Origin of the sequence: Lysinibacillus sp. NPDC097279 (genome assembly GCF_044761745.1) — a bacterium.
Lineage (GTDB): Bacteria > Bacillota > Bacilli > Bacillales_A > Planococcaceae > Lysinibacillus.
Genome location: NZ_JBIWDA010000004.1, coordinates 154,075 through 211,745, shown reverse-complemented (window position 1 = coordinate 211,745; position 57,671 = coordinate 154,075). Strand labels below are relative to the sequence as shown.

Sequence of the window (57,671 nt, the reverse complement as noted above, 5' to 3'; positions counted from 1 at the left end):
TTAAAATACGTTTGTTACGAGGAATTACCCAGTTATTAATCATTTAATCACTTCTTTCTAGTAGGATTGTCTGTATTCTTTCTATATGATACGTTATTTAACATACAAAAAAAAGAGTACGAATATTTTCGTACTCTATAGAAATATTATTTATGTTTATAAAAGATGAAATTTTGATGATTTAACATATATTCTTTCATTTTTTTGCTTAATTGAATATTTATCGAGCCAAATAATCTGTTCACCATAATTTCCAATTTTTTTTGCGTTACATGATAAGAAAGAATACATAGCATTTGTAGGCTTATAAAATCCTCTAAATAATGAATGAAATATATGCATTTAATTTACAAATTGGTCTTGGGGTAGCGTTCCATTGTAGATTCGTTTTTGTGTTTCCTCCTATTAATTTGTCTCTTTAAAAGCTTCATATTGCTTTGAAATGCCGAGGTGAACATCTTCGCGTAACATGCGTTACCCCCTTTAAATTAAACATTGCTGAAAGCTAATTGTTTTTCATCAGCATTAATGATGCTATTTGCTACTTTCTTAATTTTTTCTTTTTGTAGATTTTCAAGTTGGAATTTCTTGGTTGGTTCAACATATTCATAAGGAATCTTTGCAAATGATTTTAAAATCGCTTCGAATACAATTTCAGCTCCAGCTGGTGGGACAGCCATTCCAATTTGCTTACGAGCAGCTTCTTTACTACCTGTAAAGACGAAATCATCAGGGAATGTTTGTAAACGAGCGCGTTCACGGTTAGTTAAAGCGCGTGTTTCATTCCAGTGATACATATGTGTACCACCACCACCACTACCTGTTACGGTATAAGCTGGACGTGTTGGATCAAGTCTTTTATAAATTGAGCTTAATCGGGCTCCTTTTACATTTAATTGTAATTCTTCAGGAATACCAATGTACCAAGCATTTTCCCCTGGTGGAATGTAACTTAACATTTCTTTCACTTTCGCTGTATGACGAGGCATTTCGTGATTTGGTGCATCATCTGGAATCGGTGGGTTTAAAATGGCTTCTTTACATGTTTTATAATCAGCTGAATTTGGAGTCGTTGGTGCGGGTACTTTGAACTCGATACCTTGTTCAGCCAAATCTTTACGAATGCCAACAATAATGATGCGGTGTCTTGCTTGCGGAACGCCGTATTCTTCAAATTTATAAAGATGTGGTGTAACAACGTATTCTACGTTACCTGGAGACTCTAATTCCTTTAAAATTTGAATGAAGGCCCGTCCCTCATTGGCACTTTGCAAGCCCCCAACATTTTCAGCAATAAAGAATTTTGGTTTGTACTCGTTTAATACTTTAACTCCGTAACTATACAGCGGACCAAATGTTCCACCTAAGCCTTTCTTTTCTCCAACGTTGCTATAATCATTACATGGGAAACCGAAAGCAAAACAATCAATGTCTTTTAATATAGAACGATCACCAATCGGTAGATTTTCAACAGGGCCACAAATGACACTTGGATCATTTTCATCACCGCAGATATTAAGTGCAAATGTACGACAAGCATTTGGATCGAAATCATTTGACCAAGCATGTTCAATGCTGAATTTTTCATTTGTTTCGGGATGAATAACGACTGTGTTTTTTGCTGCTAAGCTTAAACCGCCTGGGCCGTTAAACAATTCACCTTTTTTAAAAATCATACTATTCATCTCCTTGTTTAAGAACAATTGTAAAACAGAACAAAAGTTCTTGCATATAGATATGCTATAATCTATATTACTACTTTTCTCGTCAAAAAGCTGCTAAAAAGCTTAAAAAAATTAAATGTTACTGAAATAATAGAAATGAGGTACCTTATGTTACAAGTATATTTGTTATATTTTGATACAGAAGTTTTGAAAATCCAAGCAGAAGTCTTAAAGTTGAATAATGAAACAGCGGAAGTTCTCGATCAGGAGTTACACCAAGTGTTACAGGCAGAAGGCTATGATTTTTACGATTATAGTGATGAAATTGCTATTCTAGTTGATGATCGAGGCTTTGAAAAAGCAATGAACCCGGTGTTTGAACTTGTCAGCGCTTTTGGAGATCGAAGTCGTTTAGCAGGCAGGTTAGTATTTGTACGCAATGTAGAAAATGAATATAGTACGGATGTAGGTAGTATTAAGTATGAAGATATTTTTAATCTACGCTTAAACTTAGATATCAATTTAATTGGTATGACGAAAGAACAGCAAGCATAGTAATAAAAATAAGTGGCAATAGTGATGATTAGGATAACTTTATGGAAGAACGCTTATGATTCAATTGAGTATGGACTGGAACATTTGAAGGCTACAATATAGAATGATAATGCTTACGATTATTATAGAGTCGTTTTAGATTTCATTCATGTAGTTCTTTAGAAGTGCAACCATTATGTAATGCTGTAGAAAAATATGCACGAGAATTGAAAAAAGCATAGTGCGAATCTAAAAGTTTTTTCTGGCGAAGCATCTAGATTGAGAAATAAAATATAGCACTATTGTTATAATTTAATAATTTTTGAAGTAAGGTGAATTTTATTAAGGTTAAGTTATCAGTTGTTATGTCCTGTTTTTTTATTTCCTAGATACTGGAGATGGATTAGAAAAACGAGGAGGAATACGTCTCTGGTATAGATGTGCAAATCATAAAGATGAAGGAGAACTTACTTAAATAGAAATGTGTAATAGTTGTAATGACTATGAAATTGAAGGTGTTTGTAAAAGCTTAGAACCAGAGTTGACAGTCTAGTGTAATGAAGGAACTAAGGGACTATAATTATTCTGAACTCGAATTTTATTGAATTAAAAGTGATACAATGTATACAATTGTGAATTTTTCTAGAAATGAAGGGATGTAATTACTATATTTAAGTTAAGAAAAGAACAGATAGAACAAGCTATTGAATTATTCGATATTAAGGAAGGAGATACTATCAGCGATGAGCAAGCACAAAAAGCATATCTATTATATTCGGGATTACATAGAAAACCAAATTTTTCAAAAGGCCACGATAAAGTTAAACCACAGAAAATAAATAATAAAGTAGAGCCATGTTCAATGTTTTTTTTTAAGACCCCTGAACGAATTATTTATTTAACAAGATGGATTATAAAAATATTACCATTTATAGATTTGTTCTCCGATGTTGGGAATCTTCCTTTACAAAGAACAGACAATGACTTTTTAGGATATATTAAATTGATTTTAAACAATTATTTAAAAGAAGTTACAGATATATATAATAATATTCCTGAAAAATATAATGTTGTTAGGGATAGCCAAATAATAGATGTCCATCACTTGAGTGGTAAAATATACCAATCCATATCGGAGTATCTTAATGGTTATCCGAAAAAAGCTTTTGATTATTTAGACGAAACTATTGAGACAAATCTAATGGCGGATAGACATTTAGATAATATTATGACCATTTGGGATACCTCTCTAGAACCATTATATAAGATGAGAATCGGAACAGATAATACTTTTACAAGTAAAGAGATGCTGCATATACCCTTCCAACTACGTGGTTTAGTTAATACTAATAGGTATAGTATTCCCGGATTACCTTGTGTTTATTTAGGAAGCTCGCCATTAACATGTTGGGAGGAATTAAACAAGCCTGATTTGAATACAGTTCAAACATCTTTATTTATAAAAAAAGACGTATCATATCTAGATTTATCAATCTCCCCAGGAGCAATAATTGATATATTAATAGGGGAACATCAAAAAAATGGGCTTAATGATCATGAAATGAAAGATACTTATAAGGATTTGGCTTCTTACATTGTTGTATGGCCATTAATGGCAGCGTGTTCTATACGTGTGAAAAATCCAAAAGATACATTTAAACCCGAGTATATATTTCCTCAATTATTACTTCAATGGATAAGGCAATCTAAATTTGACGGAGTTTGTTACTTTTCAACTAAAGTTGAAAAATATACTGCAAGAAACATCCAACTTTATAAGAACTACGCATTTCCAGTTCAGACACAAGAAAAAGAGGGATATTGCTCTGTTTTAAACTCGAAATTTGATATTACTGAAGCTGTTCCATGGCGTATGTTTCAGCTTTACAAAGATACTAAATATACAACACCAAACACAGAAGCTTTTAGCGCAGAACTTGAATTTGTAAATGGTCTACCTATGCTATACTATGCATCTGATTTTAGTAGATTGGAAACTTTTTTATTTTATAAATATGAGGAAGAAAAAAAGTCACAGTTGATTTGTGGTAAATAATGTAAATATATCAAAATAGAACTTACGTGGACTTTCTTAATGTAATATGTTCATTTTCCGAAATAGTTGAATAACTCTGTTTTGTTTTTTAACAACACAGCCTATTGTAAAACATTTCTCAAATTTAAAATTTGCCCCCGCAACGCTAATTTAGTGAAATGGCATTTAGTTTGGCATTTATCAATTATTGGAAAGAGCTAAAAATCTTTATATATGCTGATGTAACAATACTTTTCAGAGACAAGGGTTCGACTCCCGCCGTCTTCATACATAGGAATCATTTGATTTCAAAGAGTACCTAAATCCTTTCATATCAAGGATTTGGGTGTTTTTTTGTTTCATTGAGTTTCATCTAATCGTGGTCAATCATAGTTAGATTCGTAGTTGATTCCGAAATCAGAAGTTAATATAGTTTTCGAACTTCTGGATTGCTTCGGCTTTAGCTTTCTGAGTTACATGAGCATAAATATCCATTTTGGTTTTCACATCAGATAGTCCTAATCAATCTTAAACTTCTTTTATACTTGCACCAGCCTCGAACAATAGGGAGCAGTGTGAATGACGTAAGCCATGAGGTGTGATCTTTTCTAATAGTTGTTTCTTTTGGACACTATACATCCATTTCTGAACCTGTACAGATTGAATATAGTCATTATTAGTATTACAAAACATTAACTGATTAGGTGTCGTAGTATTATGACCTAAAACAAAATACTCTTTTTTCTGGATTATCTTCCACTCATTTAAAATAGATAGGGTAGTATTTTCAAGTTTAATTATACGGGAGGAACCTGTTTTTGTTGTTTTTACATATAGCTTAGCTTTGCACTTTGATTTTAAAAGCTATGTTCTTCTAAAAATCTGTCAATTTCTTTACGAGAAATGCGCTTTATACCTTCGATTTCACAGATTTTTAAGCCAATTGTTCGAAATTTCCATGAGTATTATGTGAAACTTGTGCTATTTGCAGCCTCTTTTAAGTTAAGCCACTCTTTATATGGTTGGCTTTTTAACGTGAGGGCAATTGGAGGGGTTAAGCCCCTAATCAGATAAATAATCAAAAAATCCGCTTATATTACTTTCGCTAGTTACTTAATTGAAGATAGGAGACTTCCAGGGGGACGTAAAACATAAGAAAAAAATCCCTCGCTACTTTTCTGTAGTGGGGAATTTTTTTGGGAGGATGTCTGTCTAGTTACGGGCAAATTGGTTTCCCTTGTGCTTGAACTTTTCTTTATACATTTCCTTGTCCGCCAGTTCAAGGATTTCGTCAGGACTAAAGTTGCTTCCAGATTTACATTGATACAAACCATGGCTGGCTGAGATTGGATAGGGCTTTTGGTCAATTATAGCCATATCCTGAAACTCACTTTGAATGCTGGACCAGATTGCTTGTGCGACGTCTATTTGTTGATCGAAAATTAGAATTATAAATTCATCACCGCCAAGGCGGAAAAGGACATCCTTTTCTCTGATATGGTGTTTGATTGTTTCGCAGCAAGTAATAATTAGGTCATCGCCTGCAGAATGTCCGTACCTGTCATTTACCATTTTTAAATTGTTTACATCAATATAGCAGACAATAAAATCTGTTGCTCCGTCTAGTTGTTGAGAAAGTATTTCCATTCCTCGCCTTCTGTTGAGGACCCCTGTAAGCGGGTCAAGCGATGCATGATTATAAAGCTCTTCTTCGGTTTCCTTCAAATTTGTAATGTCAGTACTACCAATAAGAACACAGCACTCTCCTAAATAATTGACCAGTTCAAAATTAAGCATTGACCATTTCTGTTCAAGTTTGACCATATAATTTTTTAAGCTCTGATGTTCTTCGAGTTTTTTTACTATCGTTTGTTTTTCCTCAGGTGTGGTCAGCATGAACCATCCATCAAGTTTTGCAATATCTTTATTTTTTAAAAGAAAGTATTCGATAGCCTGCTGATTAAGGAGCGAAATGTTGCCAGTTTTAAGGTTGAAAAGAATTAATGGATTAGGATTCATGTGAAATAATGTGCGAAAGCTCTCTTCATTCTTCTTTAATTTCCATTCGTTTGTAAAATTATTTTTGCGAAATGAATAGAAGGCATACGCTATCGTAAATGAAATGACAGCTGCACCTGTTGAATTCACCAGATTAAATAGGAATGAAAAGTGATTTTCTTCCAGAAGGAACAACCCTGTAATGAAAAATAGATGAATTCCTGTGATGAGGCAAGCTTGGTACTTTGGTTGAACCGGGAAGATAACACCAGCGGCTAAGAGAATAATAATATAAGCATAGATATTACCGTTATTAAGCTGACTGTTGATTGAAGAGACGGCACCAATAAACAAATAAAGAAATAAAAAGGTGAGAATAATCGACCCTTTGGCGTGGCCCTTACTTCGGCGGTAAAGGTTTAAATAGATTAGGGAAATCATTAGGCCTATAATATGGATGGTTGAAAGGATAAATTTATAAATCGGGTTGTTCAATTTAGCCAAAAGGATAAAGTCCACAATGTAAAAACAGGGATATGTGAAGATGAGCATATAGGAAACGTATTTAATTCGCTCGAATAAGAGGTTTTCATTATAAACGATAAATTGTTGCTCCATATCATTTCCACCCGTTGCGTTTTTTGCCAATAACTCCATCAGAACAACCATCCTTTATAATCGAATCACATCAGTATATTTTATCATTGAAAACAGTAACGTGTCACGGAAACTGGGGCCAGTTCTTGAAGAGGGACAGCACCACCTGACATGTACTGTCCCTCTTCCTAAGATTTACGTTTTTATACCAGTCGCAAGTAAGGGACCATCTATAGTTACAAATAGTATACTGTTTATTCTAAATATAAAGAAAAATATTTTTAATTTTGTAAAGTATGGATAGAAAAGGCGTATAATAAAAATTAATTTATATATATAATATTGTAAATTATTATAAATTTTATTTGAAAGTTCTTCTTTAACAGAAATTATAGAGATTAATAATCTGTTGATTTTTGTAAAGAATAGATTGAAATATTTACTCCATAGATATTTCGTATATAGAGGAGGGGAAGTATGGAAAGAGTAAAAAAAAGAATTTTTCACTATAAGAATGAGTATGTGAAAAATGTTGAATTAGTACATTATGATAGTGCTACTAATAGGAGATATCGGTTAGATATAGAATTGAAGAATGGGGATAACGAAAAAGCTGTCCAGTTAATGATGATCAATCCTAGTAAAGCAAATGAGGAAATTTCCGATAACACACTTAATCGTATTATCAAATACGTTTCGTTAAATAACGGTGCTGGTATTTTACAGGATATAGGAAAAATTATTATTACGAATCTTTATGTCGTATGTGAGACATATCCAGAAAAAGTGGATGAATATATTTCAGTAAAAAGTTTGGATTTTGTTAAAGGAATAGATAGTGACGGAAAATATAATAATGATACGATAATTGAAATGGCTAACAAAGAGGCCCAATTAATAATTATTGCTTGGGGCAAAGGATACATATTTGATTATGACAAGCGGATTCAAGAAGTCTTTAGCTTAATGAAAAACAAGGAAATGTATCTTATGGAGGATTTGACGCAAGAGGGGTATCCAAGGCATCCTCGAACTTGGGCTTATTCTTGGAAATTAAAAAGATACAATATTCAGGGATAAAGTAGGGGGATTTAATAGCCCTTTCCCCTACGAATCAATATGAGTGTCGGGATTTTAAAAGGTAAACCTAATATCTAAAATGATGTAGCCATCTCATTTGAGGTGGTGTTTTTTATGTGCAAAGTAAGTTATGTCACTTTCCACCTCCAAGTGAAAACGAGATGCGGGTGCTATCATTAAAATAATGTTAAACTTTGTCGTGGGAATTGAAGGATGGCTCAGCGTATTTGTCAATCTTGAAGAAAAAACTGGACAGAACAAAATGCAAACGAGCATATTTCAGGGCTAGTATTAATGGGGGAAGTGGATACTGGTACATAATTAGAACATTTTTGTATAGGTGAATATAATAAATAAGATAGGAGGACATACGATGAAACAAAAGAAATCTCTAAAATTTAAAATTTTCACTGGAATTTTTGCTTTGTTAATACTGCTAGTTGCAGGATTTTTTATTTATGTAAGTTCATATTATAAGGCTAGCTCATTAGCTTTGGATAGTTTGAAATCTGACGAAGTCGTTAAAGTCGAAGAAAATGGAGATATTTTATTTGAACCCGTATCGAATGCTAAAAATATCGGCTTTATTTTTTATCCCGGAGCGAAGGTAGAAGCTTCCGCATATGCACCTTTAGCTAAAGAGATAGCAGCAAAAGGTTATACCGTTAGTATTGCAAAAATGAGCTTTAACTTAGCCATTTTTTCACCGAATAAAGCAGACAGTATTATAAGTAAACATAAAGAAATTGATACTTGGGTGATCGGAGGACATTCCTTAGGGGGCGTCATGGCAGCAGATTATGCACTAAAAAATGATAAAATAAAAGGTTTGGTACTGTTAGCATCCTATCCCCAGTCAAAAACAAATCTAAGCAGTCAACCAATCAAAGTGTTATCACTGTGGGGAAGCAATGATAAAGTTGCGGATTTAAGCAAAGTAAAAGATGCAAAAAATGCTATGCCAAGTGACGCACAATTTATCGAAATAAACGGTGGCAACCATGGAGGTTTTGGAGATTATGGTCATCAAAAAGGTGACGGCGAATCTTCTATAACGAATAAACAGCAGATGATGGAAACATCACAGTATATTGTAGAACTGTTGGATAGTTTAAATAAGTAATATTTCGGGAAAAGAATTAGGTAAAAGAGAATTATTATAAATATAAAAGCCATAGGTTGCCCAATTGTGAAAGGTGAGACTATGGCTTTTATTATTGGTAATTAACGAATACGTACTTAAAAAACGCGTTTCTGTATTAGATCAATTCTATTTACATAACTACTTTGAAGACTTTAGCTATAATAGAAGTAATGAATAGAAGAGGAGAACATAATGAATCATTACATCGTCATGCAAGGGCACACCTATCAAGAAGAAAAAGAAGCAGAAATCATCTGGATACCACAAAAAGATAAAGGCGGAAACACTCCGCATTCATGGCGACGTGTGGAGGAAGTGAGCACGGGGGATCGTATCTTTCATTACGTAAAAGGAAAAATCGTTGCGATTAGCATTGCGCTGTCAGATTGTGAGGAAGGAAAAAAGCCTGCTTCTCTGACATCATATGACCAGTGGGAAGAGCAAGGTTTACTCGTGAAGCTACAATATCATGAATTTGAACAACCATTAACGATAAAAGATTATATTAATGAGTTGAAAGTGTTATTGCCTGTTAAATACTCTTCTTTCCAGCAAGATGGGGATGGAAATCAAGGCTATTTATATCCATGTAATGAAGAGCTTGCAATCAAGCTATTAGATATTATTAGTGATATGAATATTTATCAAGTAGATGATGAACAGCTAGAATTTGCAATTGGCACGGTAGTACGTACAGAACGAAATACGCTTATTCCTGTGATTACAGAAACAGAAGCGGAAGCAAAACGTAAAATCCGTATTGGCCAAGAGAAATTTAAAACAGCTTTATTACCTTTATGGAATCACCAATGCGCACTTTGTGGTATTGAGCTGCCGGCTCTATTACGAGCAAGCCATTCAAAGCCTTGGCGTGAAAGTTCCAATGAAGAACGGTTAGATCCGTATAACGGTGTATTGCTTTGCTGTAATCATGATGCATTATACGATCAAGGCTATATTACATTTGATGGAACAGGCTTAATTCATATTTCAGAACGAATTCCAGCAACGAATTATGGAATGTATAACATTCATCAAAAGATGAAGGTGTTAAGATATGAAGAGAATAAGCAGTATTTTAGATGGCATCGGAAAAATATTTTTCGTTAAGTAGAGAGAGCAATAAAGCCTCTCTGCTTTTTTGTTGTCTGATGCACGTGATTAGTAAATTTATTCTAAAATTAGAAGTTGAAAGTAATAATTTAGTGGTAAAATAATCATAATACATAAGGTTGAAAATGACCTATAAATCCATATAAATGAAGTGCACGATTTGTGCTTGTGTGCACAAGATAAAGTGGCTGTGTAAAAGTAAATCGGGCATATGAATTAAAGGAGTGGTTGCAATGAGTTTTGGTAAAACGATCAAAATGTTCTTAATAGATGGAGACCCAAGTGGAAGATTAACGTGTGAATTATCCAACTGGACAGGGCTGGCGTATAGAATACCAAGAACCGAAGTGAAAAAATGCTCGGATCGTCCTAACTTGAATTCTACTGGTGTGTATATGTTATTCGGTCGAAATGATGAAGATAAAGAAGCGGTATACATAGGGGAAGCAGAGGAAGTATATACTCGATTGCAAAGTCATTTGCGTGAAAAAGATTTTTGGAATGAAGTGATTGTATTTATAAGTAAAGATGAGAATCTAAATAAAGCGCATATAAAGTACATTGAAAATAAGCTATATGAAAAGGCTAAAGTCGCAAATCGTTACTTTTTAATGAATGGGAATATTCCTCCAATGCCTTCTATTTCTGAAGCTGACCGTGCAGAAATGGATGAATATATTAGCAATCTTACAATGATGGTCAACACACTGGGCCATAAATTATTTGAAGAGATTAAAGATAGCGCAGATGTTAATGCAAATGATGTTTTATTTATCAAATCGGCTCGTGGTGTCGATGCTACAGGCATTCAAACACAAGAAGGTTTTGTCGTATTAAAAGGTTCGAAAATTGCAAATAGCATTGTAAATTCGTATACGGAGCGCTTATTAACAAAAAGAAATGATTTATTACATACGGAACAAGTGAAGATTGTAAATGATGAATTTGTTGTAATGGAAGATCTTTTATTTACTAGCCCTTCGGCAGCAGCTGATATTGTAACGGGGCGAAGTGCGAATGGGTTGACTGAATGGAAAGATAGGGACGGAAAAAGTTTGAAAGATTTAGTTTGATTATTATAATTTTGATAGCATCGAAAAAATATCCTTCACTAACAGAAAATGCAGAGAGGCTTGATCACCTCTCTGCATTTTTTCTATCTTTGAGAACCCCCTTAATCCCCACTAAATTTTATAGCAATATACCAAAAACCCCCTAAAATACAAATAAAAAATTCTAAAAATTATGTTGATTCTTAACTTTTAGTTCTGTACAATGTAAAACAAGTCATCTAGATGTATAGATGATATGGGGTGTTTTGTAATTTAATTTCATTCATAGGAGGGTGAGTATGAGTAATAATTATAATTCTCTGATACCAAAGTATGTTCAGATTGCAGATAGGTTAAGAATAAAAGTAGATGAAATGTATAAAGAGGGAAATGAGAAGTTTGCAAGTGATGATGAACTCATAAAGATGTTTGATGTTTCTAGAATGACGATTCGTCAGGCGGTTCAAGTGCTTGTTGAGGAAGGTCTTTTAAAACGTATCCAAGGAAAGGGTACCTTTATTGTTCGAAAAGAAAAATTGAAGACGGATATTGCTAAACTAGATACCTTTTTTAGAGGGTGGTACCTAGAAAACTTTACTGTGGAGTTGCTATATCGAGGATCTGTTCCTTGCCCAGTAGGGTTAGAAGAAAAATTGGGGGTACAGCCTGGAGAAGAAGTTTATCAAGTAAAGCGTTTACGTCTTTCGGAAGGTATACCGATTGTTATTGATAACCGCTATCTTTTAAAAAAGTATGGTGAACAAATTACGGATGAGGAATATGTGAATTATTCTTTTTCTCATTTATTTTTAAATAAATTTAAGATGGCGCTTACTGAAGGAGAAATTGAAATAGAAGCCGTTCTTGCTAATCAAGAGATTGCGAACATTCTTGGTATTTCTGAAGGTGCCCCGATTTTATATAGAAGTGTTGACTTAAAAGTAAAAAATGGCTGTGTTTTAACAGGTGCTTCTTCTTATCGTGGAGACATGTATAAATACAAATCATTATTGAGTTTAGACTAAAAAAATATAAAGTGGCTGTCCGTTTTGAAAGCGCTTTATATGCATGTGACGACAAGGAGGAAATTATGTTTTATTCCATTTTAATTATATTGGCAATCATCATTGCCATCTATATGGGCGAAAAACTAGATATTAATACTGGTTTAGTAGCTTTAGCGTTAGCTTATGTAATTGGTTGTTTTGTGTTGGGGATGTCGATTAATGAGTTATTGGCAACATTCCCGACAAAATTATTTTTAGTTATTTTCACATTGGCACTGTTTTTTAATTTTGCCGTGGTCAATGGTACTTTAGAAAAAATAGCTCAATTATTACTTTATCGTTTTCAAAAGCAAACAAAATGGTTGCCTTTAATTTTGTACTTTATTACAGCATTAGTTTCAGGAATGGGTGCAGGTTTCTTTACCTCTGTGGCTGTGATGGGCGCCATTGCAATGGCATTATGTAAATCTTCAGGGATGAATAAATTAAATGCTTCCTTCGCTGTGTCATTAGGTTCCCTTTCAGGTGCGAATTTCATGTATAGTGCGCATGGGGTACTGTTTAATTCATTATTAAGTAACACGGCTGTTGCTGATCAGGCAGATATGTTAACAAGAGATATTTTTGTTGTATCATTTATTTATCCGATATTTATTATGTTGATTTTGATGTTTTTTGATAGAAAAAACAGTCAAAGCATTAACTTGAATATAGCTAGACCAGAAGCTTTTACTAAAAATCAAAAAGTAAATATTTCTTTAATCATTCTTCTTATGGTCATTGTTCTAGGCGTACCAATGCTGTCTAACTTTATGCCTGACAATGAAACGATTCAATTTATTAATGCACGTACGGACATTACGTTACTAGCACTTGTATTTGCAATTGTTGCGTATATATTAAAATTAGCTGGGGACAAACCGAAAGAGGTCATGGCAAGAATTCCTTGGAGTACATTATGGCTTGTGTCTGGGGTTGGCATGTTAATTGATGTTGCAGTTGAAGCGGGGACTATCGATTTATTAGCTTCTATGATAAATAATATGCCGACTTTTATTGTGCCTATTGCGGTGGCACTCATTGCGGGTGTGATGTCGATCTTTAGTAGTACGTTAGGTGTTGTTGCACCGCTTATGTTCCCGATGATTGCTGGTATAATAGGTTCTACAGGTTACAGCCCTTCGTTAATTGCAGTGGCTATTATTATCGGTGCGCAATCATCAGCTTTAGCACCATTCTCTACTGGTGGGAGTTTAATTCTTGGTAATAGTGGTTTAGGTGAAGATGAATCTAAGAAGTTTTATAATGATTTACTTTATAAAGCAACACCATTAGGGTTAGGGTTTGCTGTTGTCGCAACTTTGATTTTAATGTTTATTTTGTAGGGGGTAGTTATGCAAAAAATATTTGACACTCATTTTCATATTATTGATCCGAAGTTTCCGCTTGTAGAAAATCAAGGATTTGTCCCTGACTTTTATACAGTCAATGATTATTTACAGGAACTGAAGGAAATGTCGATTGAGTTAACTGGTGGCGCCATTGTATCAGGCTCATTTCAAGGCTATCATCAGCATTATTTTGGGGAAGCAATTTCAGCATTAGGTACTAATTTTGTAGGTATTACGCAGCTTCCATTTGATACAACGGATGAAGACATTTTAAAATTAAATGATATCGGAATAAAGGGCATACGATTTAATCTATACAGAGGGCTATCTGCTTTACCAAAAGAAATTAATGAGCTTTCAGAGAGAGTTTATCATTTATGCAATTGGAAAACAGAGCTTTATGTAAATTTGCAAACCATTGATAAAGAGATTGAAGAATTAATGTTTACATTACCAAAAGTATCAATTGATCATCTTGGGATGCATCAGTGTTCGGTTGATAAATTGAAAAAAATTGTTCATGCTAATATACCAATTCGTTTAACAGGCTTTGGTCGAGTAGGATATGAACGTGATGAAATACGTCAATTAATATCCATATTGTATAGCGAAAATCCAAATAGCCTTATGTTTGGTAGTGATTTACCATCAACCCGAGCAAAAGAGCGATTCTCCTATAATGATATTCAATTAATTCAAGAAACAGTAGGTAGAGAAGCACAAGATAAAATTTTCTTTGAAAATGGTGAAAACTGGTATTTAGATAAATAACTTAGACATCTAAATAATGATTTCAGTATTAGGACAGTATTTCCTCCTTAAAGTAAACGGTAAAAGGCAACATTTGACCGTTTACTTTGGAGGGATTTTTTATTAATAGCAGGCGCTATAATACAAAGATTGTAGTACATTTCTTCAAATTACTACCCATCCAAGCTATACTTATCATCAAAGCAATTGAATGGAGCTGGTAGCAAGTGTTGAAAACACAAATAGAATCATTAATAAACAACGAAACTAATAGTAAATTACTAGAAGTAGAAAAGACGTATGCTCAAAAGCACGCATTGTTAGATGAGGATGCAACCGTAGATACGATCGCGTTGCAATTTGAAGTAATCGAACGTTGCAATAAGGAGACGGAAGAATTAATTGTAGAAGAAACAGCTTCGTTTCTAACAAATTCAGTTCAATATTTAAAAGAGCATGCAAATGAATTTTTGTATGTGGCATCAGAACGTTTTGATGTAATTCGCGTCGATTCGTTTGCGCTTGAATTCGACGGGGCGTTTGGTGTGTATAGTGCCTTGTTCGGGCTTCGACTACAAAAGAAGTACAGTGAGTTTTTGCACTCGTATTTAAAAGCACATTTGCAACATGAGAAGATGACGTATAATGTGGCATTTTCTGGAGAAGACGGTCTTTGGGAAGTAAATCTTGCGTTAGATGCGCTGGATGGCTTTAGTGAGCAGCAGTCATTTGACGAAGTGTTAGCACAATTATATTCACTTGTTTTTGAGCTTCTTGAAGAACTTGAAGCGGCTGTCTGATGACGGATGCTTATTTTAAGATTTAGAAGAGACTACTAGTTGATGGTAGCGAAGGCGGTGACTCCTAGGGGAACAGCATACAATGTAAGAGTCAACAAGACCGCGCGTTAGTGAGGGTTGCTCCTTATTGTAAACCTAAAGATATCCCCGCTAAAAGCGAGTAAATCGCCCGTAAACATAGAGAAATCGCCGCTAAAAGCGAGTAAATCGCCTGTAAACATAGAGAAATCGCCGCTAAAAGCGAGTAAATCGCCCGTAAACCTAAAGAAATCGCCACTAAAAGCCCGTTAATCGCCCGTAAACCCGCACATAGCAAGCAACGCCGTAGCGAACATCGACGTCTAAGCAAAAAGTGTTAGCTTGATCGCCATCAAGCTAACACTTTTTCTCGTCTCTTAAGAAACCGTCTCCTCCACAACAACCATTTCCGAGGCAATAGCCGCTGGAGCAGGTGCCTTCTTCGCCTTAGGAATTAAGAAGCACAAAAACAATATAGTGGCAAACAATGCCATCGCAATATAGGCAATCGAATGGACAGCGGACGTAAGACCTGCTGCATTTGCCGTAGTATAGATGGACTCGAATGATACGCCTAAAGATGTAAGGTGTTCAGCTAAGGCGCCGTTTTCGACAGTACCTGTTTGACCAGCAGCTAGTAGTGCGGCTGAATGCTCGCTTGTGATACCGACTTCCGTTGCATTCGCTAATAATGTTTCTTTAAATGCCGCGTCTTTAAAAATGGAGAATAGCACAATACCTGAGACAGAGCCTAATGGTGTGCCGAAATCACGGATGAATGAGAACAGACCTGCGCCTGCCGCTAGTTTTTCTTTTGGTACTTCGTTTAAGGCGAATTTCATTAAGATTGGTGTATTGGCTCCAGATACGAAACCGAGACAAACGGCTAATGTCGCAATAATATTAAATGGCATGGATGCGTCTAGCATTGTAAAAATAAACATAACAATCGTTGGGATGAAGAAAATGGCAATTAAAATGGAACGACCATTGATTTTATCAGATAAGCGTCCTACAACTAAGCCACCGATCGATGAGGCGCCGTATAAGAACATATAAAATAATCCTGTTTGGGAGGCGTCTCCACCTGGACGTGATGTGATAAAGAAGTTCATGCAATAAATAAATAGCATAAAGGTTGCCACGATAAGCAAGTTAATGCCGACCGCCATGCTAAAGAGTTTAATTTTTAATAACGACAATTCCACTAGTGGATTGTGAATGCGGTTTTCGCAAATCCATAACAGCGTAAGTGCCACGATTCCGACAATCAACGTAATGATTGTATACGGGGAAAAGAAGCCGAACGTTTTGCCGATTGTTGACACAGACAACAGTGTGGCTGATGTAACAAAGATAAGGATAAGACCGATGTAATCAAAAGATGTTTGTTTTTCTCCCTTTGATTCTTCGACGAAAAGTAGAACAACAATTAAGCCTAGCACAGCCAATATAGCGCTTAACCAATAAGTTATTTGCCAGCCATATTGTAAAATTAAATAGCCAGCAATTGCCGCACCTGACATGGCAGCAATAGCTTGTACGGATGAAAAAATGCCCGATGCCATGCCGCGTTTTTCTGGTGGGAAAATAACACCGATATAAGCAATCGCTATCGGTAAGATAAAACCAACAGCTACGCCTTGGAATACCCGCGCAATAAGGAACACTGTGAAATCTGGTGCTATCGCAGCGGCAACTTCAGAAATAGCAAAAATGACCATGCCGATAAGCAACATCTTTTTTCGACCATACTGATCCGCAAGACGTCCTACAATCGGATATAGTGTAGCAGAAGCAACATAAAAAGTTAGTAAAATTAAACCAGCCAAATAGGTTGGTAGTTTAAAATGTTGCGAAATTACTGGAATGGCTGGTGCCTGAAATGCCATTGCCTCAATTGCTACAAATGCCCCAAAAACTAATGCTAAAAATTGAACCCATTGTGACCTCGTGACCTTTGCATTTTGTGGTTTACTTTCCGTACTTGCCATCTCTACTCATCCCCCTTAATGGTAATAAAGCGTTTACAATCCAATGCATCTCCTTCCGCAAGAATTTATTAAGCCCCATTATAAGAGATATATTTTTCGGAATTCAATCCACAAAATCTATGAAAATGTCGTATAAACAACAATGTCTTGTGCTTTGATGTGTTTTTACTGATGTTTCGACATTATTCTTTCTTTAACGATCGAAATGCTGACAAAGCATGTTGGACTCAAAAAGTTTTGTCGTTTCTTGCGCTATAAATTGTGCGGAATATTGATAATAGGTTTCCACACTCCAATGATAAATCATGCCTGTTATGACGGAGGCGTAATACGTGGCAGCAATTTGAGGTGCCAGCATCTTGTCCTTTACTACAAGTAAAAATTGGTTATAAATTTCCGCAGAAAGCCTTTTCATAAAAGAGTCGCTAAACGTTAAAAAGGTGTGGAAGGCCACATAGTGCTGTTCTACATAGCTAAAGATTGCATGTTGTACATCATATTGAAAAAAGAAGGTTGGAGAAGGCTCAGCATGCTGAACCATAATCCCGCAAATATCTTCAATGAAATCCAAAACAATTTGATTTTGTAAGTGTTCCTTTGTTTGAAAGTGCATGTAAAACGTAGAGCGATTAATATTACAACGAGCGACGATATCTGTAATCGAAACAACTGTAGAGCCTCTTTCTTGGACTAAAGCAATGTACGTTTGCTTGATTAAGTTACGCGAATGCTGTGCACGACGGTCTTTTTTTACCTTCATAAAAACACCCCACTTTTTTATTTCAGTTCCAATAAAAAATTAAAGTAATATTGCTATATTCGAAATTATATATTATCATAATCGAAATGACTATAATATTCTGAATATTCAATAAAGGAGTGTGGAGAAGTGAACGCATATTTGCTATTGTCAATTGCCTCCAGTATTGCACCAGAGCAAGAAATTTTAACTTTTTTTAAAAGACGTCTAACTTATGAGCAACTAACCCAGCGTGTAGGTGCATTGGCTAGTCAATTGGCAGCCGATGGTGTTAAACGTGGTGATCGAGTGGGGATTGTTTCGACAAATAGCCCTGAAGTAGTAGAAAGTTTTTTTGCAGCATTTCAACTAGGTGCAACCATTGTGCCGATTAATTATCGTGCCAAGCCGGAAGAGTTGGCATATATGCTACGAGATAGTGAGATTAAAGTTTTACTGATTGAGGGTCGCTATGTCCAATCGATCGAACAATTTTTAACTAACCCGATGTGCAATATTGACAAGACGATTGTAATTGGCGATGACGCACAAGGTTACGAATTGTATGAAACATATATTGCGAACAATGAGCCAATGATTGACTTTGCTGACATAGAAGAAGACGATATTGCGATTTTACTCTATACGAGTGGGACTACGAGTTTGCCGAAAGGGGTCATGCTTACTTATACACAGCTAACGAATTATGTGATGGGGCATACGGAAGCGGCAACGGGCTTGCCGAATGGCGCATCGTTAACATGTGTTCCTAATTACCATGTAGCGGGGGCAACAAGTATTTGTAACTGTATTTATGGTGGTCGCCGTATTGTATTGATTCGACAGTTTGAGGCAGATACGTGGCTAGACGCGTTAGAGCAAGAGCAAGTGACACATGCTTTTTTAGTACCTACGATGCTCAAACGTATTATCGATCATCCACGCTTCGGACAAACTGATTTCTCAAGTTTACAAAGCTTATCGTATGGTGCAGCTCCGATGCCATTCCCAATTATTCGTCAGGCGATTGAGATGTTCCCTTTATCCGTCGATTTTGCCAATGCGTTTGGTATGACCGAAACGACTTCAACAGTTGCTGTGTTAGGGCCAGATGATCATAAGCTTGTAGGCACACCAGAAGAAATTGCACGCAAGATTGAACGCTTACATTCGGTAGGAAAGCCGTTGCCAAATGTGGATATAAAAATCCTCGATGATGGTCAACATGAGTTACCGCCTAACGAAATTGGTAACGTTTACATCAAAACGGCAAAGGCGATGAAAGGCTACTGGAATCGTCCAGATGAATCACAAGAAACGTTGATTGATGGCTGGATTAACACAAAAGATATGGGTTATGTAGATGAGGATGGCTATTTATTTTTAAAAGGTCGTAACTCAGACATGATTATCCGTGGTGGTGAAAATATTGCGCCGCAGGAAATTGAAAATGTGCTCATTGCTCATCCAGAAATTTCGGATGCAGCGGTAATTGGCGTACCTAGTGTGGAGTGGGGCGAAGAGATTTTAGCGGTCATTATTCCAACTAATGAACTTGCACCGCCTGCTATTGCGGATATTACGGCTTATTGTCGAGAGCGACTCGCTAGTTTTAAATGTCCTAGAATAATAGAATTTGCAACGGAATTACCACGTACATCATCTGGAAAGTTATTAAAGCGTGATTTACGTGATCAATATACTACTAACTTAGTGGAATAAAAATAGAAGGGTGATGGGGAAATGAAATTCGAATTAACAGCAGAACAAGAATTGTTACGAAAAACAATTCGTGAGTACTTGGCGGAGCAAATAACAGAGGAGTTAATCGAAGAGTTAAAAGGTACACCTGAAGGGGGACCTATTTGGAAGTCGTACATTCAAAAGCTTGGTGAAGATGGCTGGCTCGGTGTTGGTTGGCCAAAGGAATATGGGGGGCAAGGTCTTACACCGCTTGAGCAATATATTTTCATTGAGGAAATAGATCGTACAGGTGTCAATATTCCGTTCATTACGCTAGAAACAGTCGGTCCAACGTTAATGAAATTAGGGACTGAGGAACAAAAAAATTATTTTCTACCAAAAATATTAAAAGGTGAAGTTGAGATAGCGATTGGCTATTCAGAACCACAAGCAGGTACTGACTTAGCTGCATTAGAAACAACAGCGATTCGTGATGGTGATGACTATATCATTAACGGTCAAAAGATTTTCACAACCAATGCACATATTGCTGATTATATTTGGCTTGCCGCGCGCACAGATACAACAGTGTCAAAGCATAAGGGTATTTCGATTTTTTTAGTGCCAACGTCAGACCCAGGATTTTCAGTCACACCTATGGCATTAATGGGTGAGGAAACAAATGTTACGTACTATGAAAATGTGCGCGTACCAGCTTCGGCACTTGTTGGTGAAGAAAATAAAGGCTGGCAATACATTACGTCACAGCTATCCCTTGAACGTTTAATGCTTTCTACATATGCACGGATGGAGCGTATGGTGGAAGAAACATTGGCATTTGCTCAAGATGCAGTCATTGATGGAGAACGTGTCATTGATCGACCATGGGTAAAAGAGCATTTTGCACAAATGAAGATGAATTTAGAAGTATTGCGTTTACTTAATTACCGTGCTGCATGGGGCCATGACAATGAACAAGAAGCGCCATTTAGACCTTCGATGAATAAAGTGTTTGCAGCTGAAATCAATCAGCGTGTCTTTGATTCTTGTATGCATATTATGGGGCTATTTGGGCAAGTGCGAGATGGCTCTGATTGGGCAATCGCGAACGGCGATGCAGAAAGTTATGCAAAGAAACGCCTAGTGTTCTTATTTGGAGGCGGTGCCAATGATGTGCAACGTGATTTAGTCGCGCGTTTTGGTTTAGGCTTACGCCGTGCTTAATACAAAGGAGGGGATGAAGATATGTCATTAACAACAGAAATGCTACAATCGCTCGTTGGCATTGAATCAGAGGTGACAAAGGGCACTGATGAAGTGTGCCGTCCGATGATTCGCCATTATTGTGAGGTGATGGAAGATGCCAATCCACTCTATCATGATGACGCATATGCAAAGACATCACGCTACGGGGAAATCATCGCACCACCAACACAGGTGCAAGTATATACGATGAATCCACTTTGGCCAAAAGTAGAGCGTGAAAAAAATTCAATGGAAAACTTAGTAGATTTATTAAAGGAGCATGGCTATTCTTCGATTGTTGCGACAGCGCAAGTACAAGAATATTTTGAGCCAATGAAAATTGGAGATGACATTAGTTATACGCTGTCCGTAAAAGAAATTTCACCGTTGAAGCAAACGGCACGTGGGCCAGGATACTTCTCGACATTTTTATATACCTTTTTAAATCAGCGCAATGAGGTTGTCTGTAAGCAGTCATTTACAATCTTATCGTATCAAGCGCAAGTGCAAGAATAGGAGGAATGGGAATGGAAGCGACGACATATGCAAGCATAACGTGGAAGGCCATTGAAGTCGGAACGGAATTGCCACCTACCTCTAGGGAGGTAACGGCAGCATTAGTTGTGGGCGGTGCCATTGCAGCGACGCATGATTATGAAAACGTCCATCACGATCATAGGGCAGCAAAGGCTGCTGGCGCAGATGATGTCTTTATGAATATTTTAACGACGAACGGTCTTGTTGGTAAGTATTTAACTGATTGGGCAGGGCCAGAAAGCACGTTGAAAAAAATTGCGTTGAAATTGGCAGTTCCGAACTATCCGAATGACACGCTCGTTTTTAGCGGTCATGTCAAAAACAAGTATGAGGACAATAATGAATGGCTAGTAGAGATTGAGTTTGTCGGTAAAAACAATCTAGGCTATCACGCATTAGGAGAAGGCGTTTTAGCATTACCAAGGGGGTAAAGGTGTGGAAACGATTCAAGGGAAAGCAGCAATTGTAGGAATTGGACAAACTGAATTTAGTCAAAATTGTGGAAGAACGGAATTACGAATGGCTCTTGAAGCGATTCTAGCTGCTGCAGAGGATGCGGGTTTAGCTATTAACGAAATCGATGGCATGGTCAATTATACGATGGATAGTGCGACTCAAATAGATATAGTACGTGCACTTGGCATTCCTAATTTAAGCTACTTCAATCAAATTCCATATGGTGGTGGTGCGAGTTGTGGCACGGTTGCCAGTGCAGCCGCGGCTGTCGCATCAGGTATGGCGAACTATGTCGTTTGTGTACGGTCCATTCGTGATGCATCTGGTCCGATGCGTTATGGCGATTTCGAGCCAACGCGTGTAAGTGGAGATTTGCACATGGGCATGTATCATCCTTATGGCTTATTAACACCCGTGTCATGGGTAGCGATGTTTGCCAACCGCTACATTCATGAATATGGCATAAAGGATGGACAGCTAGCGTGGGCACCGTTAGTTAATCGTGAAAATGCGAACCGCAATCCGAATGCTATATTTCATCATCGCAAAATGACGATGGAGGAATACTTAGAATCGCCAATTAATGTCGAGCCATTACGTCGCCATGATTGCTGTTTAAGTACGGACGGTGCGGTTGCCGTTATTGTCACAACGCCAGAGCGTGCTAAAGCATTAAGGCAAAAGCCAGCGATTATAGCTGGCGCGAGCCAAGGGATGTCTACAAATGGGGAAGTGATGACGAGTTATTACCGCGATGAAATTACGTTTTTACATGAAGTAGAAGCGTACGGTAAAAAGTTATTCCAGCAAGCTGGTATTACACCGCAGGACATTGATGTGGCACAGTTTTACGATGCATTTAGTCCGTTAATTCCGATGCAACTTGAAGCACTTGGCTTTGTTAGTCGAGGTGAGGGGGTTGCGTATTGTGAAGGCGGTACGAGAATTAATCGTCACGGTGAGTTACCGATTAACACAGCAGGTGGTTTAATGTCGGAAGGCTATTTACATGGCATGAATTTAATTACAGAAGGTGTCCGTCAAATTCGTGGAACATCTACAACGCAAATTGATCACGTGGAAAACGTGCTTGTTACGGGTGGTTTAGGTGTTCCAACAAGTGGACTCATTTTAAGGAAGGGGTAAAACAATATGGTGCAATATACGGGTATTGGCACACCAAAGCCAAATATGAATGAAGATACGGAAATGTTTTGGCAAAAGCTTCAGGAAACAAAGAAATTACATTTTCAGCAATGCTCTAAGTGCGGTACAGTGTTACATCCACCGCGTCCTATTTGTTATAACTGCCATAGTTTTGACTTGGAATGGGTAGAGGCGCCTACGAAAGGAACAATCTATTCTTATGTTGTGTATCACCGTTCGGTACACCCAGGATTTCAAACACCGTACGAAGTAGTATTAGTTGAATTAGAAAATGGTGCAAGAATTGTCGGCAATATGCTGGACGCTGCCCCAGATGAATTGGCAATTGGTATGCCTGTAGAAGTAGTCGTAGACGATCAGGTCTATGAAGACTTATCTCTTATTAAGTTTAAAAAAATATGAGGAGGGGTCGTAAATGGATTTTCATTTAAATGATATTCAAAAAGAGTTTAAACAAACTGCACGCAAGTTTTTTAAAGAGAAGTGTGCATTGGAGGAACTACACGCTTTTGAAAAAAATCCACACCATTATTCAGAAAAGCTATATAACGAACTGGTAGATCTGGGCTTTGTCGGTCTTGTTGTGCCAGAGCAATATGGTGGTTTTGATGGAGACTTTTTAGATTTAGCGATTGTCATGGAGGAAGCGGGTTGGGGCTTATTCCAAGGTCCTTTCTTCTCCACAATCGTAAGTGGTGTCATGCCAGTACTTACACATGGTACGGAGACACAAAAGGAAACTTTGCTTTCTGCATTTACAAGTGGTGAACAAAAGGTCAGCTATGCGATTGCAGAGCCACATGCTCATAACAAATTGGAGCATTTGACGCTAGAAGCGGTTTTTGCAGGCGACAAATATGTGTTAAATGGTACGAAGTTATTTGTTCCATTTGCACAGTCAGTTGAAAAACTATTTGTCGTAGCACGTACAGATCAGGGTGCTGTTGGGTCAGAAGCAGGTTTGACAGTGTTCCTTATTGATACGGCTACAAAAGGAATTGAAGTGAAAGACATTCCAACGATTAGTGCAGACGGTTTATGTGAAGTGCAGTTCAATCATGTAGAAGTAAGCGTGGAGCAAATCGTCGGAAAGGCTGGAGAAGGGTTCCATGTAGCAAGCGACATGCTAACATTTGCGACTGCCTTAAAATCTATTGAAATGACAGGTGTACTCAGCCGAGCAGTTGATATTACATCTGATTATGTGAAGGAGCGTCATCAATTTAATGTACCGATCGGTTCGTTCCAAGCGGTTCAACATCGCATGTCGGATATGTTAACAATTGTTGAAGGTGGTCGTCTAGCAGCCTTTCATGCCTTTTCAAGATTAGTAGAAGGCAAAGATGCAAAAACAGAAGTAGCCATTGCAAAAGCTTGGCTTAGCCAGGAAGGGCAAAAAGTAGTAACAGGTGCACATCAACTGCACGGTGGAATGGGGATTGATTATGACTACCCATTACAGTTTTGTTACCGTCGCTTCAAAGGGCAACAGCTAGCGTTTGGTTCATCAGAAGTTCATCTGCACAATCTAGGTGAATGGTTGTCCATAAAGCAAGAAGAACCTTCAAAAGTATCTAGTATGTAAGGGGGGGAGTAGATGACACAAACTGCATTAACACATCTGAAAGTACTCGATTTGTCGTGGCATATTGCAGGACCGTATTGTACCAAAATATTGGCGGATTATGGGGCTGAAGTCATTAAAGTGGAACGTCCTGAAACAGGAGATCCATCAAGAGCAGCGGGTCCCTTTAAAAATAATGAGGAAAATTTAAATGCGAGCGGTTTATTTGCTTATTTAAATAATAATAAACAAAGTATTACACTCGATTTAAAATCCGAGCAAAGTATACGTATTATAAAGCAATTAGTGAAGGATATGGATTTACTTGTTGAAAACTTTGCACCTGGTGTGATGCAGCGACTAGGCTTAGATTATGAAACGTTAAAGGCGATTAATCCTAAGCTTGTCATGGTATCGATTACAAACTTTGGGCAACAGGGAGAATTTGCACATTATAAGGCGACGGAGATTATTACGCAGGCGATGAGTGGTTTTTTATCTTCAGTTGGTGAGCCGAATCGAGAGCCAGTACGTGCAGCAGGACAATTACGTATTTTAGAGTATATCACTGGTACATTTGCCGCATCCTCCGCTATTGCGGCATGTCGAGGAGCACGTGTAGCGGGAATAGGTGCACATTTAGATATATCCATCGCAGAAATGGGTTTATTACAGCGTTCCTATCCAACTGTTCAAAATTCTTATCCGACAAGTGTTTTTAAGTATGAGGGACGATATGTTATGCTGCCAGGCATTGAACAATGTAAGGATGGGCATGTCGGCATAAGTGTTTTGACAGGTCAACATTGGCAAGGGTTCTGCTTTATGATTGAGGCGTATGATTGGGTAGAAGATGAGCGTTTTACAACGTTACCTCAGCGCTTAATGCATAAGGATATTTTCCAAGCACGGCTTGATGCATTTTTAATGGAGCATAAGACGGAAGAAGTGCTTGCATTAGGTAATGAATGGCGTGTACCTGTAACGCTTGTTCCGACTTTTGAAGACTTACTATCCTTAGATCAGTATGTAGAACGTGAATTTTTCGTCGAGGTCAATCATCCAGAGCTTGGTATTATGAAGCAACCTGGTGCGCCTTTCCGAATGTCGAAAACACCTTGGTCGATTCGTACAAGTGCACCATTGCTAGGTGAGCATAACGAAAAAGCATTCAAAGCATTTTATGATAAAAGTACACAAGTTTAGAAAGGGTGAAATCATATGCATCAACCATTAAAGGGAGTACGCATTTTAGATTTGTCGATGTGGTGGTCAGGCCCAATGTGTACATCTTATCTCGGTGCACTTGGTGCGGAAATTATAAAGTTGGAATCTATTCAATCACCAGATGGCTTCCGTTTTATGTTAACTTCCCCGAAGGAAGATTGGTGGGAGTTTGGTCCACAATTTAACGCTGCCAATCATAATAAATTAGGTGCAACGCTTAATTTAAATGATGAAGAGGGAAAAGCGTATTTTAAAAAGGTGATGGAAAAATGCGATATTGTTATTGAAAACTATACACCACGTGTGATGGAAAACTTTCATTTAACATATGACGTGCTATCTAAGTATAAGAAAGATGTGATTATGCTTTCGATGCCAGCCTACGGGAAAACAGGGCCATATCGTGACCAACCTGGGTTTGCGTATACATTTGAAATGTTATCGGGTATTGCACAATTAAATGGTTACCAAGATGGTAAACCGATGACTGTACTTGGCGTTGCAGATGTATTAGCAGGCTTTCATGCGGCGGCAGCCTTGTTAATTGCATTAGAGCATCGCGATCGTACTGGTGAGGGACAGGAAATTGAGCTTGCGCAAAATGAAGGCTGTGTGAATTACATGGGTGCACCTATTGCAGACTTTATATTGAATGGTGAAAATTGGAGTCGTGTAGGCAATCGTCAGCCAGGAATTGCCCCACAAGGTGTATACCGTACTAAAGGCAAAGATAGTTGGGTTGCGATTTCCATTACTTCAGATGAGGAATGGCAAAATTTATGCCAAGAAATGAATGCGCAATCACTAGTAGAGGATGAGCGTTTCAAGACAGTAGCAGGGCGCATAGCAGCACATGATGAATTGGATGCTATTATTTCGAAGTGGACGCAGCATGAAACACATCATGCAATTGCATCACGCCTCCAAAAAGTCGGTGTGCCAGCAGGTCCTGTATTGGAAGTGCATGAAATGGAGCATGATCCATTTTTAAAAAATATGTTTCAAGAAGTAACACGCGCGTATGTAGGAACACATCTATATCCGTCTTGGCCAATTAAATGGAACAATGAACGTGTTTTACATAAAGCACCCGCGCCATTACTTGGTCAGGATAATGAATATGTATTTAAGGAGTTATTACAACTTTCAGAGGAAGATTATAATCGCTTGCTAGAAAAAAATATTATCGGCAGTCAAATGCTTAGCTAAAGGGAGGGAGCGTAAATGACTATTAAAATCGGTACGAAATTCACATGCCCAAAATGTCAAAGTGAGTTCATTATTATGAAAATCGGTGAAGGACAACTAACTTGCTGTGGGCAAAAGATTAGTGAGAAAAAGTAAGGAGTGATGTACGATGGCGAATCAATTAGGAAAACGCTTTGAATGTTTGGAATGCGGGAGTGAAGTAATGTGCATCAAATCCGGTGAAGGTTCAGTACAATGTTGCGATAAAAATATGCAGGTGAAAAAACCCGTCGCATTACCGACAGCGGACTAAGATAGGAGGTCGTATGATGAAGCAGCAAACACTTAAGGGCTGTCGAATACTAGAACTTTCAACAACGCTTGCAACGAGTTATGCTGCTGAATTATTACGGCAGCAAGGAGCATATGTCGAAAAAGTAAGTGTGAAGCAACCTTTCTTTTGTGATTCACAGAAGGTGCTTACATCATCGGTACAAACAGAGAGTGAATGGGATATTGTGCTAACGGATGATCGTAAGTGGAGAGCAGCGTGTTTTCCACAGGCAGTCACACTATTCATTAACTTTCAATCTTTTCAAACAGGTGATGAGCGTGAACTACAAGTGAAAGCTGGCTGGCTTAAGGAAAGTGAGCAAGAATCATCCCCTTCTATTGCCATCGGAGGTTTCCCCGCCTCCATATTAGTGGCAGCTCATATTGCTTTTGTTTCAGTTTGTCAGTTACTTGAAGGGCAGCGCGATACCACAGTAGTTGTACATGTTGCCTCCATTTTAGCGAGTGCTCTACATGGTCGCCTGTTTACAAAAGAAGAACAAGAGATTGTGCCGATGATGCTAACCCCTGCTGTGGATGGTCCACTGTTCATTGGTGCGCCTAGTGATGAACAGTGGGCATTTTTAACCCGTTGGGCACAAGTAGATTTACCAACTTGTACAACACAATTGGAACGACGGTTGCAAAAAAGCACAATCGAGGCTTCACTAAGTAAGTGGAGTTCCAGTCAGTTACGGCAAGAGCTAATGACACTCGGGCAAACGTTTAGATTACCTTTTGCTAGTGTCCAATCGCATCAGGAAGTAATACAATGTCCCCAACATAAAAGTCGAGGTTTTATTGAACAACAACGCATCATCCGTTCCCCATGGATTATGTCAAAAGGGCTGGCAGCAAACCAGTCCTTTTCTTTTACCAGTTTTAAGGCGTTGCAAATGGTGGATATGACAGCGATGTGGGCTGGCCCATATTGTACACGTTTATTTGCGGATTTAGGAGCGACAGTAATTAAAATCGAAGCGCCCCATCGTCCAGATGGCATACGCGGTAAGTCGGGATCAACTCCTTTTTTTGAAGAGCTAAATCGCAATAAAAAATCAGTCGTTCTAGATTTGAATGTGGAAGCAGATAAAGAGGTTCTATTACATCTCATAGAAGACAGCCATATTGTCGTAAATAATTTTAGCCCACGCGTAATGGGGAATTTTGGCTTGACTGATGATGTACTACAGCTACACAATGCAACAATTATTCATGCATCGTTATCCGCATTTGGGCAAACAGGACCTTTTCGAGATTATGTAGGCTATGGCTCAACATTGGAGTCAATGGGTGGAATCGTCGCACAAACAGTAGATCATACAGGGACACATACGCTACCTCTGTTTTCTATTAGTGATATGTTGGCAGGTGTTATCGGTGCCTTTTCGATTGCTCTTGCTTTGTATGAACAAACGACAACGTATGCGGCTTATATGATTGATGTCTCGCAATATGAAGTAGCGACGCTGGTTGCGTGGGTTCCTTATGAGCCTACTTCGGATGCATCGTGTGACAACACAATGAATAACTGTGATGACAATATAATAGAAGAAACACTAAGTTCATGGCACGATCAGAAAGAAAGAGCTCCTTATTTTGGTGAGCATACTGCTTTTTACAAGTCACATTATTCCAAAGAAAAGAGGGATACATTATGAATTATCAATTTATCAATATAACCCAACAGCAAGGCATTGCCTACATACAACTAGTAGACAGTAAAACACAAAATGAATGGCATGCACCCTTTATTCAAGAGTTGCGAGATATCGCTATTTATTTGCGTGATGCAACGAATATTAAGGTAGTTGTTGTCGGTTCAAGTGCAGATGAGTTTTCAATTGGTAGTAGACTCCCTGCAATTTCAGAGGAAGATGTTCCACAGCAATATCAGACAGTAAGTCTTGCAACAGACGTACTTGAACTATGGGCAAAGCTCCCATATCCAATTATTATTGCCATCCATGGGCAATGCACATCATTAGCATTTAGTTTTGCTTGTATTGCAGATATTCGGATTATTGCGGAAGATGTGCAATTTGCGGTACCTGAATTAGCTTACGGATTAGTACCAGCAGGGGGCATTACACAGCGATTGCCAAGATTAATTGGTAAAGGTGCAGCGATGAATGTCTTGCTTGGTCAGTCTACTGTAGATGCGCAAGAAGCGATGGCGCTAGGTTTAGCTACAACACAAGTGCCACGTGAGGAGCTATGGCAAACGGCATGTACTGAAGGACTGCGTCTAAGCGAACTTTCTACTTTATCATTACAATATACGAAGGAATGCTTATATCGTGGAAGTGAGCTACCATTTGAGCAAGGCTTACGTTTAGAGTTAGATGTCTATTTATTATTACAAACTTCGCGTGATCGTATGGAAGGTGTTGAAGCATTTTTAGAGAAGCGCAAGCCACAATTTATTGGGGAGTAGGAGGCGATTACATGGAATCAATCGTTTTATTAGAGAGAGATGAAAATATAGCTATTATTACATTGAATCATCCTGAAAAATTAAATGCCGTTAGTGTGGCGATGCGTGATGCATTGTATGAACAAATTTTAGCAGTACAAGCTGACCCTACAATCGATGGCGTTATATTACGTGGTAATGGCAAAGGATTTTGCGCTGGCGCCGATTTAAAGGAATTTGGCACAATCCCTTCTGTTATTGAGAAACGGAAAATTCGGATTCAGCATGATATATGGGAGGAATTCCGCCGATGTCCAAAGCCGATTGCCGCTATTTTGCATGGCTTTGCTGTTGGCTCAGGAATAGAGATGGCGATGATTTGCGACTTTCGTTTTGCAGCACCTAAAACAAAAATATCGTTGCCTGAATGTGCGCTAGGGATGTTACCAGCCGCTGGAGGGACACAAAGCCTACCCCGTTTAATGAGACATGGTTGGGCGATAGATTTTGCGATGAAAGGTTATTATTTATCGGCAGAGGAAGCGAAGGCTCGCCAAATTGTCACAGATATTTTTCCAGAAGAGCATTTATTTGATGAAGTAATGCGTTTTATGAAGCGTATAACGACGTATCCTAAAACAGCACAGCAAATTAAACGGCTCATTTCTAGTGGGATGGATCGATCTTTAGAGCAAGGGCTTGCATTTGAACAAACCCTTGTTAAGGAATGTTATAAGCAAAAGGTCATCGCAAATGGCTAATGTTGTTGTTCAAGAAAATCTTGTGTAATTTTTGCTGTGTATTCTTGTACAATTTTCTCCATCTGTTCTTTGATGTCCTCATGATAACGGGCAAGCGGGAGGAGAATCGTGAGTGCCGCTAAAGGCTCTTCACTTTTACCCCAAATAGGCGCGGCAACGCCAATCATACCATCTGCTCGCTCACCAAGGCTCCAGGCATAGCCGTCTTGCTTGATGGTGGAGAGCTGTTGCTTAAAAAGTTCAATATCAAGTGTAGTTTCGGTATGTTGGATATAGGTAGTGCGATTAAAATACGTTTGTAAATCTTTTGGCGACATGTAGGCCATATGTAATTTGCCGATAGCGCCATAATATAATTCATATTCTTCCCCAAGTGGCGTAGTTACTTTTAAGGCATGCTCACTCTCAACACCTGATAGAAAGAGATGTTTATTACCTGAGCGTATTGATAAGTAAACAGACTCTTTTGTTTTAGCTGCTAGTTCCACCATGTACGGTTGAGCAATCGAAACAATATCTGGCGAATGAAAGCGATTGACGATTTGGAAAATAATTGGCCCTGGCTGATACGTTTTACTATCCGAATTTTTTAAAAGCATGCCACGGTCAGTTAAAGTGGCAGCTAAACGAAATGCCGCTGTTTTACTAATTTTTAGTTCACGCTCAATATCAACAAGCCCAATGGATTTGTATTTTAAAAATAATGTGAGTAATGAGATGGCATTATCCACAGTACTTAATCGGTGGACGGTTTTTGTATTATCCATGGTTTTCACACCTTTACGTTTTTTGAAAATTGCGATTATAGCAATTAACTATTTATTATATATAGTTATTGTACGAATTACAATATTTGTTATAAAGAATGATAAAGTCGCTCACCAGCAATCCACGTCTCTAATACTTGCATATTTCGAAGCTGAGCCAATGTACAGTTTAAGGGATGCTGTTCCACAATAATAAAATTAGCGTCATAGCCTGGTGCAAGTTGACCTATTCGTTGTTGTTCACCAATAACGAAAGCGGCTTGGGTTGTATAAAGATTAAGAGCTTCCTGTCTTGAAACAGCCTCTTGCATATTGACTGGCAAGCCATCCTTACTTTGCCTTGTACATGACGCATGCATGCCAAGCCAAGGGGAGATAGGGGCGACAGGTGCATCTGAACCAGCTGCAACTGTTATACCGCGTTGTAGTAAAGAATGCACTGGATAAAGCCAACTGTGCTCACTGCCGTCTACTTGCTGTATGTAGCGATCACCATGAACGTCGATAAACGGAGGATTTGTGACGACTTGTATTTGATTTTCATGTAACATCTCAAAAAAAGCTTCGGGACATAAACTCAAATGTTCAAAGCGGCAAATTCCTTTTATTTCAGGGAGTTGCTGACGTACTGTTTGTAAAGCATCAATGGCATGCCAAACCATTTCAGGATTAACAACATGAATTGCCACTGGGCTATTTGCGAGAAATGCTTGTTTCATCATGTGTACAACGGTATCTTGATGAGGGTAAATTTCTGGCATTGTCTCCAATACAATTTTTAAGGCGTTGCGTTTAAATATTGGTATAGGTTGAAGATGATTTGCAAGATCATCAAAGTGAGCGCTACCTGTCATCCAGTGAACGGGAATTTTCCAAAAGTGTTGAGCCGCTTTTTTCCATATTGTAAGCTGCGAAGCGGATGTCGTGGCAGATGCATCACAAACAGTGGTAATTCCTAAAGATAGAAGTTTTGATTGTAAAGTTTTTATACCAGCTAACCACTGCGCTTCAGGTAATTTCGGTAATACAAATTCGTTTAGGAAAGCGTCGGCTCCATGAATAATACCTGTAGGCTGTCCAAAAGAATTTAGCTCCAAATGAATGCCTTCTTTAGAGTGACTTTCTAAAGCATGTTTAAAATAGTCCCAGGCATTGCTGTTTAACACAGAAGTATGTCGTGTTACATAACGTAAACGGATTGGGTGTTCTGTAGAAAGCTCATCTAGCATCGCCATAGTGAAAGGCTCTATTTGCGGGAAATGATAAGGATGATAGCCATTAATTCGAACCCAATTTCCAGTTGGAATGTGCGATATTTGCTCACGAAGATAGGCAAAAAGCGTCTCTTTCGTTTTGTATAAGGTCGGTATATGTATATTAAACTGCTCGCTAACCATCGCTTGTAAGTGACAATGTGCATCGATGAAACCAGGCAAAATCACTTTTTGCTGTGCATCAATACTTATTATAGCTCGATAGGGTGAACAATCATTATGTCCAAATAAAGCGATGATTTTTCCGTTATGAATGGCCATACTTGTAGCGATTGGTACAGATTTTGATTGCGTTACGATAACGGCATTATAAATAAATAAATCGATTTGTTGTACCATAAGTTGGCTCCTTTCCATAAGAAGTGCTATTATCTTAACATAAAAAGACAGAATAATAGAATAATTAAGTAGAGGTGGAAAGATGCAAAATCAAAAACGTTTAAATTGGCAAATGGTTACATTGCCTATACCTTATGATTTACGCAGTGTTAATTGCTATGTAATTGAAGAACCATCTGGTATTACAATTATTGATACAGGTGACGATACAGTCGAGTCGAAAGAAATATGGCGGCAGGTAATTGGTGAACGTAAAGTTAACCGTGTGCTCATCACACATTTGCATATTGATCATTTTGGTTTGGCAAAATGGCTCCAAGATGAGTATGAGGCAACTATTTGGATGTCTCAACGAAGTTACGAGGAATTAACAATCAGACGGGAACGATTTGAAAACGGCATTACCGACGATGGCAGTTTATCTTTTCTAGCTGATTATGGGATGGTGCAAGATAAAGCGGCATCAGCGGTATTTAATCGTTACGAACCATTTCAAGTACATGTCGATGTTATTTTTTCGGAGCATCAAATGATTGAAAGTGAAACCTTTAATTTGCAGCCAATTTGGACACCAGGTCACTCGGCAGATCATTATTGTTTTTATGAAAAAGAGGCTGGCGTTTTATTTTTAGGGGATCATTTATTAGAAATTATTAACCCGATTGTTATGCCTTCAACAAAAATGCAAAATCCGCTCGCCTTATATTTGGCGACATTTGAAAGCTTAGGTCAATTAAAAATTCATGATGCATTGCATGCCCATGGGACACAAATTGAAGACTTTAATGAGCGGGTATCACGATTAATGGCACACTATACTGACAAATGTCAGCAAATTTTAAATGCAATACCTGAAGAAGGTGCTTCAGCACAGGAAATTACGAATCAGGTGTATGCACATAAGCCTGTAGAGCTTCGAGGAGCAGCTTTTATTCAAGTGATTACCTTCGTGCATTATTTAATGGAGCGTAATTATTTGATACGAAAGCGTAAAGGCAAAAGTTATTGTTTTTATAGAAGCAGTAAGGTAGAGGAAGAGCCATTTACGCTTTGTTAATCGTTACGAAGATAGTCATTTCTTTTCATAAAAATTAAGTGTATTTTTGCCATTATGGCAAGGATATACTTATTTTATTTTTGGTAACTTCGAGGGGATCATTAAGGGGAAATGCTAATGGGATATTATGTTAAAATCGAATGAAGTAGTTGTTTATTGGATTTTTGGAAGGGGTGCGTGAAAATCGATATTAGGAAGATTCGCTATTTTATAATGGTGGCAGAAGAATTGAATTTTAGTCGTGCAGCAGAACGTCTTAGAATGGCACAACCTCCTTTAAGCCAAGAAATTCGTAAATTAGAAGAAGAATTGGGCGTGCAACTTTTTTACCGAACAAAAAGAATGGTTGAACTGACGGATGCTGGCAAAATATTTTTAGCAGGATCTCAACAAACCCTGTTGCAATTAGAAAGAACAATTGAGGAAACGCAACTTGCAGCTGAAGGTAAAATGGGAAATTTAATAATTGGATTTGTTGATTCTACAAATATTGTTATAGAAGTGCTAAATCTATTTCGAGAACGCTTTCCAAAAGTCCGTCTTATATTGCGTGAAATGACAACGGAGCAGCAATTAAAGGCACTTTATGAGAAACAAATTCATATTGGATTTATTCGCTCAAAACAAAACAACGAGATACTCTCTTCTGAAGTTTGTTCGGAAGAATCATTAAGAGTAGTTTTACATCAAAATCATCCTTTCGCGACATTACCTGACATTCCAGTCCAATTGTTAATTGGTGAACCTTTTATATTGTTTCCGCGTCATATGGGCTCCAATTTTTACGATTTAATTAGTAGCTACTTTTGGGAGCACGGCGTAAATTTAAATGTTGTTCAAGAAGCTATTCAAATGCATACAATCGTTAATTTGGTTGCAACTGGCATGGGCGTTTCTGTCGTTCCTTCGTCGGTGGAAAGTTATCAACGTCCGGGTGTGCTTTATAAGAAAATCAAAGAGACCACACCAAAAGTTAATCTCTATGTTGGCTGGAGAAAAGATGAAAAATCTACAGTAGCAGAACATTTCTTACAAGTTGTTAGAGAGGTTTATACGCCTTTGCAATATAATCACGAAGCATAAAAGCCCATCCACATGGGATGGGTAGTCCAATCATCAAGAATTGTTCGTAACTCAACCTGTTTTACTTGGATCATACTCAACGAGGCCTTCTAGTACGTTATCAATTTGCTGCATTATTTCAGGTTCTAGTTTAATACGAGCAGCTATGGCATTCTCTCTTACCTGTTCTGGATTAGAAGCCCCAATAATTGCTGAGGAAACATTGTGATTTTGTAGTACCCAAGCTACTGAGAGTTGCGCGAGGGAAAGGTCAATTTCTTGTGCGATAGGTTTGAGGTTTTGGATTGCCGTTAGAACATTGTCGTTCATCCAACGATGTGCAAGTTTATCGAAAAATGGTTTGCCAGCAGAAGAATTAGCACGGGATTGAGTTGGTATTGGTTGTTGAGGTAAATATTTTCCTGTAAGAACGCCTTGTGCTAAAGGCGACCATACTACTTGTCCTAGTCCCTCGCGTTGACAGGTTGAGATTACATCGGTTTCGATGACTCTCCATAGCATCGAATATTGGGGTTGGCTTGCAATAAGCGGAATCTTCAATTCCCGTGCAAGTGCTGCTCCATGTGTAATTTGTTCAGATGTCCACTCACTTACCCCGATATATAGAACTTTACCTTGTCTAACAAGATCTGCGAAGGCTAACATTGTCTCTTCAAGAGGTGTAGTTGGGTCGAATCTATGTGCATAATAGACATCAATATAATCAGTCTGTAACCTACGTAAAGAGGCATTACAATTTTCTAAAATGTGTTTTCGTGATAAACCTCTATCATTTGGCCCGTTGCCAGTGGGATGGCACACCTTTGTACAAAGTTCAATGCTCTCCCGTCGTATACTTTTTAAAGAACGGCCAAGTATTTCTTCAGCTTTTGTTTCTGAATAAACATCTGCAGTATCGAATGTGGTGATACCGACATCTAGTGCTGCTTTCACACATTCATTTGCAGTATCTTCATCTACTTTGCCACCATGATTGATCCAGTTACCGTATGCAATCTTGCTTACAGATAATCCGCTATTGCCAAGTTTATTAAACTCCATTCAAGTTCCTCCTTTAATAGTGATACATTCATTATAATGACCAGATTTTAACATGGATAATATATTTTTGCTAAAGGAGTTATATAAAATATATATTAGAAGATAGTGACTTTCTATGTATTTAACAGTTAGCAAGGCTTAAGTAGGAACAAGTTAGAATACCTAAGCTCTGATGAAGCGAAGTTAATTTTATAAAAAATAAATGGGGAATATATTGGAGCGTTGCAAACTTTACAGCAATGTAAAAACTGGATTATAAATTTATGGTGGAAAATAACGCTTAAAATAAGCACAAAATACCTATGACTACATTAATTAGAAACAGACAACTTTAATTTAGTTATCTGTTTCATTATAAAATTAAACAATTTTTTGTTGGAAAACCAATTCAGATAAATCGTCTGACCAGTATTGAGTTAATTAGCACTTATCGATGTGATAAAAAAGCTGTTAGCTAGCAAGCGGAAACTGCTCTTTGAATGTGCGCGAAAAGTTAGATCGTTTGCGAATAAAGTAAATGGTTGATCATCATAGTAGGTTGTAAATGCAAGAATTTTACCTTGTGCTTCCTCAAATCCAGGCCAAAAACCAGCAATAAAATGGTTATTATCTGCAACCTTTATAAGTACATCTGCTTCATCCGGTACAGCTGTGATCCAAGAGCCTGACGATACGTAAAAAGGTTCTTTTGCTTCATAGCCAGCCGTATACAAACTTTTTTTAACATTAGTTTGTAATAATCCTTCGTACCAATTATTTCCTTCATGATAATCATAGCCCTGAAGAAAACCGGCTTCCTTGATGGTGTAGAGTGCTTCTTGTCCTACACCAATATATGCTTTATCACGCAAAATTTCTTTTGTGACTTGTCCAGCATCATCAAAGATAATATCTGCTTCTTTTACGTTAACAACTGGGAATCCAAGCTCTTTAATTACAAATCTGCTATAGGCTGTCCCTAATACAGCAATTTTGGGTTGCGTTAGCGCTATAGTTTCAAGTGAACCCTCTGATGGAATAACGTCTAATGAATAATTATTTACATAGGCAAGCAAATCTTTTGTTCGCACAAGAAAATCACCAGTTTGAATATTACCAGCATCTTTAAGAACAAGCTTTACTTTTTTGCCGTCTTGAAGCAATTCATTTACGACTTTGATGGCATCATTATTTGAATTGGAAATGATATAAGAATCGACTTTTGCTTGAATCGTCGTTTTAGGCTTTTGATTGACTGTTACAATTTTTGTTTTATCCTTGAATGCGTTTACTTGACGAACCTCTATACAATCGAAGCCATGTAATGCTGGGAAATTTACAACGATTTTATCATTTGTAACTTCCCAATCGGAGAGATTTTCACCAGGGTATAGAATTGCATTAATGAGACCGCGCTTAGCTTGTTTCATTGGTATAACATATGTTCCTACTGGGTAAGGAACACCATTAATGGAAACAGTTTCAGTTGTTTCCTCAACTTTAAGTCCATGTCGTAGCAAGTAATCAATCATATTTGCCGCTTCAAGGGCATTTTTTTGCAATACGCCATCCTTTGGAATTACATAATAATCAGGGAAGAAGTTCGGATGTTCCCCACGATTTCGGCCGATTTCTTCGCCCTTTGAATTAACAAACCATTTATCGACTTCGCGGTTATCCTCACCATCAATTCCGCGTTTGAACAGCATCAGCTGCTTCTTAAAAAGCTCATCCTTCTGTTTTACAACAAAATCTATTGCACCAATTCCAACATAAAGGGCAGCATAAAGTGAATCCTGACTTAATGTGGGTACCTCGATTATATGTCCGAGAGAACCATGAAGCATAGCAAAACTCGTCGTATAAGACGGTGTAAAATCATCCCAGCCAATGCCGTAATCGAGCTGTGGAATTGTATAAGATTCAATCTTTGAATTAGCCACACCAGCACGTCCCATCGCATGTGCCTGATTAACCATACTTTCAGCTAGCAAATCATATTCGTAATTTGGATTATGAGGTGGTGTTCCGGGCTCGATGATAAAGTCTTCAATGTAGCCATGTAATTCAATAAAGGACAATGGTGTCCATTTTGCTAATTCTTGATTGACAGCAATCGTCTCTACTTGTGTTTGAAAGGCATTATCACGAATTAAATCAAATTCTTCAGCGTTATGCCTCTTATTTTTAGCGCGGCCATCTGGATTATGGGTAAAGTTCAAAAGTATAATGACATGATCAAGTACTTCATTTATATTCAATTTCACGTCCTGTTTAATGCCTTGTTCATCTGTCGTCTTGAACGACACTTCATCCTCAAGCGCAAACTTCTTTAGCAATTCTACTTGAGCATCAACACCCTCAATCTCATCTGGATGAATATTATTAAACCAAATTGGAACCTGATAATCACCAATCGTGCCATTTTCAAGTTTCTTTAATAGCTCTGTAGGATTTTCAAGGGCAGTAGGTAGTGTTTCATTTAAATATTTGTCGATTGCCATTTTGTCCTTTGCTATCATTACAAAATGAAGATCGCGACCTTCAGTGGATTTACCAAGCGTCTTATATGCTAAATAACGACCTTCACGCGCTTTTGAAAACACATCCTCTATAGTCGGCTTCATCTCTTCATATTTCAAATATTCATTGTAGACATTCAGTTTCAATGTTGTTGATGCCGATTCCTTTGATTGTAAATCTATTGCTTCAAGTTCGTATTCCCCTATCAATTCAGGATAAAGAATACGGATTGTTCTTGGAGATAAATCTGTCGTTCCATAAGGTAGACCAAATTTAAATTCAGCTTCGATGACAGTGGAGCTTCCAGAAAATCTAGGTTTTTTCACAATCGATATAAACGACTCACCGCTATATTCCTCAGCTTCATTATCCCATTGCTTCCACTCAGAAAATTCTTTTCCTCCGAATGTCCACTTTAGTTTATTGAGGTCTACAGTTCTACCAAAATCTACTTTTACTTTTAACGTACGTTCTTCAGTGATGGAAAGAAGGGATTGGTCAACTGTTAGCTTGACATTAGCTTTAAGCCCAGATTGCTCGGTCTGACTAAATCCTGTTTGTATTCCCATCGTCATGACAATTACTACTGCTACTAATAAGGAAATAATACTTTTCATAAAATTTTATCCTCCTTCTAATAAAAAGTTCAACCAATTTTCAATTGCTAAACGAATGATAAAATGGAGTCCGCAAACAAATAAATAAAAGCATTTTAAGATAAACATTTGGAACATATGATTTCGCATCAGTTCCAGTGACTATGTTATTAACAAATAATTTAGGAAGTAGATAGATTAACGAAAGAATTACTTAAGTATAAGAATTGATGCGCAGTCGTATAGGAGGGGATAAGACATATCTAGTTTGGAAACACAAATATCCGATGAACACAACGAGATATTGTTTAATAACGTTCTAATTAGTTCTGTTATCAAGAAAATTTTTAAGGGCAGTTGGAAGTGGACAGTGCTTCTGACCGCCTCTTTTAATTTTCTCTAGTTTGTCGTTTTTAAAAATGCTCAAATCCAAATGTAAGTAACTTATGTGTTTCAAGAAATCGAGCATCATCACTTTTTGTTCCCATTACGACCGAAATAAGTCGTGTATCCCCACTTTGTGCAGTTCCTGTAAAACAATATCCGGCAGTTTCAGTAAAACCTGTTTTTAATCCATCCACCTGTTTAAAATATAAATCGTGATTTTCGGGATATAGCATAGCGTTTGAATTTTTAAAGGTTGTCCCATCGTATGCTAATTTGTATTCAAGCAGTTTGGTTGTTTCAATTACATCAGGGTAATCATGTAATAATTGATTGGCTAGTAATGCAACATCTTTTGCTGTCATAACATTTTCAGAACCATCGATATTAGATAATCCTGTAGAGTTTACAAAGCTTGTTTTGGAAGATAGACCCATCTTTTTAGCTGTATCATTCATTAACTTTGCAAATTTTTTTTCTGATCCTGCTATGTGCTCAGCCAAGGCAATGGTAGCGTTGTTTGCAGAGTGAATAACCATTGCACTATATAAATCCCGTACTGTTAAAACATCATTGTCTTTGACATAAATTTTAACCGCTCGGGAGTCTATATTGTTGGCACTGTGTGACATTACAACCTGATCATCCCATTCCATAACGCCATTATTAATTTGCTTCTGTACGATATACTCTGTCATCAATTTGGACATGCTTGCGACTGGAAAAGGGATATCCGCATCTTGTTCCATTAAAATCTCCTCCGTAGATGCATTCAATAAGATTGCGGAATGACCTGTTATAGTTGGTGCTTCTATTGGAGAATCTATAAAGACTGGTGAGCGTTCAAAGATCTCTTTGTCCTCGTTTTTTTGATTGAACTGGTATGCTCCTACGTAGAACCCTATTAAAGCAATGACAATAATTAGTAATTTGCTTTTTCTCTTTAGCTTACTGCATTTCATCCTTTTTTCCTCCGTTTCTTCTTCTCTAAATACTTGTTAACAATTCTTTATTGTAGATAGTGAAGTTTAATAGAAAGGAAAGAAAAGTTAAAGAAAGTCTTAAGATTGCGGTTGTAGATAGTTTTTCGAAAGTATCTACGTTTATAATATAAGAATAATTTAGAAAAAATAGGTGGTGTTGTCTTATGAGTGCAGTTATTTTAATAATCGATGACGATTCTGATATAACGAATTTATTACGGATTTATTTAGAGGCGGAACACTATAAGGTTCATATAGCACATGATGGGGAAGAAGGCTTACAAATGCTGTCAAGGCATTCAATTAATTTAATTATTTTAGATGTGATGATGCCTAAAAAGGATGGGATTTTAGTGTGTCGTGAAATACGACAAAATAATCAAACTGTACCGATTTTAATGTTAAGTGCAAAAGCACAAGACATGGATAAAATATATGGTCTTACTACGGGGGCGGATGACTACCTTATTAAACCTTTTAATACATTAGAACTAATTGCCCGAGTAAAAGCTTTGTTAAGAAGATCAGGGTACTTACAAATTAACAAAGATTCCTCTACTGAATGTCTAATCTGTGGACCTTTAGAAATTAATAAACAGAAACATACTGTGAGTATTGATAATAACCCATTGAAATTGACTGCAATTGAATTCGATATTTTATGCCTACTTTGCAGTAAGCCCGGACGTGTATATAGTTCTGAAGATATTTTTCAATTGGTATGGAATGAACAGGAGATCTATTCTAGTAAAACTGTAATGGTTCATATAAGTAATTTAAGAGCGAAAATTGACCGCGCGTTAAATGGAGAAAAACTGATTGTCACTGTTTGGGGAGTTGGTTATAAAGTTGAATATTAGAGTGTTGTTACTAGAAATTGGGCTATTTTCGAAGTGGCGTCTTATCACCGCAATAATTTTATCCGCATTTTTATCCGCAGTTTCTCTATTTATTATTAAAAATGCGGTGGTAGGTTTTATTAATACATCAGTAGTTGGTAGTGGAATGGTTACTGAATTTATTACGTTATTTGGTAAGAGGAGAGTTAATGATATTCTATATTCTCATTGGCCATTTCTTCTTAGATTAATTAGTTTTTTTATAGTATTTATATTCTATCTTTTTTTATTTTACCGACGTGAAAAAAGCAGACAGTTTTTTAAATCTCTCAATCAGCTGGTTAGCGATACTAAAAAGTATGTAGGCAGTCCAGATACAAAGTTCCAACCTGTTTATCAAGATAAAAATTTGGTGCAATTAACAGAAAGTATAAATATGATTATCAGCAAAATGGATACACTGATAATGGAAGAACGCAATGCGCAGAGAACTAAAAACGAGCTAATTACAAATGTCTCCCACGACCTTCGTACGCCATTGACTTCTATACTTGGTTATTTGTCACTGATTACGGAAGATAAATATAGAGATGAAGTCGAACTAAGGCATTACATTAATATTGCCTATGAGAAAACAACTCTGTTGCATAGGTTAATTCAGGATTTATTCGAATATACTAGCGTGCAAAATCATCAGCTTAAAGTAAAAAAGGTACCACTAAATATAAAGGAAATGCTTGGGCAGCTAGTTGAACATAATCGTATTGAAATAGAGCATAGGCAGTTTGTTTGTAATGAGACATATTGTTCTGATCCACTTATTACAGAAGCAGACGGAAATCTCCTTATTCGTGTTTTTGAGAACCTGTTGTCAAACGCTTTAAAATACGGAATAAAGAAAAAACAAATTGATATTTGTGCTACATTAGATAATAAAAACATTTTAGTAGAAGTGATAAGTTACGGGATGCCCATCCCAGCTTTAGATTTACCTCATATTTTCGAAAGATTTTATCAGGTGGATAAGTCACGTGGAGTGCATTCTGAAAGTTCCGGTTTAGGACTTGCCATTGCTAAAAGCATTGTTGAATTACACGAGGGTGAAATAAAAGTGGAAAGCGATGTAGAAAAAACCGTGTTTTCTGTTTATCTGAAGAGCCTTTCTCAAGATGAACAAAGCTTAAAATAAATACCAATTATTGTATTTGCTATCGAAGGATAGTAAGTTGCATCATTATCACAATAAAAAAATTTGATGAAATGAAACACACTTATTGTAATTCGGCATTTCCGTGGATTCTGCATGGATTTGACTTATAAATTTCTAAGTGATATTCTCTAAACATACTACCGGTATGTATGGAGGAGAAGCATGGCTAGAAATAAACATCCTGAAAAAACCGTTCAACAAATTCTTTCGATTTCGTATCGACTGTTTTTAGAAAAGGGTTATGAACAAACAACGATACAGGACATTATTAATGAATTAGGTATGAGTAAAGGTGCTATTTATCATCACTTTAAGTCAAAGGAAGAAATCTTGCATGCAATTGGTGATAAGGGTAATTATTCAGATACAATTGAGCTGTATAAAAACCTTAACCATTTGAATGGACTGCAAAAACTAAAGAAGATAATAAAGAATGAATTTGAAAATCTTGAAAAGCAACAGTTTAATAGAAAGGCAATATCATTAACAGAAAATCCTAAATTCGTTAGTGTCTTATTAAATGGTACACTGAAATATGGTGCGCCAATGTTTCAAGAGCTTATCGAAGAAGGTAAAAAGGATGGCTCAATTTCTTTAGAGGATAGTAAAAGTGCCAGTGAGGTTATCTTATTATTAAATAATGTTTGGTTAAGCCCAATGCTAGGTCAAGTAAGTGAAGAAGATTTAGAACGTAGAATTTTATATTTAAAAAGTCTTACTGAACTTATGGGAATACCGTTTATGGATGACGAAGTTTTAAATGCGATGAAAAGTTATTTGAAAAGCATATTTAAATAATCAGCTGCCTATTAAAGGCGGCATATTATTTAAATAATAAATACCGCTGGTCGGTTTGTTTATAACATGATTCAAGGAAGGACATTATATGAAAAATAGGAGTCTATTTAAAAAGGATTTTACTTTATTAATTATTGGTCAGATTATATCTTTATTTGGAAATTCGATTTTACGTTTTTCTCTATCGCTGTATATTTTAGATGAGACAGGTTCAGCTGGAGCTTTTGGAGGTGTTCTTGCAGTCTCGATGCTTCCTACAATTTTGTTATCACCTTTTGGAGGCGTGTTGGCAGATCGAGTGAATCGAAGGAATATTATGGTTGGTTTAGATGTGATTACAGCACTAGTATGTTTATTATTTCTTACTCAAATAGGTAGCAATCAGATTGTTTTCTTAGTAGCAGGTGTGATGATTGTACTCTCCATGATTCAGTCTATGTATCAGCCAGCTGTACAATCGAGCGTTCCTATATTAGTAGATAGCCATTATTTGTTGCAAGCGAATGGTATTGTTGTTCAAGTTAACGCATTAGCTAATTTCTTAGGACCTATTTTAGGCGGAATGTTATACGGATTTTTGGATTTAAAGGTAATTGTTATAATTAGCGCATTTGCTTTCTTTATTTCAGCTATGCTAGAAGGATTTATGCGTATACCTTTTACTAAACAAGCTTCTGATGGAAAAATAATAAAAACAGTGATTATGGATTTAAAGCAGGCAATAACTTTTATCGGGAAGGATAATCCGGTTTTATTTAAGATTTTATTATTGGTTGCTGCTATTAATTTGTTTTTCTCATCGATGATTATGATTGGTTTGCCTTATTTAATAAAAGTAAAACTTGGTTTGAGTTCTCAACTATATGGTATTGCTGAAGGTTTTTTAGCTATCGGCTCGATTGGAGCAGGTCTGTTTATAGGATTAGTGGCTAAAAAATTCAACATTCATAACTCTTATCTATTTATCTTATTAGGAGGAATGTTATTATTACCTATTGCACTTGTATTAGGTTTACCAATACAACCGATGATTGCCTATGTTGTCATTTGTATAAGTACATTTTTATGCATCGCATCAGTAGGGATTTTTACCATTTTTGCACAAACGTTTATTCAAACAGAGACACCAAATGCAATGTTAGGAAAAGTAAGTGCGGTTGTCTCAACAATCGTCATGTGTTCTTATCCAATTGGGCAATCTTTATATGGCGTGTTGTTTGATTTTCTATCAGATCATGTATATGTTATTGTTTTATTTGCAATTTTTGTAGAGATATTATTAGGTTTTCTGACAAAACATTATCTCACTAAGTTACACGGAAAATCTTTGCATATAAAGAATGAATAATAATAACATGACAGAGTTAAGTTTTATCAATCGCACAATATGGATTGTAGCAAGTTGATGATTTTGTTGGGGTAAATAGGGGAATCATATGAGCCAGAAAATATAAGAAAACAGTTATAAATGCGATACATGCATGGTTAGGATTTGCCCCGTACACTTTTCGTAAGTCACAAATTTCAACGATGTATAACGAAAGGGGCAGATATCCTAACATTTTCTTAAAATGCCCGTACAAAAAATAGGCTATGTAGTGTAATGCTTACAAGTCTAATATATATCCGTAACGTGGGACCGAATTAATATATTTCCCGTATTTCCCTAATTTCTTTCTTAATCTATATACAAGCATATTAATTTCTTCACGTCCTACGTCCGGTTTTTCATTTTTATGTAAAATTCGTTCAGGCCAAACGGTAATTTTTATTTCATCATAACTTACTGCACAACCTTTATTTTGATGTAACAACCAAAATAGCCCTGTGTCTTTACTTGTAAGATAAATTTGAACACCGTCAATTAGTATTTCTCTTCGTTCAATATTAATAGTTAATCCAATAGAATCATCCATATTGTCATTTTGTAATATAGGTAATTCAAGCGTTTTATCAAGGCTGCTCTTCAAATGATGATGGAAAGTAAGAACCGAAGTGCCTTGAGCTAAACTAATAACATCCCTATCGTGAAGGAAAAAAGGTTTGTTCTTTTCAATGCTAGTATAATTTATTTCTGTTCCGTGTTTACTCTTAAGATCAATAATATAATAATTTCCACTTTCAACACCAATTAAAGCGTGTTTTCTTGAAATGTATTGACTAGTAAAAGAAACGTCTGGTATAAAATCTCTCCCCTCACGCCCTAATACAATTTCAGTATTTGTAATAAAAATTCTATTTTGTTTAGTAAGTGTTTCTCCCTTATTTATTGAAATATAAACATCCTGATTTAACATCTGTATACTCCTTAAGGAACAAATTTAGTTTAAAGTATGCAAAGGGTATCTTATCATATGAACTTGAAATGTAAAGAATCGGTTCTTTATCTAGGTAATAGTCATTCTTTTTTCTTGTACTGTTAGCGTTTTGTTAGCGTTCTGTTATTGAACAGGGCAATATCTCAATCTAAAATGAACAAGGAAAAGGAGGAGTTAGAAACATGAAGAAAAAAATAATGAGTTCAAAAAAAGTTTTATTGTGTGTGTTAAGTTTCGCAGTAATTATGGCATCGTTCTTATTGCCAATAGCTACATCTAAAACATACGCATCTACTAAAAGCGAGGAAAATAAAGGAATTGTAAAAGGCAGCAAACAAACAGAAATTAGCAACGAGGATGGTTCGGTTAAACTAACAAAAATAAATGATGAGGTATGGGTCCACACTACCTATACAAATATGGATGGCTTTTCAGTACCAGCAAACGGTCTGCTTATTAACTCATCCAAAGGTCTTTATCTTATAGATGCTACGTGGAATGACCAATTAGCAAATGAACTATTAAAAATGATTGACCAAAATTTCCATAAACGTGTAAAGAAAGCGATTATTACTCATCATAAAATTGATCGTGTAGGCGGTATCCAAGCGTTATTGGATGCTAAAATTCCTGTTGAAAGTACGTCGTTTATTGCAAAAATGATAAAGGATGAAGGCTATCCTCAAATTAAAACTACCTTGGATCGAAATCCTGTATTTAAAGCAGGAAAAGTTAGTATAGAGACATATTATCCAGGTGAAGCGCATACAAGAGATAATATTGTAGTATGGTTACCTCAATATAAAATTTTATTTGGCGATATGATTTTTGCACTTGAACAAGGCAATGTCGGAATAATTGATGAAGCAAATATGAGTGCGTGGCCATATACAATGCAAAATCTCATTAATAAATATCCAGACGCAAAAGTAGTTATTCCTGGGCATAAAAGTTGGGGAGATTTTTCACTTCTCACTCATACAATAGATAACTTAAAAAACTATGAATTAGCTAACCAATAAGGAAGCTTAAACAAGTGTGAAAAGTTAGCCTCTTCTAACTATTTCTATCTTGTAATTGGGCAAGCATTAGGATGTAAATAGAGTTTCATGCAATAACCACATGTGATAACTTTGTTGCAATCTTTAGAGCATTAAATGCTACAAATTATTATAGTGAACCTGCATTTTATATATAGGACAGCAATAGAGCCATCTAACTATAGATGGCTCACAGCTTATCGACAAAAGGGATTAAGAATAGAAATCTTACTCCCTTTTGTTATTTTTATTGTGAAAAAGGGGTTCTTACTTTCGTCAGCATCCCCTCCCTATAAAGCTGGTTGCCATAATTATAGTAGACTGCTAGCAATTCATATAAAGTTGATTGCAGTGGAGGGCGGGCGACTCCTGCTCAGAACGCACAGTACGTAAGACGCAACAGACCGCGGGTTAGCGAGGGTTGCGGCTTACGGTGTGCCCGCGGAAAGCGCCCGCCCGTAGCGGAAATCAACTGCAGTAGCCCTCTAAGGTTATTTAATGATTCAAGCAGACAACTAGCAAACATAATCATAAGTGCAATAATTGTACTGTATTTTAACTTTGTCCTTCGAAAAAGCATGTTGACACTAGTTGATTGGAGTGAAGGGCGGGCGACTCCTGCTCAGAACGCACAGTACGTAAGACGCAACAAACCGCGCGCTAGCTAGGGTTGCGGCTGACGATGTGCCCGCGGAAAGTGCCCGCCCGTAGCGGAAATCAACCGCAGTAGTCATCACCTATATTAGTTTTAAAGACAAATCCCAAAAACCTCGAGCTTGTCTACAGTCTGAGAGCCATCTAACTATAGATGGCTCTATTTAATTTAGAAGAATACCTTAAATGTAGAACGACAAGAATAGAGTAATTTACAACGCAATGATGTGGACGCGGTCTTGTCGGTCTAGATATAATAGAAGTAATGATAATTATGGGTATTCAGTTACTTTTAGGATTTATGATGATATGTAGATCAATCTAATTATCCCTTTTGAAAGGAGTGCAAAAATGATTAACTCAAATAATCCAATACCTCTCCATATACAATTAAGAAAAATGATCGAAAAGAAAATTAATCAAGGTATATATATCGGTAAAATACCAAGTGAACGTGAATTAATGGAAGAATTCAATGTTAGTAGAAGTACAGTGAGAGAAGCCATCTCTCATTTAGCAATAGACGGTATTGTGGAGAAAAGACATGGTAAAGGTACATATATTACGAGAAAACCAGTTCATTACTGGTTAGGTAATTTAATTAGTACGACTAAAAGTATTGAAAATATGGGAATGAAGCCAGGAACGAAGTTAATTAAACATGGGATTGTGACGGTTCCTAATGAAGTGAAAGAAGCAATCAATTTAACTGAAGCATATTTGATTAAGCGTGTACGTTATGCAGACGATATGCCGATCGCTATTGAGACACAATACTATCCAATTGAAATTGGCGAAAAGCTTTCTAAACTCGATATTAAAAGTGGTACATTGTATGACTTATTAGAGGATGAAATGAATATTCAATTACATGATGCAGATGAGGTTATTACGAGCAAGCCAATTTCCAAGGAGGATTGTAAATTGCTTGATATTAAGGAAAACAGTAATACACTCCATCTGACTCGCTTTGTTTACGATATTAATGGGGATCTTATTGAATATTGTATTGCTGATTATAATCCTGGTAAGTATGCATTTCACTTCAAGTCTCAACGGTTAAAGAAGCAATAAAACTGGATAATTAAATTTTAAAAACTACTGACAAATGGGGAGTCAGTAGTTTTTTTAGAAAATATATAAATAGTTACTATTGGGGAATAGTAATTATTTTTACTTTGAAAAAGCTAATTGTTTACTTTCATACACAAATTCACCATTAATCATCGTAGCTAAAATATGAATGTCTTTAATCGTCATAGGCTCAACGGCTGTAGGGTCCTTATCTAAAATTGCAAAATCAGCTAATTTCCCTATTTCAATACTACCTAAATCCTGTTCGTCGAAGTTCAATTGGGCACCATAAATCGTCATAGATTTTAAGGCACTTTCAACATCAATTTTTTGTTCTTCTCCTAATACATGCCCATCTCTCGTTATACGGTTAACTGCTGCCCATACTGAAAAGAGTGGGGAAATAGGTGTAATAGGACAATCGGAATGTAATGTATATAATAAGCCTAAATCATCGGCTTCTTTTAATGGGTTCATTCTCGCTGCTCTTTCAGGCCCTAAAAAGATGTTTTTATGGCGATCGCCCCAGTAATAAACATGATTAATGAAAAATGAAGCAGCAATATTGTAGTCTTTCATTAATTTTAAATCTTCAGGTGTAGCAGTTTGCACATGTTCAATTCGATGACGATGATCACTTTGTGGTGAAGTATCAAGTGCATACTGATACGCTTCTAAAATCGAGCCTATAGAACGGTCTCCATTTCCGTGTGTTGCTATTCTATAGCCACGATTATGAAAATCTAATACGTAATTGTTCAAAATATGTTGTGGGAAAATAAGATCTCCATATAAATTGGGATCATTATAATATGGTTGACGTAAAGCGCCAGTAAGTCCTTGAATGGAGCCATCTTGGAATAGTTTTGCACTATCTAACTTGGCCATGCCGTTAGAATCCTCTACTATTTTTTGATTTAGTTGATGTGCATCATATTCCTCGAAAATGCCACCCTCCAATAATAAATCATTCATTATCATGAATCGCATTCGCATTGGATGTGCTTTTTCTTTCAATGCCTCAATATGGATATCGTACTCTATTGGACCTAATGTTAATCCAACCCCTGCATCCGTATTCGTTGTGATTCCTTGTGCTAAATAATCTTGAGAAGCTATGCGAATTAACTCAATTACTTCTTTGGTCGATGGAGTAGGTATACTATTAAAAACTAAGTCCATTGCAGCTGGCTCATATAAAACGCCATTTAAATTATTGAATGCATCCCGTCCAAAATGACCCCCATCTGGGTCTTTAATAGAAGCATCTAACTGCGCGATTTCTAGTGCTTTTGAGTTTGCAACTGCAAGATGATTTGAAATATGGCGGATAAATATAGGCCGATCTGTACTTACTTTATCTAAGTCTTCTCGAGTAGGATGTCTATTCTCAGTAAGCATTGTATCATCATAGCCAAAGCCTAAAATCCAACCGCTATCAGCGCGTTCGTTATGGAACTCCGTTAACTTACGCAATATATCTGTAATGCTTTTATTATGCGTAGGGGAACAATCTACTTGAGACTTGTTTAGCGCATAGATTAATAAATGGTTATGTGTATCGATAAAACCAGGAATTAACGTTGCCCCATTTAAATCTACCTCGTTCATGCTTTTAGTCAAAACTAAAGATTCTTTAACTCTAGTAAACTCATCCTCAGACCATAATCCTACAATTTTTCCCTCGTAAGAAGCTAAAACATTAGCACGAGTATTTTTGGCATCTAACGTAATAATATTTGCATTTTTAATAAGTAAATCAACTGTAATCATTTTATTGACCTCCTAAAAGTAATTTAATTTAACCAATATTAATAGAAGTAACGGTATCGATAACAATGAAAAGATTGTTGAAATAACTGTGACAATAGCACCTAATTTATCATTTGCATTATATTTACTAAATAAAATAGATGACAATGTTAGAGCAGGCATCGTTGCTTGAATTAGTAAAGTTTGTGCAATGATATGATCGACAGTAATAAAACTAATCATGATAAATACTACAATTGGTAAACCAAGAAGTTTCACTAAAGTAGGAATAATCGATTTACTTTTCAGTACTGTAAATTGAGATTTATTTACAGACATAATTAGTATCCCGATATAAAACATAGCAAGTGGTGATGCCAATGCAGCTAATTGATTAGTTAATGTAATAAAAATAACGGGAGGACGATAATTAACAAAAGCAAAGAATAAGCCACATACAATTGCAATCGTAGGAATATTAATCATCGATTTTAACGTGCTAAAAGAAAATTTCATCGTTTTTTGCAGCAGCATAACGCCAACAGTCCAGATGACCAAGTCCACACCTGCATCAAAAATTGCGGCATATAAAGCACCTTTAGGACCTAAAATTGCAGCACATAAAGGTATTCCGATAAAACCTGTATTGCCAAGTCCAGAGAGAAGGGCAACTTCAGGTTTCATCGTACTTTCCTTATCAAAAATAGTAATCAATAACCATCCTAAAAAAATGCCAATTAGACAAATCATCATAGATAACACAAATACCATGCCAATATTTTTAAGAATAGTAGGGCTAATCTCTACCTTAAATATGCTTGATAAAATAATACAGGGCATCGCAACGTTCACGATGATTAGTGTATAGGTTTTACGAGTGCTTTCATTAATAGGTGTAATTCGAGCAAGTAATATACCTATTAAAATCATAAATCCTATTAATAGTATTGATTCAAAGACAATAGAATACTCCATTAAATGCACTTCCTAAAACGATCATTATTAAACTATTTCTCCATGCGTACAGCTACTATCGGTGTTAGCAACTGTTTGTTTTTAGATGTTAGTAGACTCACAATAATCAACACAGGGAAGTTGAAACATAATGCAATCAGTCCTGTATTAATTGCAAAAATACTAATACCTGCAAATTGGAAGGATAATGCGATTACCGTACCCGTTAGAATACCTGCACCAACCCCTATCGCAGTAGCTCTTTTCCAAAAAATAATGGAAAGAATACCAGGTAATATTTGACCAAAGCCAAAGTAAGCTGTGTTAATTAGATTTAGCATTAAACTTGGAAGAGATACAGTTAACAACATTGAAATTAATAAATAAACAATAACAACAACTTGTGACCATTTGCGTTGTTTATTTTCTGGAATACTTGTCACAATGTTACGAGTAAAAATACCACCAACTACTAAAGAAATAACGGCTAGTACGAGTAGCCCTGATAGTGCGGCCCCAGCAGCTACTAATCCAACTACCCATGAAGGTAATAATTCGATGGAAGTTGCAATAAATGCATGGTTAGGGTTATCAATGTTCGGTAAAGCAACTAGAGCAAAATATGCCGAAGCAATTAAGAATGGATACATAAGCATATACAGTGGCATAAACCTTTGAGCACGCTTAATTGTCCCTTCTGATTTACTTGTGAACAATACATTTATAATAAATGGGAAACAATAGAAAGCTACTGCTTGGAAAATAATTGTCGTTATTGAAAACGTAACTTGTTCTGTCGAACCAAAAGATAATGAAGCACCGTGTTCTTTTGCAGTAGTAAATAGATTATTTACACCATCAAGTTTTGAAAAGGCTGCCCAACCTACGATAATAATAGCTGCGAATAAAAGAATATCTTTTAAAATTGATATAACAGCAGGTGCTTTTACTCCAGAAATCGCAACATACACATATGCAATAGCCCCAGCAATGATTACAGCAATAATAGGTGGGAAATCGAAGCCTAAAGCATTTAAAGCAACTATAAGCCCTTCAAACTGTAACTGTCCCCAAGGAATGAGGAATAGTAAACAAGTACAAGCCACTAGTAATTCTAAAGGTCTGCTAGAAAAATGGCTTTTGAATAAATCAGGAGCGGTCATCGCATTGTAGTGTTTGCCAGCCCGCCAAATAAGAGGTGAAAGGAAGTAGCCTACTGGATAGGCTAAAAGAATGTATCCTAGAAACCAAATTCCGTAGCTAGCCCCTTTTGCGTATATGCCTCCAGGAAACCCAATAATTGTTCCGATACTATACACTTCACCGATCGCAAGGAAGAATAAGATAAATCCGTTAAAAGATCTTCCACCAACTAAATAATCTGCTACGTTGTCTTTTTTCGATTTACCTTTTGAAAGAACTGCTAGAATTAGAGAAAAAATAAGAACACCTATGAAAATTGCAACTGCCATTATCCATCCCACCTTGTAAATTAATTAATCATAATTTTTTTTATCAAAGAAAAACCAAGAACAAGAAATACAAATAGATGTCAGAATGAACCATAAGAACATCCAAAAATAAAGAATAGGAAAACCTAAAATAAAATGTTCGGAGTAACGAAAATAAATTAACCCACCAGGTATACAAACAACTGGTATAACAAGACCAATAAAGACATTCAAAATTGTTTTGCGGGACATAGCATAACTCCTTTCTAAAAAGTAAATAACTATAACTTGTCATGACGTACGTACCAGTTGTGTTATATTCATTTACATTTCCATGGTTTATTTTGGAATAGTATATAAATTTTAAAAAAGGTTGTCAACATAATAATGGTGTTAAAGTAGAAAAAAATGATTTAAAAGAGAATTATTATTTAGTATATAAATGTTTTTATAGGTATTTTCACTTAAATTTGAAGGTGGAAAAGAGGATATTGGGACTCGAAAATGTAATGAATAAAGTATGTCTAAAGATTCTGATAATACTAACGGAGTAATAGAATAATTTTACTAAGAGAACAATGAAAACGCAGGGGAATGGAGGGCGCAATACAGAACTGGTATGAATTTTGAATATTCGGAAAACTACTGACGGATGGGGATCGTCAGTAGTTTGTCTAACATTTATAAATAGTTACTATTTGGGGAGATAGTAATTATTTTAACTTTGATAATGCCAACTCTTTATTTTCAAATACAATTTCACCATTAATAATGGTTGCTAAAATATGAATATCTTTTATCGTCATCGGATCAACGGCTGTTGGATCCTTTTCTAAAATTGCAAAATCAGCTAATTTCCCTATTTCAATACTACCGATATCTTGTTCGTCGAAGTTCAATAGAGCGCCGTAAATCGTCATTGATTTTAAAGCGGTTTCAACATCAATTTTTTGAGCTTCACCTAGTACATGTCCTCCGCTCGTTACGCGATTAACCGCTGCCCATATTGAGAAAAGCGGGGAGATTGGCGTAACAGGGCAATCCGAATGTAATGTATACAATAAACCTAAATCATCTGCTTCTTTCAATGGGTTTATTCTCTCTGCTCTTTCTGGTCCTAAAAAGATATTTTTATGGCGGTCACCCCAGAAATATATATGATTAATGAAAAATGAAGCAGCAATCTGATAGTCTTTCATAAACTTCAAATCATCTGGTGTAGCTGTTTGCACATGTTCAATTCGATGACGATGGTCACTTCGAGGAGACGTTTCAAGTGCATGCTGATAGGCTTCAAGGATCGAACCAATCGCACGATCTCCATTACCGTGTGTGGCAATTCTAAAGCCCCGATTATGGAAATTTAATACGAAGTCATTCAAAGTTTGTTGTGGAAAAATAAGATCCCCATATAAACTTTGATCACTATAGTATGGTTGACGTAATGCTCCTGTAAGCCCCTGAATAGAGCCATCTTGGAATAGCTTCACGCTATCTAATTTAGCCATGCCATTAGAGTCCTCTAAAATTTTTTGATTTAGTTGATTTGCATCGTATTTTTCGAAAAAGCCATCTTCCAACAACACATTGTACATAAACATTAAACGCATTCGCATTGGATGTATTTGATCGCTTATTGCATCTATATGAATATCATATTCTGCCTGTCCTACCGCTGCATCTGTATTAGTAGTAATTCCTTGTTCAACATAATCTTGCGCAGCAATACGAATTAAATCCATGAATTCTTCTTTTAAAGGAGCAGGAATATGATCGTAAACAAAGCTCATGGCAGCATGTTCATATAAAACCCCATTTAAATTATTCGCAGCATCTCGTCCGTAATGACCGCCTTCAGGATCGTTCACAGAAGCATCAATATTCGCAAGTTCCAGTACTTTGGAATTGACAACGGCAATATGATTTGAAATATGGCGGATAAATATAGGGCGATCTGTACTTACTTTATCTAAGTCTTCTCTAGTAGGGTGTCTGTTATCTATGAGCATTGTATCATCATAACCAAAGCCCAAAATCCAACTGTTGTCATCTCGCTTCTTATGAAACGCCTCTAAATTGTATACGATATCTGCAATGCTTTTATTGTGCGGAGATGAACAATCTACTTGGGCCTTATTTAAGGCATACACAAATAGATGATTATGTGTATCGATGAAACCAGGGATTAATGTTGCCCCATTTAAATCGAGTTCCTTGGCATTTACTTCGAGAACTAACGAATCCTCTGCCTGCTTAAATTCACCTTTAGACCATATTCCTACAATTCTTCCTCTATAAGAAGCTAAAACATTAGCACGAGTATTTTGAGCGTCTAAAGTGATAATATTTGCATTTCTTATAAGTAAATCAACATTCATCATATAATTCCTCCTAAAAGTAATTTAATTTAACAAAAATTAAAAGAAGCAATGGTATTGACAATAAAGAAAAAATTGTTGAAATTACTGTTACAATTGCACCTAATTTATCGTTCGCATTATATTTACTAAATAAAATAGATGACAATGTCAAAGCAGGCATTGTAGCTTGAATTAATAAAGTTTGCGCAATTACATGATCGAGCGTAATAAACCTTATCATTATGAATGCTACAACCGGCAAACCTAGGAGTTTAACGAGTGTAGGAATAATCGATTTACTTTTTAGTGCGGTAAATTGCATTTTATTTACAGACATTATAAGTATTCCGATATAAAACATGGCGAGTGGAGAGGCAAGTGCGGCTAATTGATTTGTTAACGTAATAAAAATCATAGGAGGACGATAATTAACAAAAGCGAATAATAAGCCACACACAATTGCAATGGTAGGAATATTAATCATCGATTTCAGCGTGTTAAATGAAAATTTTACCGACTTTTGCAGCAACATAACGCCAAAAGTCCAAATGACCAAATCAACACCTGCATCAAAAATAGCAGCATATAAGGCACCTTTAGGCCCTAAAATAGCCGCACATAATGGTATGCCGATAAAGCCTGTATTGCCAAGTCCAGAGAGAAGAGCAACTTCAGGTTTCATCGTACTATCTTTATCAAATATAGTGATGGATAGCCATCCTATTAAAATGCCAATTATACTTATAATAATTGACAGCCCAAAGACTATTCCAATATTTTTAAGAATAGAATGATCGATTTCTACTTTAAAGATACTCGATAGAATAATACAGGGCATCGCGACATTTACGATAATGAGCGTGTAGGTTTTACGAGTACTATCATTAATGGGCGTCATTCGAGCAAGTAATACACCTATTAAAATCATAAATCCTATCAATAAAATCGATTCAAAGACAACAGTATACTCCATTAAATGCACTTCCTAAAAACAATCATTAGTAAACTATTTTTTAATGCACATAGAGACTTAGATTTCAGTAAACTGACAATATAACGTTTTAAGTTCAATAAAATGCAAGAGGAACACTACATAACCACATAGTATTGATGGATAGAGAATAACTCCTTTCTAAAAAGTAAATAAAATAACTTATTGTGATGTACGTACCAGTATAGTTAGGTTTATCTACCTTTTGAGGTTTAATTTGGAATAGTATATAAAATTTAAATTACGATTGTCAACATAAAAATGGTTTAAAGTAGAAAAAAATAATTCGAAAGAGAATTATTATGCATTTTTAAAAATGTGACATAGTTATTTCTAGTATATAATTTTTTTACAGCAATTATTACAGTTGCATTATCTAGGTAGTGGACAACAAAGAACAGTACTATTTCCTTCGTCTGGTTTAGCGTATTTACCCTCTTTTGTATTAAAAAACTTCTTCTAAATAGTAAATTTATGCTTTTTGAATTAAACTATTATAAACGGAAGGAGATAATTTATTATGCATTCAATTAACAAAATAGGTGACCGTTTTTGGTTTATTACGCCAATCTCAGAAACCGATCGTCCCATTCTAGGAATGGTAGTAGGCAATAACAAAACATTAATGATCGATGCAGGTAACTCGGAAGATCATGTACAGTATTTTCAGGATGAACTTTTAAAAATGGGGGTTCCTAATGCGGATATGGTAGTTTTAACGCATTGGCATTGGGATCATATTTTTGGCCTTTCAGCATTACGTAATATCGTTTCCATTGCTAGCAGCGCAACAAAAGAAGAAATGGAGAAATTAATTCCGTTCTCTTGGTCAGATGAAGCAATCGATGAGCGTGTAAAAGAGGGAATTGAAATTGAATTTTGCGCGAGAGCGATTAAAGAAGAATTCAAAGATCACCGTGATATTAATATTGTTTTACCAGATATGACGTTTGATAAACGGGTGGAAATTAATCTAGGTGGGATAACTTGTATTGTTCAACATGTTGGAGGGGACCATGCAGCGGATTCTGTAGTTGTCTATATGAAAGAAGAAAAGATTCTTTTCCTTGCTGACTGCATTTATCCTAATCTTTATGCTGTAAAAGAAAATTATACAATTAAGGAAACAGTGCGATTATTAGATGTTTTAGAGCAATTTGATGCAGACACATATATCCCTTCCCATCAAAAGCCGATTTCAAAAGAAGAGTTTAATCTAGAAGTGGTGAAGCTTCGAACGATTGCCAACTTTACAGGTCGTCTTGGTGGAGACGAACAGAACATTATTAAGGAATATGAAAAACACGTACAAAGAGAACTGACAGAAGATGAACGCGAAACAATCGCTAACTTTGTAAATGGATATTAATTCAAAATAATAATACTGCGGTTGATTTCCGTTACGGGCGACGCTTTCCGCGGGCACAGAGTAAGCCGCAACCCTCGCTAACGCGCGGATTGTTGCGTCTTACGTGCTGTGCTGTTCCCGCAGGAGACGCACCCTTCACTTCAATCAACTAGTGTTACATTCTCTTGCAGAGGAAAAGGATAAAATACAGCACAGTTATCGCACTTAGTCGTCTGCTTCAATCATTAAAAAATAAATTTAGAAGACTACTGCGGTTGATTTCCGTTACGGGCGACGCTTTCCGCGGGCACAGAGTAAGCCGCAACCCTCGCTAACGCGCGGATTGTTGCGTCTTACGTGCTG

The 57,671-nt window shown here is 36.6% G+C and carries 49 protein-coding genes and 1 pseudogene (1 of these 50 running past the window's edge); 32 read left to right on the top strand and 18 right to left on the bottom strand.

The window, feature by feature from the left end:
* Positions 1-43, bottom strand: partial view of an AlwI family type II restriction endonuclease gene (locus ACIQ1H_RS16950; RefSeq protein WP_402890296.1) — the 5' portion only. The gene continues 1,511 nt to the left of window position 1, outside the view; the window shows 43 of its 1,554 coding nt (coding positions 1-43); the start codon lies at positions 41-43; the stop codon falls past the left edge of the window.
* A gap of 445 nt (positions 44-488) precedes the next feature.
* Entirely contained in the window at positions 489-1,676 is a 1,188-nt protein-coding gene (locus ACIQ1H_RS16945) for a DNA cytosine methyltransferase (RefSeq protein WP_402890294.1), read from the bottom strand.
* A gap of 156 nt (positions 1,677-1,832) precedes the next feature.
* Between ACIQ1H_RS16945 and ACIQ1H_RS16940 the strand changes: the two genes are divergently transcribed.
* Both ACIQ1H_RS16940 and ACIQ1H_RS16935 read left to right on the top strand, forming a co-directional pair.
* Positions 1,833-2,219 carry a hypothetical protein gene (locus tag ACIQ1H_RS16940; protein ID WP_402890293.1) on the top strand — a complete coding sequence of 129 codons (387 nt, stop codon included), beginning with the start codon at positions 1,833-1,835 and terminating at the stop codon, positions 2,217-2,219.
* 841 nt (positions 2,220-3,060) lie between these two features.
* A complete protein-coding gene (locus ACIQ1H_RS16935; protein WP_402890291.1) occupies positions 3,061-4,254 on the top strand; it encodes an RES domain-containing protein in 1,194 nt (397 codons plus the stop codon).
* A 507-nt stretch (positions 4,255-4,761) separates the two neighbouring features.
* Here the strand turns inward: ACIQ1H_RS16935 and ACIQ1H_RS16930 are convergent.
* Positions 4,762-5,058, bottom strand: a pseudogene (locus ACIQ1H_RS16930) (tyrosine-type recombinase/integrase); the annotation flags it as partial.
* Positions 5,059-5,445: 387 nt separating this feature from the next.
* Positions 5,446-6,888, bottom strand: a complete 1,443-nt coding sequence (locus ACIQ1H_RS16925) for a diguanylate cyclase domain-containing protein (RefSeq protein ID WP_402890289.1) — start codon at positions 6,886-6,888, stop codon at positions 5,446-5,448.
* A gap of 417 nt (positions 6,889-7,305) precedes the next feature.
* On the opposite strand from ACIQ1H_RS16925, the gene ACIQ1H_RS16920 reads away from it, so the two are divergent.
* From ACIQ1H_RS16920 to ACIQ1H_RS16885, 8 genes are all read left to right on the top strand, one after another.
* A complete protein-coding gene (locus ACIQ1H_RS16920; RefSeq protein ID WP_402890287.1) occupies positions 7,306-7,908 on the top strand; it encodes a DUF1643 domain-containing protein in 603 nt (200 codons plus the stop codon).
* Between the two features lie 373 nt (positions 7,909-8,281).
* Entirely contained in the window at positions 8,282-9,031 is a 750-nt protein-coding gene (locus tag ACIQ1H_RS16915) for an alpha/beta family hydrolase (protein ID WP_402890285.1), read from the top strand.
* A 213-nt stretch (positions 9,032-9,244) separates the two neighbouring features.
* Positions 9,245-10,162, top strand: coding sequence for an HNH endonuclease (locus ACIQ1H_RS16910; RefSeq protein ID WP_402890283.1), 918 nt, complete (start codon positions 9,245-9,247; stop codon positions 10,160-10,162).
* A gap of 236 nt (positions 10,163-10,398) precedes the next feature.
* Positions 10,399-11,238 (top strand): GIY-YIG nuclease family protein, encoded by an 840-nt coding sequence (locus ACIQ1H_RS16905; protein ID WP_402890281.1) that lies wholly within the window; start codon positions 10,399-10,401, stop codon positions 11,236-11,238.
* Positions 11,239-11,516: 278 nt separating this feature from the next.
* Positions 11,517-12,242 (top strand): GntR family transcriptional regulator, encoded by a 726-nt coding sequence (locus ACIQ1H_RS16900; RefSeq protein ID WP_139859765.1) that lies wholly within the window; start codon positions 11,517-11,519, stop codon positions 12,240-12,242.
* A gap of 65 nt (positions 12,243-12,307) precedes the next feature.
* Positions 12,308-13,609, top strand: coding sequence for an SLC13 family permease (locus ACIQ1H_RS16895; RefSeq protein WP_402890278.1), 1,302 nt, complete (start codon positions 12,308-12,310; stop codon positions 13,607-13,609).
* A gap of 9 nt (positions 13,610-13,618) precedes the next feature.
* Positions 13,619-14,386: an amidohydrolase family protein gene (locus ACIQ1H_RS16890; RefSeq protein WP_402890276.1), complete on the top strand. Its 768-nt coding sequence runs from the start codon at positions 13,619-13,621 to the stop codon at positions 14,384-14,386.
* Positions 14,387-14,592: 206 nt separating this feature from the next.
* On the top strand, positions 14,593-15,165 hold the full coding sequence (locus ACIQ1H_RS16885) for a hypothetical protein (protein WP_402890274.1): 573 nt from the start codon (positions 14,593-14,595) through the stop codon (positions 15,163-15,165).
* A 395-nt stretch (positions 15,166-15,560) separates the two neighbouring features.
* Here ACIQ1H_RS16885 and ACIQ1H_RS16880 read toward each other — a convergent pair whose 3' ends face one another.
* Together ACIQ1H_RS16880 and ACIQ1H_RS16875 are read right to left on the bottom strand one after the other, a co-directional pair.
* The gene (locus ACIQ1H_RS16880; protein WP_402890273.1) at positions 15,561-17,177 is read right to left on the bottom strand and encodes an MFS transporter; all 1,617 of its coding nucleotides are present in this window, start codon (positions 17,175-17,177) and stop codon (positions 15,561-15,563) included.
* Between the two features lie 193 nt (positions 17,178-17,370).
* Positions 17,371-17,937: a TetR/AcrR family transcriptional regulator gene (locus tag ACIQ1H_RS16875; RefSeq protein WP_402890271.1), complete on the bottom strand. Its 567-nt coding sequence runs from the start codon at positions 17,935-17,937 to the stop codon at positions 17,371-17,373.
* Positions 17,938-18,066: 129 nt separating this feature from the next.
* Between ACIQ1H_RS16875 and ACIQ1H_RS16870 the strand changes: the two genes are divergently transcribed.
* From ACIQ1H_RS16870 to ACIQ1H_RS16810, 13 genes are all read left to right on the top strand, one after another.
* On the top strand, positions 18,067-19,638 hold the full coding sequence (locus ACIQ1H_RS16870; protein WP_402890270.1) for a class I adenylate-forming enzyme family protein: 1,572 nt from the start codon (positions 18,067-18,069) through the stop codon (positions 19,636-19,638).
* 21 nt (positions 19,639-19,659) lie between these two features.
* Entirely contained in the window at positions 19,660-20,823 is a 1,164-nt protein-coding gene (locus ACIQ1H_RS16865) for an acyl-CoA dehydrogenase family protein (protein ID WP_402890269.1), read from the top strand.
* 21 nt (positions 20,824-20,844) lie between these two features.
* The gene (locus tag ACIQ1H_RS16860) at positions 20,845-21,360 is read left to right on the top strand and encodes an FAS1-like dehydratase domain-containing protein (RefSeq protein ID WP_402890267.1); all 516 of its coding nucleotides are present in this window, start codon (positions 20,845-20,847) and stop codon (positions 21,358-21,360) included.
* Positions 21,361-21,371: 11 nt separating this feature from the next.
* Positions 21,372-21,812, top strand: coding sequence for a hotdog family protein (locus tag ACIQ1H_RS16855; RefSeq protein ID WP_402890265.1), 441 nt, complete (start codon positions 21,372-21,374; stop codon positions 21,810-21,812).
* 4 nt (positions 21,813-21,816) lie between these two features.
* A complete protein-coding gene (locus ACIQ1H_RS16850) occupies positions 21,817-22,983 on the top strand; it encodes a thiolase C-terminal domain-containing protein (RefSeq protein WP_402890263.1) in 1,167 nt (388 codons plus the stop codon).
* 6 nt (positions 22,984-22,989) lie between these two features.
* Positions 22,990-23,406 (top strand): Zn-ribbon domain-containing OB-fold protein, encoded by a 417-nt coding sequence (locus ACIQ1H_RS16845; RefSeq protein WP_402890261.1) that lies wholly within the window; start codon positions 22,990-22,992, stop codon positions 23,404-23,406.
* Positions 23,407-23,419: 13 nt separating this feature from the next.
* Positions 23,420-24,589 carry an acyl-CoA dehydrogenase family protein gene (locus ACIQ1H_RS16840; RefSeq protein WP_402890259.1) on the top strand — a complete coding sequence of 390 codons (1,170 nt, stop codon included), beginning with the start codon at positions 23,420-23,422 and terminating at the stop codon, positions 24,587-24,589.
* A gap of 12 nt (positions 24,590-24,601) precedes the next feature.
* The gene (locus ACIQ1H_RS16835; RefSeq protein ID WP_402890257.1) at positions 24,602-25,774 is read left to right on the top strand and encodes a CaiB/BaiF CoA transferase family protein; all 1,173 of its coding nucleotides are present in this window, start codon (positions 24,602-24,604) and stop codon (positions 25,772-25,774) included.
* 15 nt (positions 25,775-25,789) lie between these two features.
* Positions 25,790-27,004, top strand: coding sequence for a CaiB/BaiF CoA transferase family protein (locus tag ACIQ1H_RS16830; protein ID WP_402890256.1), 1,215 nt, complete (start codon positions 25,790-25,792; stop codon positions 27,002-27,004).
* A 148-nt stretch (positions 27,005-27,152) separates the two neighbouring features.
* Positions 27,153-27,296 carry a hypothetical protein gene (locus ACIQ1H_RS16825; protein WP_173479504.1) on the top strand — a complete coding sequence of 48 codons (144 nt, stop codon included), beginning with the start codon at positions 27,153-27,155 and terminating at the stop codon, positions 27,294-27,296.
* A gap of 13 nt (positions 27,297-27,309) precedes the next feature.
* Positions 27,310-28,977, top strand: coding sequence for a CoA transferase (locus tag ACIQ1H_RS16820; protein ID WP_402890254.1), 1,668 nt, complete (start codon positions 27,310-27,312; stop codon positions 28,975-28,977).
* Complete coding sequence (locus tag ACIQ1H_RS16815; RefSeq protein WP_402890252.1) at positions 28,974-29,753, top strand: enoyl-CoA hydratase/isomerase family protein; 780 nt, start codon at positions 28,974-28,976, stop codon at positions 29,751-29,753. Before ACIQ1H_RS16820 ends, ACIQ1H_RS16815 begins: the two co-directional genes overlap by 4 nt.
* An 11-nt stretch (positions 29,754-29,764) precedes the next feature.
* Positions 29,765-30,493 carry an enoyl-CoA hydratase/isomerase family protein gene (locus tag ACIQ1H_RS16810; RefSeq protein ID WP_402890250.1) on the top strand — a complete coding sequence of 243 codons (729 nt, stop codon included), beginning with the start codon at positions 29,765-29,767 and terminating at the stop codon, positions 30,491-30,493.
* Here ACIQ1H_RS16810 and ACIQ1H_RS16805 read toward each other — a convergent pair.
* Entirely contained in the window at positions 30,490-31,260 is a 771-nt protein-coding gene (locus ACIQ1H_RS16805) for an IclR family transcriptional regulator (protein WP_402890249.1), read from the bottom strand. The genes ACIQ1H_RS16810 and ACIQ1H_RS16805 overlap by 4 nt on opposite strands.
* Positions 31,261-31,349: 89 nt before the next feature.
* Entirely contained in the window at positions 31,350-32,873 is a 1,524-nt protein-coding gene (locus ACIQ1H_RS16800; protein WP_402890247.1) for an amidohydrolase, read from the bottom strand.
* Positions 32,874-32,955: 82 nt separating this feature from the next.
* Here ACIQ1H_RS16800 and ACIQ1H_RS16795 point away from each other — a divergent pair, with 82 nt between their 5' ends.
* Positions 32,956-33,930, top strand: coding sequence for an MBL fold metallo-hydrolase (locus tag ACIQ1H_RS16795; protein ID WP_402890245.1), 975 nt, complete (start codon positions 32,956-32,958; stop codon positions 33,928-33,930).
* Positions 33,931-34,113: 183 nt separating this feature from the next.
* Positions 34,114-35,013: a LysR substrate-binding domain-containing protein gene (locus ACIQ1H_RS16790; RefSeq protein WP_402890547.1), complete on the top strand. Its 900-nt coding sequence runs from the start codon at positions 34,114-34,116 to the stop codon at positions 35,011-35,013.
* A 51-nt stretch (positions 35,014-35,064) separates the two neighbouring features.
* On the opposite strand, the gene ACIQ1H_RS16785 is transcribed toward ACIQ1H_RS16790, so the two are convergent.
* From ACIQ1H_RS16785 to ACIQ1H_RS16775, 3 genes are all read right to left on the bottom strand, one after another.
* Entirely contained in the window at positions 35,065-36,054 is a 990-nt protein-coding gene (locus ACIQ1H_RS16785; RefSeq protein ID WP_402890244.1) for an aldo/keto reductase family protein, read from the bottom strand.
* Between the two features lie 416 nt (positions 36,055-36,470).
* Entirely contained in the window at positions 36,471-39,173 is a 2,703-nt protein-coding gene (locus ACIQ1H_RS16780; RefSeq protein WP_402890242.1) for a M14 family metallopeptidase, read from the bottom strand.
* Positions 39,174-39,565: 392 nt separating this feature from the next.
* Positions 39,566-40,498 carry a D-alanyl-D-alanine carboxypeptidase family protein gene (locus ACIQ1H_RS16775; protein ID WP_402890240.1) on the bottom strand — a complete coding sequence of 311 codons (933 nt, stop codon included), beginning with the start codon at positions 40,496-40,498 and terminating at the stop codon, positions 39,566-39,568.
* 185 nt (positions 40,499-40,683) lie between these two features.
* On the opposite strand from ACIQ1H_RS16775, the gene ACIQ1H_RS16770 reads away from it, so the two are divergent.
* The 4 genes from ACIQ1H_RS16770 to ACIQ1H_RS16755 all read left to right on the top strand — a co-directional run bounded on the left by ACIQ1H_RS16770 (position 40,684) and on the right by ACIQ1H_RS16755 (position 44,714).
* Positions 40,684-41,379 carry a response regulator transcription factor gene (locus tag ACIQ1H_RS16770; RefSeq protein ID WP_402890239.1) on the top strand — a complete coding sequence of 232 codons (696 nt, stop codon included), beginning with the start codon at positions 40,684-40,686 and terminating at the stop codon, positions 41,377-41,379.
* The gene (locus tag ACIQ1H_RS16765; RefSeq protein WP_402890237.1) at positions 41,369-42,547 is read left to right on the top strand and encodes a sensor histidine kinase; all 1,179 of its coding nucleotides are present in this window, start codon (positions 41,369-41,371) and stop codon (positions 42,545-42,547) included. The genes ACIQ1H_RS16770 and ACIQ1H_RS16765 overlap by 11 nt, the downstream gene beginning before the upstream one ends.
* Positions 42,548-42,730: 183 nt before the next feature.
* Positions 42,731-43,366 (top strand): TetR/AcrR family transcriptional regulator, encoded by a 636-nt coding sequence (locus ACIQ1H_RS16760; RefSeq protein ID WP_402890235.1) that lies wholly within the window; start codon positions 42,731-42,733, stop codon positions 43,364-43,366.
* Positions 43,367-43,454: 88 nt separating this feature from the next.
* Positions 43,455-44,714 (top strand): MFS transporter, encoded by a 1,260-nt coding sequence (locus ACIQ1H_RS16755; RefSeq protein WP_402890234.1) that lies wholly within the window; start codon positions 43,455-43,457, stop codon positions 44,712-44,714.
* 259 nt (positions 44,715-44,973) lie between these two features.
* On the opposite strand, the gene ACIQ1H_RS16750 is transcribed toward ACIQ1H_RS16755, so the two are convergent.
* Entirely contained in the window at positions 44,974-45,663 is a 690-nt protein-coding gene (locus ACIQ1H_RS16750; protein WP_402890232.1) for an FHA domain-containing protein, read from the bottom strand.
* A gap of 203 nt (positions 45,664-45,866) precedes the next feature.
* On the opposite strand from ACIQ1H_RS16750, the gene bla reads away from it, so the two are divergent.
* Positions 45,867-46,706 carry a subclass B1 metallo-beta-lactamase gene (gene bla, locus ACIQ1H_RS16745; protein WP_402890231.1) on the top strand — a complete coding sequence of 280 codons (840 nt, stop codon included), beginning with the start codon at positions 45,867-45,869 and terminating at the stop codon, positions 46,704-46,706.
* Between the two features lie 1,023 nt (positions 46,707-47,729).
* Positions 47,730-48,452, top strand: coding sequence for a GntR family transcriptional regulator (locus ACIQ1H_RS16740; RefSeq protein WP_173479509.1), 723 nt, complete (start codon positions 47,730-47,732; stop codon positions 48,450-48,452).
* A 99-nt stretch (positions 48,453-48,551) separates the two neighbouring features.
* On the opposite strand, the gene ACIQ1H_RS16735 is transcribed toward ACIQ1H_RS16740, so the two are convergent.
* The 6 genes from ACIQ1H_RS16735 to ACIQ1H_RS16710 all read right to left on the bottom strand — a co-directional run bounded on the left by ACIQ1H_RS16735 (position 48,552) and on the right by ACIQ1H_RS16710 (position 55,942).
* Positions 48,552-50,225 (bottom strand): amidohydrolase, encoded by a 1,674-nt coding sequence (locus ACIQ1H_RS16735; RefSeq protein WP_402890228.1) that lies wholly within the window; start codon positions 50,223-50,225, stop codon positions 48,552-48,554.
* A 12-nt stretch (positions 50,226-50,237) separates the two neighbouring features.
* A complete protein-coding gene (locus ACIQ1H_RS16730; RefSeq protein WP_402890227.1) occupies positions 50,238-51,179 on the bottom strand; it encodes an AEC family transporter in 942 nt (313 codons plus the stop codon).
* A 32-nt stretch (positions 51,180-51,211) separates the two neighbouring features.
* Positions 51,212-52,630, bottom strand: coding sequence for a sodium:solute symporter family protein (locus ACIQ1H_RS16725; RefSeq protein ID WP_173479512.1), 1,419 nt, complete (start codon positions 52,628-52,630; stop codon positions 51,212-51,214).
* A gap of 24 nt (positions 52,631-52,654) precedes the next feature.
* A complete protein-coding gene (locus tag ACIQ1H_RS16720; protein ID WP_173479513.1) occupies positions 52,655-52,861 on the bottom strand; it encodes a DUF3311 domain-containing protein in 207 nt (68 codons plus the stop codon).
* Between the two features lie 461 nt (positions 52,862-53,322).
* A complete protein-coding gene (locus ACIQ1H_RS16715) occupies positions 53,323-54,990 on the bottom strand; it encodes an amidohydrolase (protein ID WP_402890224.1) in 1,668 nt (555 codons plus the stop codon).
* Positions 54,991-55,000: 10 nt separating this feature from the next.
* The gene (locus tag ACIQ1H_RS16710) at positions 55,001-55,942 is read right to left on the bottom strand and encodes an AEC family transporter (protein ID WP_402890222.1); all 942 of its coding nucleotides are present in this window, start codon (positions 55,940-55,942) and stop codon (positions 55,001-55,003) included.
* Positions 55,943-56,480: 538 nt separating this feature from the next.
* Between ACIQ1H_RS16710 and ACIQ1H_RS16705 the strand changes: the two genes are divergently transcribed.
* Positions 56,481-57,329: an MBL fold metallo-hydrolase gene (locus tag ACIQ1H_RS16705; protein WP_402890220.1), complete on the top strand. Its 849-nt coding sequence runs from the start codon at positions 56,481-56,483 to the stop codon at positions 57,327-57,329.
* Positions 57,330-57,671 lie beyond the last annotated feature (342 nt).

Bases quoted from the DNA above. Each gene is read 5' to 3' on its own strand.
- ACIQ1H_RS16945 (WP_402890294.1), bottom strand. From the start codon at position 1,676: ATGATTTTTAAAAAAGGTGAATTGTTTAACGGCCCAGGCGGTTTAAGC.
- ACIQ1H_RS16940 (WP_402890293.1), top strand. From the start codon at position 1,833: ATGTTACAAGTATATTTGTTATATTTTGATACAGAAGTTTTGAAAATC.
- ACIQ1H_RS16935 (WP_402890291.1), top strand. From the start codon at position 3,061: ATGTTTTTTTTTAAGACCCCTGAACGAATTATTTATTTAACAAGATGG.
- ACIQ1H_RS16925 (WP_402890289.1), bottom strand. From the start codon at position 6,888: ATGGAGTTATTGGCAAAAAACGCAACGGGTGGAAATGATATGGAGCAA.
- ACIQ1H_RS16920 (WP_402890287.1), top strand. From the start codon at position 7,306: ATGGAAAGAGTAAAAAAAAGAATTTTTCACTATAAGAATGAGTATGTG.
- ACIQ1H_RS16915 (WP_402890285.1), top strand. From the start codon at position 8,282: ATGAAACAAAAGAAATCTCTAAAATTTAAAATTTTCACTGGAATTTTT.
- ACIQ1H_RS16910 (WP_402890283.1), top strand. From the start codon at position 9,245: ATGAATCATTACATCGTCATGCAAGGGCACACCTATCAAGAAGAAAAA.
- ACIQ1H_RS16905 (WP_402890281.1), top strand. From the start codon at position 10,399: ATGAGTTTTGGTAAAACGATCAAAATGTTCTTAATAGATGGAGACCCA.
- ACIQ1H_RS16900 (WP_139859765.1), top strand. From the start codon at position 11,517: ATGAGTAATAATTATAATTCTCTGATACCAAAGTATGTTCAGATTGCA.
- ACIQ1H_RS16895 (WP_402890278.1), top strand. From the start codon at position 12,308: ATGTTTTATTCCATTTTAATTATATTGGCAATCATCATTGCCATCTAT.
- ACIQ1H_RS16890 (WP_402890276.1), top strand. From the start codon at position 13,619: ATGCAAAAAATATTTGACACTCATTTTCATATTATTGATCCGAAGTTT.
- ACIQ1H_RS16880 (WP_402890273.1), bottom strand. From the start codon at position 17,177: ATGGCAAGTACGGAAAGTAAACCACAAAATGCAAAGGTCACGAGGTCA.
- ACIQ1H_RS16875 (WP_402890271.1), bottom strand. From the start codon at position 17,937: ATGAAGGTAAAAAAAGACCGTCGTGCACAGCATTCGCGTAACTTAATC.
- ACIQ1H_RS16865 (WP_402890269.1), top strand. From the start codon at position 19,660: ATGAAATTCGAATTAACAGCAGAACAAGAATTGTTACGAAAAACAATT.
- ACIQ1H_RS16860 (WP_402890267.1), top strand. From the start codon at position 20,845: ATGTCATTAACAACAGAAATGCTACAATCGCTCGTTGGCATTGAATCA.
- ACIQ1H_RS16855 (WP_402890265.1), top strand. From the start codon at position 21,372: ATGGAAGCGACGACATATGCAAGCATAACGTGGAAGGCCATTGAAGTC.
- ACIQ1H_RS16845 (WP_402890261.1), top strand. From the start codon at position 22,990: ATGGTGCAATATACGGGTATTGGCACACCAAAGCCAAATATGAATGAA.
- ACIQ1H_RS16840 (WP_402890259.1), top strand. From the start codon at position 23,420: ATGGATTTTCATTTAAATGATATTCAAAAAGAGTTTAAACAAACTGCA.
- ACIQ1H_RS16835 (WP_402890257.1), top strand. From the start codon at position 24,602: ATGACACAAACTGCATTAACACATCTGAAAGTACTCGATTTGTCGTGG.
- ACIQ1H_RS16830 (WP_402890256.1), top strand. From the start codon at position 25,790: ATGCATCAACCATTAAAGGGAGTACGCATTTTAGATTTGTCGATGTGG.
- ACIQ1H_RS16825 (WP_173479504.1), top strand. From the start codon at position 27,153: ATGGCGAATCAATTAGGAAAACGCTTTGAATGTTTGGAATGCGGGAGT.
- ACIQ1H_RS16820 (WP_402890254.1), top strand. From the start codon at position 27,310: ATGATGAAGCAGCAAACACTTAAGGGCTGTCGAATACTAGAACTTTCA.
- ACIQ1H_RS16815 (WP_402890252.1), top strand. From the start codon at position 28,974: ATGAATTATCAATTTATCAATATAACCCAACAGCAAGGCATTGCCTAC.
- ACIQ1H_RS16810 (WP_402890250.1), top strand. From the start codon at position 29,765: ATGGAATCAATCGTTTTATTAGAGAGAGATGAAAATATAGCTATTATT.
- ACIQ1H_RS16805 (WP_402890249.1), bottom strand. From the start codon at position 31,260: ATGGATAATACAAAAACCGTCCACCGATTAAGTACTGTGGATAATGCC.
- ACIQ1H_RS16800 (WP_402890247.1), bottom strand. From the start codon at position 32,873: ATGGTACAACAAATCGATTTATTTATTTATAATGCCGTTATCGTAACG.
- ACIQ1H_RS16795 (WP_402890245.1), top strand. From the start codon at position 32,956: ATGCAAAATCAAAAACGTTTAAATTGGCAAATGGTTACATTGCCTATA.
- ACIQ1H_RS16785 (WP_402890244.1), bottom strand. From the start codon at position 36,054: ATGGAGTTTAATAAACTTGGCAATAGCGGATTATCTGTAAGCAAGATT.
- ACIQ1H_RS16780 (WP_402890242.1), bottom strand. From the start codon at position 39,173: ATGAAAAGTATTATTTCCTTATTAGTAGCAGTAGTAATTGTCATGACG.
- ACIQ1H_RS16775 (WP_402890240.1), bottom strand. From the start codon at position 40,498: ATGAAATGCAGTAAGCTAAAGAGAAAAAGCAAATTACTAATTATTGTC.
- ACIQ1H_RS16770 (WP_402890239.1), top strand. From the start codon at position 40,684: ATGAGTGCAGTTATTTTAATAATCGATGACGATTCTGATATAACGAAT.
- ACIQ1H_RS16760 (WP_402890235.1), top strand. From the start codon at position 42,731: ATGGCTAGAAATAAACATCCTGAAAAAACCGTTCAACAAATTCTTTCG.
- ACIQ1H_RS16755 (WP_402890234.1), top strand. From the start codon at position 43,455: ATGAAAAATAGGAGTCTATTTAAAAAGGATTTTACTTTATTAATTATT.
- ACIQ1H_RS16750 (WP_402890232.1), bottom strand. From the start codon at position 45,663: ATGTTAAATCAGGATGTTTATATTTCAATAAATAAGGGAGAAACACTT.
- bla (WP_402890231.1), top strand. From the start codon at position 45,867: ATGAAGAAAAAAATAATGAGTTCAAAAAAAGTTTTATTGTGTGTGTTA.
- ACIQ1H_RS16740 (WP_173479509.1), top strand. From the start codon at position 47,730: ATGATTAACTCAAATAATCCAATACCTCTCCATATACAATTAAGAAAA.
- ACIQ1H_RS16735 (WP_402890228.1), bottom strand. From the start codon at position 50,225: ATGATTACAGTTGATTTACTTATTAAAAATGCAAATATTATTACGTTA.
- ACIQ1H_RS16730 (WP_402890227.1), bottom strand. From the start codon at position 51,179: ATGGAGTATTCTATTGTCTTTGAATCAATACTATTAATAGGATTTATG.
- ACIQ1H_RS16725 (WP_173479512.1), bottom strand. From the start codon at position 52,630: ATGGCAGTTGCAATTTTCATAGGTGTTCTTATTTTTTCTCTAATTCTA.
- ACIQ1H_RS16720 (WP_173479513.1), bottom strand. From the start codon at position 52,861: ATGTCCCGCAAAACAATTTTGAATGTCTTTATTGGTCTTGTTATACCA.
- ACIQ1H_RS16715 (WP_402890224.1), bottom strand. From the start codon at position 54,990: ATGATGAATGTTGATTTACTTATAAGAAATGCAAATATTATCACTTTA.
- ACIQ1H_RS16710 (WP_402890222.1), bottom strand. From the start codon at position 55,942: ATGGAGTATACTGTTGTCTTTGAATCGATTTTATTGATAGGATTTATG.
- ACIQ1H_RS16705 (WP_402890220.1), top strand. From the start codon at position 56,481: ATGCATTCAATTAACAAAATAGGTGACCGTTTTTGGTTTATTACGCCA.